We start from the raw sequence: 57,671 nt of genomic DNA on the forward strand, positions 1-57,671 counted from the left end.
CACTGCGTCACGCAGCGCTTCAGCGCGGTGGCAATCTGCAAAAAAGTGGATAGCACGCAGCACAGCACGGTCACCGGTTTTTGCGCGTACTGTTGCAATGTTTGCAAAGAACTCTGCTTCCTCTACTTCTCGCAGCACCTTTTTGCCAAAGAAAGCAGCAACCGACTCCATCTCGCTGCGAATCGCAGCGTAGTCATCGGTAAGGTCTGCATGGCTGCCTTTGGTGTCGGTAATGCACAGCGACAGCCCATAGGTGGAAAGATCAAAGGCAACCTCTTCCACTACCGGGTGCTGCGGGTCTTTAAAATCAATCGTAATTGCACTGCCAACACTGCTTGCAGTCTGATCCATCAGGCCACTGGGCTTGCCGAAATAAACATTTTCAGCATATTGGCTGATTTGTGCAATCTCAACCGGCGTAAAGCGAAAGTTGTTGTACTCGCCATTGAGCACTGCCCCGATGCCAACTTCAAACGCTGCCGAGCTGGACAGCCCACTGCCACGCAGCACATCGCTGGTGGTATAAGCATCAAACCCGCCAATCTGGCCGCCAAGTTCTTTTATGCGCGCAGCAACGCCGCGGATGAGACTAGAGCTTCTGCCCTGCTCGTTGCCGTGCACTGCAAGATCTGCCAAATCCACCGTGTCGGCGGCAGAAAAGCCTTTCGACTTTACACGAATAACATTCTCCTCATTTTGAGAAACGACAGCGATAATATCCAGATTAACCGCAGCTGCCATAACAATGCCGTTGTTGTGGTCGGTGTGGTTACCGCCAATTTCGGTACGGCCCGGTGCAGAATAAACAGCAACCTCGCGGGCACTGCCGTACAGCTCTGCAAACGCCTCTACGGCGGCAATATAACGCGCACGCTGCTTTGCAACGCCCTGGGCGTCGGCACAATACAGTGACGCAAAGGCCGCGTCAAAATGACCGCCTCTAATTCTTTCAATCAGCTCCCCGGTAGTAAACATGGAACTAAGACCTGCCTTTCCAAAGATATGCCGGTTTTGACCGACGTTGTTATCGAACCGAAAACGGGCAAACTGCCTGTTTTTTGCTTGCTTTGATTGCTTTGTCTTCTTGTTTCGATTATAGCAAAAGGTTTTACAACCGTAAACAACTTTTTTCGTTTTAAAACATGGACATTTGTTGAATTATCTGTTAAACTAATAACAAATGTGCATCTGTCTGCCATTTCCAGTCTGAACGATGAAACAGGAGTGAATGAACCGTGCCGAACGTATATAAACAAAGTTTCAAGCAATCTCAAGTAGATAACATTGAGCTTTCAATTTACAACTGCGGTCTGCAGAGCTGTGAAAAGGGCTATTCGTGGGGTCCCGGTGTTCGGGATCATTATCTCATTCATTATGTGGCAAGCGGCCGCGGCACTTATGTTGTCAGCGGTGTGACCTACCATGTAAAAAGCGGCGATGTTTTTTTGGCAAAACCCTCGCAGCTGATTACCTATACCGCTGATAATGAAGACCCGTGGGAATACTACTGGGTGGGCTTCAACGGTTCTGCCGCCAACAAGCTTGTGCTGCAGCTTCCGTTTAAAAACGATGCGCCTGTCCACACTTGTAAAAATCCCGAAACCATTAAAAAATCCATCTTTAATATCTTTTTGTCACGCGGCCCCGAAAACTTCAGCGAGGCGCTGATGGTCGGTTATCTCTATATTTTCATTGCAGAGCTGATGAAAGAAAACGACGCTGTCAGCGGTCGCCCTCAGCAAACCAGCAGCAGCATTTATGTGGTAAACGCCATCAAATTTATTCAGTTCAACTATTCTCACGAAATCACAATAGACGATATCGCAAAAGCAGTCGGCGTTTCCCGCAGCCATCTATACCGCGTTTTCATGAGCAATATTGGTGAATCCCCCATTGATTACCTCACCAACTATCGTGTCAACGAGGCCTGCCATCTTTTGCAGTGCGGCCAATTCTCGATTGCAGAAATTGCTACTTCGGTTGGCTTTTTTGATCAGTTCTACTTTTCTCGCGTATTTAAGAAAAGTAAGGGGGTTCCCCCCAGCCGTTATCTTGCCAGCAAGGAGGCTACTGCCACACCCGGCAGCACCGAAACAAAGTAACATGAAGAAACTTTTTGTTTTATTTTTACTTGCTTGCCTTGTGCTTAGCGGTTGCGGCATGCGCACCGATGCCCGGCAGGTTGCCCTTATCCCTGCGCCCCCTCTCTCGGAGTATCCTCTTCCCCCGGCAGAAAAACTAACCCAGGCACTTTCAGACCGCCAATTGGCAGTGAGCACCTACGAGCGCGCTAATTCTTTAGAAACGGCGGTAGAACAAGCACTTTCCGAAGGCTGTGGGCTCTTTGTTGTGGGTCTCGCTTCGCCAAACGAAGCGACTTCCGTGATTAATTTGCTGCAACCCAAAGGTATTCCCGTTGTCTTTTATGGCACAGCGCCCTCCGCCTCTTTATCGGCGCTGTATGATAAGGCATGGTACATAGGCGCGAATATTGAAAAGCAGGGTGAGCTTTTAGGCGAAGCTCTGGTAGAGGATTATAGGGCAGGCCGTATTCCTGACAAAAACGCAGACCGTTTGCTGCAATTTGCAGCGTTGGATCTTGATTCCGAACTGGACAAGCGAGGCCTTGCTACCCTGCGAATTTTCGAAAACCACGGCATTTTCAGCAACGAGCTGGCGTTTTTACAGTCTGCACGCGATGAAGAAACTGCCTATATCCAAGTACAGCAAATGCTCGCGCAGCAAGGCAATTCTGTAGAGCTGCTGCTTGCTGCAACGCCGGAATTAGCCGCGGGTGCGGCAAGGGCTATTACAGAATCCGGCATCAGTGTGCCCCTTGCGACGTTTGGCGAAAATGGAAAAACACAAGAGCTTTTAAGCTCCGGTGCACTGCTCAATTCCGCCGCCTATCATACAGATACCGCTGTGCAGATGATTGCCGCATTTGCATCCAATGCGTCTGAAAAGAAGCCGATTACGGACGGACTTTCAGTTTATCTTTCCGGCAACAGCATTATTACAGACTGCATTCTGCTGGCACCCGCACCCGATGCGGTAGACACCAGCACTGCGGCTGTATCAGAGGAGTAACATGACAAAAAACGATTCTATTCAGCTAGAAATCACCGGGCTGTCGAGTGACGGCAGCGGGATCGGCCGCCACCAAGGCATGGCTGTGTTCGTCCCCTTTACTGCACCCGGTGACGTTGCTGAAGTGCGCATTGTAAAGGTGATGAAGAGCTACGCCTTCGGTATTCTTACCCGCCTTATCGCCTCTGCTCCTGCCCGCCAAGAGGCAGACTGCGAGGCGTTCGGCAAATGCGGCGGCTGCGCATTGCGGCACATTGATTACGCCGCTGAGCTCAAAGCAAAACGAGGGTTTGTGCAGGATGCTTTCACCAAACTGGGTGGCTTTGATCTGGAAGCCGTGGCTTGCTTGCCTTCGCCCGAAGAGGACCGCTATCGCAACAAGGTACAGTACCCGCTGGTAGCAGATGATGACGGCACTGTGCATTATGGATTTTTTGCCTCACGCAGCCATCGTGTTATCCCTTGTACGGACTGCAAATTACAGCCGTCTGAGCTGAACCAGATTGCAGATGCTCTTTGTGCCATGTTCACCGAATATGGTGTTAATGTGTACGACGAAACCAGCTGCAAAGGTGTTTTGCGCCATCTTTATCTTCGCCGCGGCGCCCACTCTGGCGAAGTTATGGTCTGCATTGTTATCAATGCCAACGGGTTGCGGCAAGAAACCGAGCTTGTGTCCCGGCTCACTGCCCAGTTCCCTGCAATTAAAACGATTCTTATTAATTCCAATCGTGATAACACCAACGTCATTTTAGGCCGTCGTTCCCGTACTATTTTCGGGGACGGTTTTATTTCCGACACCCTGTGTGATGTGCCTGTGACACTGGGACCTGCATCTTTTTACCAAGTGAATACGCTGGCGGCAGAGCAGCTTTACCGCACAGCAAAATCGCTTGCTGCATTGCGCCCCGGTGAAGTATTGTTGGACCTTTACTGCGGCACCGGAACCATTGGACTTTCGATGGTCGACGGCATTGGCAAACTTGTCGGTGTTGAAATCGTGCCCGAAGCTGTAGAAAGTGCGCGCCAAAACGCGGCACAGATGGGCTTTGAAAATGCACATTTTTTCTGCGAAGATGCTGGTGCCGCTGCGGCCCACCTCGCTGCAGATGGCCTACGCCCAGATGTAATTGTTTTAGATCCTCCACGCAAAGGCTGCGATGACGCTACCTTGGATGCAGTGCTCCGCATGGCTCCGCAGCGTATCGTTATGGTCAGTTGCAACGCCGCTACCGCCGCCCGCGACTGTAAAAAGCTCTGCGCCGAAGGCTACACCTTGGGAGAAGTTTGCCCCGTCGATCTCTTCCCCCGTACTCGGCATGTGGAGACGTGCGTACTTTTGTCCCACAAAAATTTGTAAACATCTCCACCGTCCTTATACACAGGAAAATTGAATAAAATTGACTTCAGAGGTAGCTCTGAGTCACCACATGGGAAAATCTCTATTTCTTTGATTAACTAAGAAATTAGGGATTTTCTTTCTTCATCGCTGATTTTGTCATACACCTTTTCAAAGTTTGAAAGCAGTGTGTGGATGTTCTCTAAGGTAATGGCATCTTGTTCCACAGCCTTACGGCGGAGCTTTACATCTTCAATTTTTTCTTCAAGCTCAACAATAACATCGTACAGTCCATCGAGGCGGAGGGTCATATCATGGAGCTTGCGTTCTCTGAAACGGGTATCCTCCGGCAAGCTGTCAATTTCATTTTCAAGGCGAGTTTTATTCAAATCTTCTTCTCTAAGTTTACCTTCGTAATTTTTCAGCTCTCTGTCAAGAGTAGAGGTGTCAATCTGTTTTCCTGTTTTTGATTTTATTTCAGTTGCAAAATCCTCATTTTTAATCAGTTCTCTGATTGCTTCAATGACAAACGGCTCAATGTCGGTTTTTTTAAGCATTGCTTTGTAGTCGCAGCTTTTTCCTCGGGCTGTCCGAGCTTTGCTGCACAAATAATAAATTTCTTTGTAAGTACCGTCTTTGTTTGTCCATGCGTGTTTATTGGTGTACATCGGTCCGCCACATTTAGGGCATTTTAAGATGCCGCTTAACAAATGTGCTCTGTCCCGACCTATTTTGGATGGAGATTTTACACCTGTTACTTCTCGTTTTTCATGTGCTTTATCCCAGAGTTCCTCATCTATGATAGCATCGTGCTGACCGTCTGCAAGAATATAGTCATCTTGCTGTACTTGGCGGTATTCATTTTTAGTGCCTTTGACCTTTTCTCTTGTGCGTCTACCGAAAGCAATTTTTCCATAGTATACAGGATTGTCAATTATCATTCTGACGAAATGTGTACTCCATTGCGTTAGCGTACCGTTATCACGTTTTACCTTTTGGATACCCTGCAAATTCAAATAGTTGGCGATTTTATTAAATCCCATATTACTATTTACATATTTGTCAAAGATAATGCGTATTGCCTCAGCCTCTTCCTCTTGGATAAATAGTTGTTTGTCTTTGAGGTAGTAGCCATAGGGGGCAAATCCGCCGTTCCAACCACCTTGACGAGCTTTTTCTTTTCGTCCGTTCATAGTCTGCTCAATGATATTTTCACGCTCTATTTCAGCAACAGCAGACAGCACAGAGATTAAAAGTTTACCGCTTGTCTGTGATGAGTCAATTCCTTGCTTTGTAGTAGCGTGTGTGAATAGCTTTAGCTATAACAACAAGACTTCTAAGTCAAAATGGTGGTGTAGGGCTTATCACCTGCTCTCTGCGCTTTAAGTGGATTGCAAAAAGCACACATTTGCTTATAATAAGTAATATGGTATGATCCGCATCACTTAAATGCTGACGGCGGTGAACAATAACAGGAGGAAAAAATAATGGTTGATTTCTATGAAGAATTCAAAAAAAGCTTTGGATTTACCGCTGTGGTATCGATACTTGCCGGAATGTTGCTGCTGATATATCCTCAAACCACCAGTAAGCTCGCATGCTATTTGTTAGGCGCTATTATTATCGTACAAGGCGTACTGAGTCTGGTGCATGCGCTCCAGGCGAGAAAAGCGCAAATGGGCGGAACACTGCTTCTAGTGTGGGGCTTAATTCTGATTGGGCTGGGGGGATTTATTGTCACGCGCACTGAGGTAATTATCTCAATTATTCCTTTAATATTTGGGCTATTTATTCTTGCAAGCGGTATTGGTGACATGCTTAAATCCAAACAGCTAAAAGATTTGGGTTATGAAAATTGGTGGGTTACTCTATTGATAACAGCCATCAAATGTGTGCTGGGCGCGGTTATGATATTGAATCCGTTTAGTGCGGCAGTAACCATGCTGATGTTTATGGGGGGTTGCCTTATTTATGGCGGTATATCGACTTTATGGACGATTTACTGCCTAACAAAAAACGCAATGTAGTAAATTTTCATGCTTGCTCTTTTCCGATTACCAATTTATTTAGTTTCATATAATTGGCACTTTGGATGAGATGCGGCGTTCACCGCTCAACCAAGAGGCTGCACGCCCCCGCTCTGACTCACGTGTAGTTTTTTATTATTCACCTTTAACTATTGTGCAAGCGCAATGTTGGACACACTAATATTCACGCATAATAACTCTCATATTTTAAAAGCTGTTTTTCGAAAGGAGCACTAATAAATGAACCCCTTTCGCAACCGTATAGAGCAATACCGTAAAATAAAATACGATAAATCTGCCCATATTCAGCAGCAATATCTTAATAATGCTGGCAAGGCGGTCGTCCGGGTTCATCTCGTTAGTATTTCGAGCGCTTTTTCGGACTATTCCGTGCCCCACTTTGAAGAACTGGACACGGCACTGGCAGACTATATAGACGCTGTGGTCTATCACATCCCTCTCAAATACCCGCTTACCATTTTGTTCTATGTGCCCCAAAGCACGACGGAAGAACAAAAATTATTGCTCGGCAAAACCGTAAAAGACCTGTATGGGTTACGCCTTGCGGATAAAAACCTAGATCTTACCATTAACCTTTCGAAAATGGCGGGACTCTTTGTCATTGGTACGTGGTTGCTTATCTTTTCTTACCTACTTGCAGGCAGCAATAGCAACCAATTTTTTACGGATTTCATGAATATCGCTGGCACCTTCGCCCTGTGGGAAATGGTGGATCTGTTTTTACTGGAACGGCGCGCCATTAAAGTGGATAAGCTCAACGCAGCACAAATTGCCGCTGCAGAGATTCGCTTTTGCACTGACCCCGGGGCCGATGATGCCATCATCTAATTGTCAGTGCCACTACCAGCCTTATCAGCGTACTAATTGAAAGTAAAGCAGACGATTAAGCATAAATAGTTGCCAAGTCTAAAAGCAATTTCTTCCCTTTGCTAACAGCACAAGCGTTTTGATGATTAAATCAAAAGCCTCTCTTTCAGCATATAGCTAAAGAAAGGCTTTCTTGTTAGCGTTCTTCTCGACGGATATTTAAATCACCATATATAGCAACGTACCAATAACACCGCTTCCAAAAATGACACTGATAGCATTCATTTTAAAGCGACGCAGGCAAATCAGCCCGGCGCAGAACAATCCAAATTCAATAATGCGGAAATTCGCTGGGGTAGCTTGAGCAAAACCGCCATTAAACAGGGCAAGCAGTAAAATAGAGGTGCCGGCAGAAGCAATCAACGCGACTACCGCGGGGCGCAATGCAGAGAGTACCGTCTGTACCCCGGTGAACTTACGATATTTATAATAAAGGTATGCAAGGCCCAGGCAGATGCAGAATGCAGGCAATACACAGCCAAGTGTACAGATAATTGCTCCCGGAACACCCGCAAGGCGTGTGCCAACAAAGGTTGCCGAGTTGATAGAAATAGGGCCGGGGGTCATCTCAGCAATGGTGATTAAGTCGGTAAATTCAGCAAGCGTCATCACCTGGAGGTTATTCACAATCTGGTCTTGAATCAGCGGAATCGCCGCGTAACCACCGCCTACGCTGAACAGCCCTACCTGTATAAAGCTAAAAAACAGTTTTAGTAACATGGCTTATACCTCACCTTCTACTTTTTGTGCACGCAAACCAATCAGCATCTCCGCTACACCAATGGCAAGGCAGCTAAGAACAATGACCATAGCGCTAACATTCATAAATACGGTAAGCACAAAAGCAATGGCCATAACACTAATATATAATACACGGCGGGTCGCTATCACATTTTTGGCAAGGCGCAGCACAACATCAAAGATGACCGCCGCAACGCCTGCACGCATAACCTGCAGTGCCGTTGCAATGATTTCGTTTTCGCGGAACTGGCGGTAAAACACAGAAATGACCGAAATAATAACCATCGGGGGCAGCGCTGTGCCAAACACTGCAACCAATGCGCCCAGCACACCGTGCATACGGTACCCGATGATGACCGATGCGTTAATGGGAATTGGGCCTGGCGACGACTGCGCAATAGCTGTAATGTCAAGCATCTCTTCTTCATCGAACCACTGCAGCTCTTCTACAAATTTTTTCTTCATAAGCGACACAATGACGAACCCACCGCCAAAAGTAAATGCACTTAACATGAAGGTGGCTTTAAATAGCTTCCATAGAATTCCTTTATCTTTGTTATGCATTTTGATTCCTCCAAAAAACGTTCTGGTGTTATCATACTCCCCTTTCATGGATAAGTAAAATATTGTTTATTTAGCATTTTGATAGCATATAACCTATTAATTTATTTTTGTTTACACTTCAGTTAACAATAATTTATATAAACGCTGTCACTTTTTTATAAAGTTGTTGCTATTAAATAGTTAATTATAGTTTTTGCACAACGTAATTCGCTAAAATTTACGGTTTTAAGTTAAAAATAACAAGTTTTTTATATTTGGATATAGTCTTTTTGATTCTGACCATCTATAATAGTAGTACAAACTTGCGCTGCCAAGTTTATAAGTTCGCTTAAAGAATTATAAGGAGGCATCGGCGTATGAAGATTTATCTCGCGCGCCAACCGGTTTACACCAAAAGCAGATCACTTTATGGATATGAACTTTTGTATCGCAACAGCGAGCAAAACTTTTTCCCTAATGTGAATGCAGATCTCGCTACACGCGAGCTTTCTTATAATGTTTTATCGGAATTCGACTTTTCGGCCCTTACCGGCGGGCATATGGGGCTGATTAATTTCACCAAAGAGGCTTTGTCTTCCGACCTCCCGATGCTGTTTCATCCGAGCAACCTGGTAATAGAAATTTTAGAGAATGTCATGCTGGACGATACTTTGGAAGAACGGTTGCGTTACTTGAAAAGTGAAAATTACATCTTGGCTTTGGATGATTTTGTAGATGACGGAACCTATGACAGCATTATTCCTTTGGTGGATATTATTAAGGTGGAATACGGACTGCTGACTGATGCAAAGCGCCGGGAGATTGGACAAAAATACAAAGCAAGCAAACAGTTAATTGCCGAACGTATTGAAACTGAAGAAGATTTTAAAAGTGCGCTGCATGATGGCTACTCGCTTTTTCAAGGCTACTATTTTAGCCGCCCAACCGTTTTATCAAAATCGACTGTGAACATTGCTTCCTCCAGCTATGCACAGTTGTGGAGAGAAGCTTCTAAAGAGTCTCCGGATTTTGATGTTTTGGCTGATATTATAAAAGCAGACGTTGCCCTTACATATAAACTATTTCGCTTAATCAATACCCCGCTGTTTTATCGCGGTAATCGCATTGCATCTATTAAACAGGCCCTTATTTTGCTTGGTATTAAAGAAACTAAGCGCTGGATTATGCTTTTACTGCTGCGCGATTTTTCTAAGCAAGAAAACGACCAAATTACGAAACAGGCGCTGACGCGGGCAGTTTTTATGGAAAAACTATTTGACTGCATGGGCCAAAGTTCGTTAGCCCAAACGGCCTACATGGTCGGCCTTTTTTCTTGCCTGGAAGTACTGATGGGAGAAGAAAATGCACTTTCTGCCCTTGCTTCGCTCGAAGTGGGGCCGGAAATTTCCGAGGCTTTGTTTAAAAAAGAAGGGATTCTGCACCAGGCCTTGGATTGCATCCAATGTTACGAAAAACAGCAATGGTCAACCGTAGAGGCTTTCGCTTCGGCACAGCATCTAGAAGAGCAACTTATTCCGTCACTTTATGTACAAGCACTCTCTTATGCGGATGAAATATTTGCCGCGCAGCAAGCTATCCCCGAGGATAAGACGAATTAACTCTACATTATTCTTAAATCCAAACAGACCGGCAGTATATTGCCGGTCTGTTTTTATAGCACCTTGCTGTGGTCTTTGGTAAATAGGCTCCAACGCTTTCTCTGCCAGCTTTCGACTGCATTCTGGTAACAAAAAAGAATAAAAATTTTATATAATTTGTATCATAACATTATATCTTGTAGATTTTTTTCTTTATGGATTATAGGATTTTTGCATCTTTAAAATTAATTTAATTTTTGAGCATTTCTTTATATTTGTATGATTTTATTGTCGAAAATTTGCTTTTTTGTTTGCATATTGGTATAATTTGTCAATAAGAATCAGATTGGAGAAAAGTATGAAATCACTACAAAAAAAGTTAATTCTACGTATTGTTTTAGTTATTCTCATCGTTTCTGTTGTAAGCCTGGGCGTAAGCACTGTTACCACTTACCAAGGCATGATTAGCAACGCAACCAACGACCTCGTTACCATGCGTGATTTGGGCGACATCGCGTTTTCGTCCAAAATTTCCAGCTTGAAAACACAGCTGTTCGAGCTGGCCGGCGTTGTACATGACGCTGCGGATGCATTGCCAGCCGCTACAGAAGATACCGCTGTAGACGCGAACACTGTTCGTACGACTATGTTTGAAATGGCCAATATTGCCTCTAAAGATTACGGCTACCGCGCTATTGGTCTTGTATCTAGCGACGGCAGCGTATACAGTGCTGATGCCACTTTAAACGGTACTAACGTCGCCGGAAAAGACTATTTCACTCAAGCACAGAGTGGGCAGGTTTCTATTTCCACTACTGAAATCCCAGAAGGCAGCAATACTGCCGTTGTATATCTGTGCTCCTCGGTTGGTGATAGTGGCTATTACCTGCTGGCACAGCTCGAAGGCACCGTGCTGAGTGACGTGATTAAAACTGTAACAGTTGGCAAAAGCGGCAACCTTTTTGCAATTGATAAAACCGGTGCAATGATTGCCAGCAAAAATGACGATTTGATCAATCAGCGTCAAAACTTTATTGAAAACTCTAAAACCGATAAAGCATGGGCTTCAGCTGCTACTGTATACCAGAAAATGGTAGAAGGTGGTACCGGTGTAGAGAACTATGTCTATAACGGAACCGAGCGTATTTGTGCATACGCACCGATTTCTGGCACCGACGGCTGGTCTTTCGGCGTAGTCGCTCCTCTGGGAGAAATGATTTCTGCAATGCGCACCTCCATTATCTTAATGGCAATCTCCTCAATCATTCTGCTGATTGGCGGTGTCTTCTTTGCAATCGCCATCGCAAAACAGATTGCAACCCCTATCGTTCATATTACAGAACGCGTGCGTCTGCTTGCACAGGGTGACCTTACCACCGAGGTACCGGAATGCAAGTCCAAAGATGAGGTTGGGGTTCTCACCGACAGCGTACAGGAAATGGTGGAAACGCTCAGTGGTTATATTACTGACATTTCCAGCACTCTGGAGAGCATCGCAGAAGGCAACTTGAACCTTGATGTTAAAACGGCATTCAAGGGCGATTTCGTACAATTCGGTAGCTCTCTGAACGCCATTATCTCCTCTTTGAACCACTCTTTTAGCACCATTGGCGAATCTGCCGAGCAGGTTTCTGGCGGCGCTGAACAGGTTGCAACCGGTGCCCAAGCGCTTTCTCAAGGCGCAACCGAGCAGGCAAGCTCGATTGAAGAGCTGGCTGCTGCGATTGATGACATTTCCAGCCATGTACAGGAAACTGCAAAAAATGCGCAGGATGCTGAAGCACGCACCCAAGAAGCAGAAGTCATCATTCGCGAGTGCAACCAACAGATGGATTCTCTAGTCAATGCAATCACTAATATTAATAACAGCTCTAGCGAAATCGGCAAAATCATCAAAACCATTGAAGATATCGCTTTCCAGACCAATATTCTTGCTCTGAACGCCGCAGTAGAGGCAGCACGAGCCGGCGAGGCTGGTAAAGGTTTTGCTGTTGTTGCAGACGAAGTTCGCAATCTGGCTTCTAAGAGTGCCGAAGCAGCTAAGAACACTACCTTGCTGATTCAGAATTCGATTGAGGCAGTGCACGAGGGTACCTCTATTGCAGACACCACCTCTCAGACACTTGCAACCGTGGTGGAAAAATCTCTCGAAGCTGGCACGGCAGTTGCCCGCATTACCAAAGCAACTGAAGAGCAGGCTACCTCTCTTGCACAGTGCACCTTGGGAGTTGACCAGATCTCCGCAGTTGTACAGACCAACTCTGCTACCGCTGAAGAAAGCGCAGCTGCCAGCGAGGAGCTTTCTGCACAGGCCGAGGCTCTTAAAGAAATGCTGACCAGCTTCCAGCTCAAAGAGAAATCTTCGGACTTTGCTGACAATGCAAGAAAAGACCTCTTTGCTGAGGATGCAGTGGCAGCTATGTCCCGCAATGGAGCATCCAAATACTAAAAAACTACTTCTCTCCCCTTCTAATAATAGTAAAATCGGCATCTCTTTTTGAGGTGCCGATTTTCTTGTTTAATTTATCCACATCCACTGTAGCAACAACGTAAGCCTTTTTTGATTCAATCTCTGGTATTTGAGCATAGCAGCGGTGCCCCGATTGGACATCAAAGCACTTTCTTTTTACGCCTCACCTCTCTAAAGCATTATGTTCTTAGTGAGGTTTCGTCTTTATCTTCGCTGTTATGGTGCGTTTACGCCTACACACCAATTCCTAATTCTCTACACGTACGTAGTTGAAGCTTAAACTAGCGCCGGAAACACGTTTCTGCACGCTGGCAAGTTAGCGATTAGCTGCACTTGCTCTGATTTTCCATTGCATCAAGCGGCTCTGCTTAGGCCTGTTTGCTGCTCTTTTCTTCTCGTTTCAATACTAAATAAAAACCAAGCAGCCCGGTAAGCAAGCTTACCGGGCTGTTGGCCAACAACAAAAGGACTGGGATAGCGCTTTTAATCAGGTAAATACGTTCACGAAGAAAGTAATGATACCCGAGTTCACAAAGTCGATAAACAAGCTACCGACCAGGGGAACCACAAAGAAGGAACGGGGCGAAGGGCCATATTTGTTGGTAACGGTTTTCATGTTTGCCATCGCGTTTGCGGTAGCGCCCATGCCGAAGCCAACGCAGCCACTTGCCATAACTGCTGCATCGTAAGATTTGCCCATGAAGCGGAATACGATGAAGTAGCAGAACACTGCAATGAGGATAACCTGTGCGAAGAGCATAACGAGCATCGGGACTGCAAGGTCGACGAGCTCCCACAGTTTGAGGGTCATCATTGCCATGGTGAGGTAGAGGTACAGTGCCACGTTACCGCTGATGTCAATTTCATTGGTGGGCAGCGGCTTTTTGATACCGTCGAAGAAGTTGCGGATGAGGCACGCTGCGAGCATGGAGCCTATGTAAGCAGGCAGAGTGACACCGAAAGAAGTGAAGATACCAGAAATGATGGAGCCAAGGCCCATTGCAACAAACAGTGCAGAGATTGCTGCTACAAAGTGCGGGACTTCAGCAATACGGTCTTCGTTGTCGAGGGAGCCATAAGCATTGGCATCCTCGTTAGAAGGCTCAAGATGATGACGTTCGATAAGGCTACGGGCAAGAGGTCCACCAATGGCGCTGCCTGCCACGAGGCCGAAAGTTGCAGAAGCAATTGCAACGGTGGTTGCGCCGGTAACACCAATGCCTTCAAGCATGGGGCCGAATGCGCCAGAAGTGCCGTGACCGCCAACCAGAGGAATGGAGCCGGTGCACAGGCCAAGCAGCGGGTTCAGGCCAAAGCCAGAAGCGATGCCAACGCTGACGACGTCCTGCAAAGCGCAGAGTACAGAGCAGATGATGAGGAACAGTACAACCTGCACGCCGCCTTTTTTGAGCAGCTTAAAGCTGGCAGTAAAGCCGACGCTGGTGAAGAACAGCATCATCATAACGGTTTGGAGTGTAGTATCGAACGTAAGGAAAACAAGGCCGGTGGAGCGAAGAATCAATGCGAGTACCGCAAAGATAACACCACCGATGACCGGGGAGGGAATGCAGTATTTCTGCATAACGGGCATTTTTCTGCGGATAATCTCACCGAGATAATACACAAAAACAGCGATCGCAACCGATAAGTACATGTTCAATGATATTTCCATATGTATCCTCCTGACATACTTAAGGTAAGATGGTCTTTCACGTAGGTGCTACCAGCGAAGCGGAAAGACCCGTTCAAGTTCGCTGGAGCTGCGGCGGGCGCCGCCTTACATAATTTCTCCGGGTAACCGTCTGTTTTCGTCTGCTCTGCTTATGCGGTAGCAAAGCAGACTGAACAGAGCGGCCGCACATTCGCCGGGTTGACAACCCGGAGTGGCGAATGCTTTTTCCGGTCGGTTCGACAAAGAATATCTTTTATCTCTGCTTCCGGAAGGTTGCCTTTTCACACAACACCCTAAATCCTCCCAGAGCTCTTGGTTGCATCAGAGCTCTGTTCGTTACCCAAATTATCTTTTCTAGCATCATGAAAAAACAAATATCTTCATAAACCACGCTTGTCTTTTTTCGATTTTCCGCTTTGCATAATGTATAAATTTGGTTTTTGTGCTAAATCACCATAAATATTTTTGTTTTTCAAGATTTTATTAGGGACTTCATCTTGTCCTATTTTGTTTTATGAAGTAAACTTATAGATGTAGTAGCTTATCAAAAGCAATTTACAGGTAGGGAGCCCCGTATGAACAGTATGCTAAAATTGAATTGGGTCAAAGATGCGCGTATGCGCACATTGCTCTGTGCCGCAGTGGTTGGCATGTCTGCCCCCTTCTATTTCACACCCCTTGATGGTGAATTTCGTCTATCGCTGGGCGTGCTTGTCATGGGCACCCTCGTACTGGCCTGGAATAAAGAACACGCTTTTGAGGTCTGTGCACTCTCCGGTTGTTTCACCATAGGAGTGCGTATCTTTTTGGACTTGATGTTCGGCCATTCCCTGCTCTCGTCCTTGCAGGACCATACAGCAACACTCGCCTTTTATCTGGTGTATGGCGGAATGTGTTCGGTTCTGCTTGTAAAAAACGACAGCACCGTAAAGCTGTTTTTAAAACTGGCTTTTGCCGATATGATAGGCAACATAACCGAATCTCTATTTCGTGTAGAGCTCTCCCCGAACATCTTGATTGCAATTGGAACAGCTGGCATCTTCCGTGCGCTGCTGTCTGTCGCTTTTTCTGAAGTATTTGCAGCTCACCGGCTTTATGTTTTGCAAAGCGAGCGGCAGCTGCGCTACGACCGTATTTGTCTGTTGCTTTCACAGGTGCGGGTAGAAAATTTTTATCTGCAAAAAACGACCACCGAAATTGACCGCATTATGCGCCTTAGTTTTGCACTGTACGATGCAAACCGAGACAAACCCGAAGTGCGGGAGCAGGCGCTTGAAATATCGCGTTCTATCCATGAGGTAGGCAAAGATACCCGCCGGGTAAGGCAAGGCTTAGAGGCGATGATAAGCGGTGTTGAGCAGCAGCGCATGACACTGAGCGAAATCATACGCATCCTTTCAGAAAACACACAGCATATGCTGGAGCCGTTTCAAGGAAAGCTTACCGTAACCTTTGATGTAACAACTGACTTTTATGTAGGCCAGTGCTATGGCTTGCTTGCAGTGCTCAATAACCTTATTACAAACGCGTTGGATGCCTGCAACGGCTCCGGGCATGTAGAGATAACGGCAAGGTCCGAAAATGAACTGGCCACCTTTACTGTGCGGGATAACGGCAGCGGTATTGACCCGGAACTGCTTCCCTACATATTTAACCCCGGTTTTACAACCAAGTTTGACAGCGAAACCGGCCATGCCTCTACCGGCATCGGCCTTAACCATGTACAAAATCTGGTGCAGCATTTGGGCGGCACTATCAATATTGAGTCTGAATGTGGCTCATATACACTTTTTACAATCACAATCCCCATCTCTTCGCTTTCTCAACAAACCTACAAAATTTAAAGGAGACCGCTATGCAAACCACAATAATGATTATTGACGATGACATCGCCATCCACAAAACGCTGGAGGTGTTGATTCGCAACAATAACCTTGGGACGGTAGTAAGTGCGCTGGATACCGGCGAAGATGCCGTTGATGAAATTTTATTTTACCGCCCCAATTTGGTGCTGATCGATCTACTGCTGCCAAAGATGGACGGCATTACCATTATGGAGCAGGCTCGTCAACGCGGATACTCCGGTAAATTCATTATGATTTCTCAGGTAGAAGACGACTCGATGGTGGGAAGAGCTTACGAGTGTGGCGTAGAGTTTTACATTGGCAAACCGATTAATGCAATTGAGGCAGTTACGGTCATTCGCAACGTCACCTCACAAATCCGCCTAGAGCAGTCTCTGGCGCAAATTCAGTCTGCTGTTTCGATTCTGGATCCGCACTTCATTTCTGCACATAGCGAACCGCAACCCAGCCCTAACGAAAAAATCACTGCCATTTTTTCAGACATCGGCATTCTCGGCGCGGTCGGCAGCGAAGAGCTGCGTCGGTTGCTGTTAAAATTGTGCGCTCGTGGAAGCACAAATTTTGATCTTTCTGCGCTGTATGACGAATTGCTTGAGGAAGACAATAAGAGCGGTGTAGCTCCCCGCAAAGCCTTGGAACAGCGTGTGCGCCGTACGATTCAAAAAGCACTTAGCACCCTGGCTGAACTTGGTTGCGATGATTACAGCAACAGCATTTTTAACGATTACAGTACCTTACTATTTGAGTTTTCTCAAGTACGGCAAGAAATGCGGCACATTCGTGACCCCAGAGCAGAACCCGGTAAAATTAATACCAAAAAGTTTTTTGCCGGTATGCTCGCGCGTCTGTAAACCGTGTCACTCACGCTTCAAATTCTGCTGCATACATAAACAAAGGCGTACCGCAAGCTTATGCGGTACGCCTTTTTCTATTCATTTTTGGCTTTCGAGGTACCTCGCATTGGGCATATCCGGCTTCTCTTCCTCTTTCCATTCCCGTTTTTAGACTCTCAGTGTTATAACCTTGATTGTTTTTTACGTAAAAAGTAATTTTAAAAACCAATCAGCAAAGCTCTGCGCGTCCGACCACCTATTTTGCAGACCTGTCCCCCGTTAGGATTTATTGGTGCCCGCTGAAAAAAGAAAAATGCAGCAAAAAAGGTTTGCATAAAAGCGAACCCTTATTGCCGCATAAAATAAAAACACCGCCGCAAGCCCGCGGCGGTGTTTTTTTCAAAAGCTGGATTACTTGTTTTTAAACATTGAATTCAGGCCGGAAATTGCGAGGCAAATCGCACCCATAACGATAAAAATGCCACACATACCCAATACCATTGCCTGCAAGGACTGACCAACTGCGAGCATATCCATGATGATTCCTCCTTATCGTGCAATCAGGTTGAGGATCAAACCACCTGCAATAACAGAAGCGATCTGTCCGCCTACGTTGACGCCGGCTGCGTGCATGAGCAGGAAATTCTGCGGGTCTTCTTTCAGGCCCATCTTATGCACAACGCGGCTGCTCATCGGGAAAGCCGAAATGCCGCAAGCGCCGATCATCGGGTTGATTTTGTGTTTAGTGAACAGGTTGATGAATTTTGCGAACAGCACGCCACCGATGGTGTCGAAGATAAATGCAACGAGGCCGAGTGCAAGAATCATGCCGGTCTCCCAGGTGAGGAACTGATCTGCCTGCATTTTGGTAGAAACAGTGAGGCCGAGCAACAGTGTAATCAGGTTAGCAAGGCCGTTCTGTGCTGCCTCGGAAAGGCTGTTCAGAACACCGCACTCACGCAGCAGGTTGCCGAACATCAGGAAGCCGACCAGCGCAACGCTGCGCGGTGCAACGAGGCCTGCGATGACAGTAACCACGATCGGGAAAAGAATACGAACGGTTTTGCTGGTGCTTTTAGAAGCATACGGCATACGAATCATACGCTCTTTTTTGGTGGTAACCAAGCGGATGACCGGCGGCTGGATGATGGGCACAAGAGCCATATAGCTGTATGCCGCAACAATGATAGCGCCGAGGTACTTCGTGCCGTAGTAGTTTGCAACAAAGATAGAGGTCGGGCCGTCTGCTGCACCGATGATTGCAACCGAGGCTGCGTCGGTGATGTTAAACCCAAGCATAGTTGCCATGGTCAGCGTAAAGAAGATGCCGAACTGAGCAGCAGCGCCAAACAGCAACAGCTTCGGGTTCTGAAGCAGGGGTCCAAAGTCGATCATCGCACCGATGCCGATGAAGAGCAGCAGGGGGAACAGCTCGTTCGCAATGCCTGCATCGAACAGGGCGTCGATGGGGCCAATTTCGGTGCCGGACTCAAAAATCTGAGTAACAGCGCCAGAAAACGGCAGGTTAACCAGAATTGCGCCAAATCCCATGGGCAGCAACAGACTGGGTTCCATCTCTTTTTTAATAGCGAGGAAAATCAGCGTGCCGCCGATTACCCACATAGCTATCATTTTAATAATGCTCACTGTTCCCATGGCCATTAGATGGCCGAACATTGAGTCAACTAACAGATTGATTCCTTCCATTATGTAGATTCTCCTTCAATTCAATATTCCATTGATCAGACCGGGCAGACCGCATATTCCTGCTTACGGACGTCTCATTGAAAACTTTAGATGTACCATGCGTCGGGCCGAATAGCACCTGGCTGGGCGCACCCGACACAAAGGCATTGGGTGGACTCTGTCAAAAGCCGGGTCAAGGGTACTGGATGAAAAGTGGGAGAGGTTATCCCCCGCGTTAGAACCTGCAAAAGTGAAAACCTTTTTGGCTCATAAACATAAATTTTGCTCTATGCATTTGGGAACCACCGTGTCTTTCCGGCAAGATATTTTCTGCATCTCGGTTCTTCTGTTTTTTCAGCAAAAGTAGAGAAAACACCGCGCAAAAAAATCTCTTTTGTACCATAACGCAGGATAATACACAATTCGTCTTTTATACATACGAGCTAATAGAGTATACTACATACCGTCTTAAATTGTCAAAACAATAGCCGCAAAAAAGTGCAAATATTTTGCTAAGTTTTCACATTTAGTCAGCAGTAGCGTTATTCTCTGGTTTCTACGTTAAACAAGTGCTGCATTAGCAAACTTTTTCAAGTTTTCGCTTTTGCCTACCACTACAATGATGTCCTGTTTTTGAAAGATATAATCAGGTAAAATTTCAATTGTGGTGCTTTCTTCGTTTTCAATCGCGATGATGTTAATGCCATAAGTACGCCGAAGATCTGCATCTTTTACCGAAGTGCCTACCAACATATGGTTCAGCGGCACTTCAGAAATTTCGATATCGTTGCTAAGCGAAATGTAATCCATCAGGCTGTGTGCCAGCAATCTTTTTGCCAGCCGCAACGCCATATCATGCTCGGGGTAAATCACTTCTGCGCCGATTTTCTGCAATATTTGTCCCTGTTCGGCACTGATGGCCTTAGAGATAACTGTCGGCACACCAAGGCTGACCACGTTTAAGGTGGTGAGAATACTGGTGTCTATTTTTTCGCCGATGCAGACGATAACAGTATCGCAATTTTGCACGCCGGCATCTTCGAGCGCCTGCTTGGATAGCTCGCGCACCACGTAAGCATGTTCTGTGTACTGGCGCATTTCGCGCACTTTGCTTTCATTACAATCGAGCACTAGCACTTCCTTTTCGGCCTGCGCAAGGCTTTTTGCCAAAGCCATGCCAAACCGGCCCAGACCAATAACGCCAAAAGAGGGTGCTGCTTTTTTTCTGTTCATATGCTTTCCTTCCTTAACCAATCGTGATGGGCTCTTCTGAATACCATACAGCAGAGTCAGAACCAAACGCCCAAAGGGATGCAACGGTCAGCGGGCCGATGCGTCCGATGAACATGATGAGAATCACCACTGCTTTGCTTGCCACACTCAGGTCTGGAGTAATACCGGTAGAGAGGCCTACGGTGCCAAAGGCCGAGGTGGTTTCAAAGAGCAGTTGAATAAAGCTGTATTGTGGCTGCAACACGCAAAGAGCAAATGTGCCAGCCCCTACTACCAAAGCAGAAAGCAGGGTGATGGTGAATGCCTTGGATATCACGTCACTGGGCAGTGTGCGCCGAAACGCTGTGGGGCGATGACCGCTTGCCGCGCTTTTCACGGCTTGCACCAACGCAAAAAGCGTGCTGGTTTTAATACCGCCACCGGTGGATCCCGGCGAAGCACCCACAAACATCAGCAAGATAAGTGCAAAAAGCCCCGCATTGCTAAATGTGCCGATAGCATAAGTAGAGAACCCTGCGGTACGGGCAGAAACACTGTGAAAAAACGCCCCTAGCCAGCTGATATTCTCGGTTGCTTTTAAAATCAAAGTGCCGAAAACAATCAGTGCAATCGTAGTGGTAATCACTACTTTGGAATGCAGGCTTAGCTTGCGGAAAGAGCGGTGTTTGATTACATCTAAAATCACCAGAAAACCAAGACCGCCAAAGATGATAAGCCCGCAGGTGGTAAGATTAAGTAACACGTTGTTTTGATATGGGATAAGATTGCGCAGGCCGCCTAAGATATCAAAGCCCGCATTGTTGAATGCGGCAATCGAGTGAAACACACTGATGCCAAGCGCTTCAAGTGGCGGATAATCCTGCGCAAATACCACAAAACTAAGTAATGCACCCACTGTTTCAAAGCAAAGTGTCATCAGCAAAACTGCTTTTACCAGCTTTACGATGCCTTTTGCGTTGCTTAGGTTCAGTGCTTCCATAACCAGCAGCCTGCTTTTAAAGCCAACCCGGCGGCGTGCCATCAAAATAAACCCTACGCCTACCGAGGTTACACCCAACCCGCCAATTTGAATCAACAGTGCCACCACCGTGCGGCCAAACACGGTAAAGTGGTCTGCGGTGTCTATGGCAATCAAGCCGGTAACGCACACCGCACTGGTGGAGGTGAAGAGTGCATCAATGGGGGTAACCACAGCCCCCTCACGTACAGAAATTGGCAGCATCAGCAGCAATGCACCAAACAAGATAACTCCAGCAAAACCCATCGCGATTAATCGGCCAGAAGGCTGCTCCTTCAAAACGTCTATCTCGCGAGAAAGATGACTCATGGTTCATTCTCCCTTTTTATTAAGCCGTCTGCCGCCTTTGATTGGCGGGCACGGGCAATCAATTTTAAATGACAGTATTAATCTTCAAAGCGGGATAAAAACTGAACACCCGCAAAGCCTGCTGCACAGCAAACACCGCAGATAATCCACTCCCACCCATGGGGCAGACCCGGAAAAATTTCGCCCAGCGAACCCACTAAGAAGCCGAGAATCAGCAGGTAGGTCGGCTGAGGGTAACGCTGCATCGCACGTTCTAATAGCCGTGTAACAAGCAAGATGCCCAACGCCAGCCCTGCACCCAGCGGCAGCAGCAATGGCAAATTGAAATTGCGTATTCCGTCTATTACTGGGTTGTACAGGCCAAACAGCAGCAGCACGTAAGAAACGCTGATGCCCGGCAGCACCAGGGCCACAGCAGCTACTGCCCCTAAACCGAGCAATACAAGCGGGCTTGCCTTTGCTGCACCGCCTGATACCACCGGTGTGCCCGAAAGAAGCAACACACATAGAACACCGGCTGCTGCCCAAATGGAAAGATACCAGCTTTTACGGCTCATCTTCGCTTTGCGGCAAATCATCGGCACACTGCCGGCAACTGCACCCATAAAGAAATACAGCGTAGGCAGTGGAAACCTCGTGAGCAGATGTTGTACCGGTGTAGCAAAGAGCAACACCCCCAACAACCCGCCAGCACAAAAGATAGATAAAAAGATAAAGCTTGCCTTTTTATGCTGCAAAAACGAACTAACACTCGAGATCAGCTCATCATAAACTCCTAAGATCATCGCCATTGACCCCCCGCTGACTCCGGGAATCAACATCGTTGCACCAACGCAAAATCCTTTTAACGCAAGAAGTATACTAGACCGTTTCATGAACTCCCCTTGCCGCCCGCTGTTTTATATGGACTTTTCGCTCTTGTCTTGCAGGCTGCATTTTTCTTTCTTTTGGTCGCTTGCCCTTTAATTTGCTGCCAGTATAGCGATTGCGCGGGTAAGTGTCAATGCTATTTTTACGATTTTACACCCGCTTTACAATTGCTTTTCTGTGCTAGTACCAGTGTCGACAATTCGCTGCATTTTTAAATATTTTTTGCTTTAAAAAGGCCACTGGCAAATTCCCCCTAGCTGCTCTTTTCCACATTTAATTCTTTTTTATTCTGTATTAACTTATTCTTTTGAATCATAATTTCTTCTCTAAATCCTTTTTCCTGGCAGCTCTTTTGTATCGGCAAAAGGTCGCTTGGGCCTTGTAGCGACTGGGTTTGCTGTTATGCTTGTACGATGTACGGGTTCCCAGTACTTACAGCGCCAATATTTTGCTTTATAGCGTGAAAGCTATCGTAAAAGCGAAAAATTCATGCTATACTGTTGGAAGAAAAAATAACGCTGGCAGTGTTTTCTATTCATCAACTTTGCTGCACAGAACAGTTTATTACACCCTCAGCCAACCAAAAGTTTTCACATGGCGTTTTGGGCGCATTTAATCTTTTCTGTTTCTTAGCAGCCGCAAGGGCAAAAGCCAATCCTTTTTGATACCTTTTTCTCTTTTGAGGATTTACATATTGAATAGACAAAAGTTACTTTTGCTTCATATAACAGTGCACCTGCCGGATTAAAAATTTAAAGTGAGCGTGAATTTATGGAATGCAAATTTAAAAAACAAGGCTGCGGCGGTTGTCAGATGTCGGATACCGCGTATTCTGACCAACTGGCCCTTAAGCAAAAAAATACAGAAAAATTACTGCGACGGTTTGGCAAAGTGCGCCCCATTATTGGCATGCAAGACCCGATGCATTACCGCTGCAAGGTAATCTCTTCATTTGGCACCGCCAAAGACGGCAGTTTAATGTGTGGGTTATACGCGGGTTATTCGCATAAGGTACTGCCCATTGCTGACTGCCTGCTGGAAGACCGCCGTTGTGCCGAAGTTGTACAAGCTGTACGTCAGGCTGCTGCTCGCTGCCGCTATACGGCTTTTGACGAGGACCGTGGAACTGGCTTGTTGCGCCACGTTTTGGTGCGCCGCGGTTTTTCTACAGGCCAAATCATGGTGGTGCTTGTCACGGTTGCAGCTTTTCTACCCTCCTCGCGCCAGTTTGTGAACGAGCTACGCCGCCTTTGCCCCGACATTACAACCATCGTACAAAATATCAACTCCCGCAAAACCAGCGTGGTATTAGGCGACACCAATAAAGTGCTGCACGGCCAAGGCTACATTGACGACCGTCTTTGCGGATGTAGCTTTATGATTTCCCCTGCCTCTTTTTATCAGGTCAATCCTGCACAAACCGAGGTGCTCTATCGCTGCGCAATTGATATGGCTGAGCTGACCGGCAAGGAAACCGTGCTTGATGCTTATTGCGGCACCGGCACCATCGGTATTGCAGCTGCAAAGCGCGGCGCCGCTGCCGTTGCAGGCGTAGAAAGCAACGGGGATGCGGTGCACGACGCCATACGCAATGCAAAGCGCAACCGGGTAGAGAACATTCGCTTTTACAAAGCCGACGCTGGCCGCTTTTTGCAACAACTCACTGAAGAGGACGAAGCGCCCGACGTGGTGTTTATGGATCCGCCCCGCACTGGCAGCGACGAGAAATTTCTTTCTGCTCTATGCACAATGGGCCCAAAACGCATCGTCTATATTTCGTGCAACCCGGAAACGCAAGCACGTGATTTGCTTTACCTCGCCAAAAACGGGTATCATATCAATGTCATTCAGCCTGTAGATATGTTCCCCTTTACCGAGCACGTTGAATGCATTACCTTGCTTACCAAAACACGCGAGTAATTTCAAAATTTTATTACAATTGAAAAGGCGGAAGATTCAGATAGAATCTTCCGCCTTTTTGTTTTTATGCTGCTATATTAAAAAGATACTTTCATAAACAGTGCAACACAGCACAGCAATAATGCAAACGGCACATAAACATAGCGTCCCGTTATGTACCACAGGTTGCCATGCTTTTTTTCGGCGCCCTTATTGATTTCGAGCATCAGGTCATCTTTTTTCATGACCCAGAACCAGGAGATTGCGCCTAGCGTTGCTCCAATTGGAATAACGTAAATCGATACGAGGTCCATCCACGGGCCCCACTGGAAAATCGCCTCCATATTAATGCCAAACCCAAGGCAGATAATGCACAAAATGCAGAGTGCCGTTTTGCGGTTCAGCTTCGGGAATTTGTGCAGCAGAGATTCTCCCACCGCCTCAAACATATTTTGCAGGGAGCTGATACCGGCAAAAATCATAGCAATATATAGAATAATCGCAAAGAAATTGCCCAGAGGGATGTCCTGCAAAATGGTCGGCAGTGTCACAAAAAGCAGGCCTGGCCCTGCCCCGACATCCAGCCCATACGAGAAGCAGGCCGGGATAATTACGAGAGCGGCCACAAGGGCGGCAATGGTATCAAACAGTGCGGTTTTGGCAGATACGGAAACAACGCTTTCGTTTTCGTCCAGGTAAGCGCCGTATACCAGCATGCCGCTGCCGGTAATTGAAAGCGAAAAGAATGCCTGCCCCATTGCCCAGATCCAAACCATAGGATTTTTCAAGGCCTCCCAGCGCGGGATAAGCATAAATAAGTAGCCTTCTGCCACGCCTGGCAGCATTGCCACACGCACTGCCAATATGATGAAGATAATAAAGAAAAGCGGCATCATCACCTTATTTGTTTTTTCAATGCTTTTTGCCCCCAGCAGCAAAGTGAGCAGTGTGCCGATTACCACAACAACATGGTAAGGCACCACCGAGTGGGGCGCAAGCGAAAAAGATTCAAACCAGACTGTAACGTCTGTTGCCATCAGTGTTCCGGTAACGGAATCCACAAGGGCTTTGAGCACATACGCAACGATTACCGCGTAGCCGATGGCGATACAAAGCGAACCGGCAAGTGGAAGCCATGCCAAAAGCCCACCCGCTTTGCCTGCTTTTTCGCCGCGGGTACGCCACGCATTTTCGTACGAGCCAAGTGTGCCCGTTTTAGCGCGCCGGCCGATTGCAAATTCTGCCGGCAAACCCACATAACTGAAAATGAAAATAAAAAACAGGTAGATGAGCAAAAAGGCACCGCCGCCATTGCTGCCCATTTTGTTGGGGAAGCCCCATACGTTTGCCATGCCGACTGCGGAGCCGACAGAGGCCAAAATAAAGCCCCACCGGCTGGCAAATCTGCCTGCTTTTTGTTTACTGTTCGTTTTCATCAAGATTCTCCTCATCCATTTTCTTTTTGCCGTTGGCGCAAAAGCTGTGCAAAATAAAAAGTCCTCTGTCCCTCGCAAAAGGGACAGAGGACGAAAATTTCGCGGTACCACCTCTGGTTTGAGCATTCTTCACAAAATACTCCTTATTGTGTGCCAACACACACGCAACGCGTTATCGGGCGTACCCGTCTTACCCTACTCATCTTCGGGCAGCTGCTCCGGAACGTATTCAAGACAGACAGTCTGCTTCCTTTCACCAGCCGGAAGCTCTCTGCAAGACTTTTTCTGCTCTACTATTTTCCTTCTTCGCATTCTACTATTTTTATCTACCGTACCATACTGCTCGTGGAATGTCAAGCCTGCGAAAATCAAATCTTTTTGTTTTTTCTCTGCAAACGCCTTTCATTCGTCCGTTTACACAGTTTATCCTTTTTTATTCTATTTCAGCCTTTTTTGCGACATATCAGCATTTGGCATCTTTTTATTATAGATCTTATCTATTTTTCTGCGCAAAAAATAAAACAGCCCGCAAATAAAAAGCGTTGCGGCTTTTTTGCGGGCTGTTTTTTATTTTTTTAGCGGGGCGCGGGGCCAAAAACTTGCTCTTTCAGCTTCATGCCGGTTGGAGTAGAAGCAAGCCCACCCAGTGCCGTTTCGCGCAGAGAGGCAGGCAGCGCGCTGCCCACTTCCCCCATCGAATCGATACACTCATCTACCGGAATTTCTGAACGAATGCCGGCCAGTGCCATATCAGCAGAGGAAAATGCAATCATCACGCCGGAAACATTCCGTTTAATGCAGGGGATTTCTACGAGCCCGGCCACCGGGTCGCAAACAAGACCAAGCTGGTTTGCAATGGCAATGGCACAGGCATCCGCTGCCTGTTGCGGTGTACCCCCCTGTAACTCTACGAGAGCAGCAGCAGCCATGCCAGCCGCGCTGCCGCACTCTGCCTGACAGCCGCCCTGTGCACCCGCGAGGCAAGCCCGCTGGGCAATCACAATGCCAAATGCCGCTGCGGTGAAGATAGACATTACAATATCTTTCTTCTCCATTTTTTTGTCCTCGTAAAGCGACACCAGACAGCCCGGTAAAATGCCGCAACTGCCTGCAGTGGGGGTTGCAACAATTTTGCCCATGGCTGCGTTGCAGCCGGATACCGCCAGTGCGCGACTCATGGCGCGGGTCATAAATACACCGCTAAGGCCGCCTTGGGTACGCTCGGAGTAAGATTTCATCTTAAACCCTTCGCCGCCGGTTAAGCCGGAGGTGGAGCGCTGGTTGGGGTCCTGCCCTTGCAGTACAGAGTCACACATCACGTCGAAGCTTTGTTCCATTTGGGCATAGACTTCTTGTTCCGTCTTTTCCATCTGCGCTGCCTGGTCTGCCAGGACAATTTCGCTGATTTTTTTATTTTGTGCCGCCGCTGCGGCGAGCAATTCTTCTATGGTTTGATACAGCAACATGAAAATTTCTCCTTAGCTCTGCCGCAAAGACGTTACACAGCGCGAATCAACAGCACGTTCATCACGTTTTCGATGCCGCGCATGTCGTCGATCATACCTTGAGGTGGTAAGCCGTCGATTTCAATCGTCATCATTGCTTCGCCGCCTTTGACAGGACGTGACAATCTGAAATTGCCGATATTCACTTCTTTATACTTTTCTTTCATCAGATTGGTCACAGCGGCAATTAACCCCGGTTTATCGCGGTGCAGCACCAAAATGGTGTTATGTTCGCCGGTAAAATCGACCCGCATGCCGTTGATGTAATCCACCCGAATATTGCCGCCGCCAATGCTGGCGCCCTCTACTGTGCACTCTTCGCCGTTTTCGCCTTTGATGTGGATGCGTGCCGTGTTAGGGTGCGCGCCGGGGATATCGGTAGGCACAAATTCATAGTTGATGCCGCGCTGTTTTGCAATTGTCAATGCATCACGAATCTCTTCTGAATAGCTTTTGTAACCCATAATGCCTGCCATCAGTGCGCGATCGGTGCCATGGCCTTTGTAGGTGTGGGCAAACGAGCCCGAAAGCTCAATGCGCACCTGCACCGGTGCAACCTGGTTCATCACCTTGTTGGCCACCCTGCCCAGCGCCACCGCACCTGCGGTGTGCGAGCTGGACGGGCCAATCATAATAGGGCCGATAATGTCAAATACATTCATTTTGGTACCTCCAAAGCAGGTTTACGACAAACGTCGTTTTATGCTTTGATCCATTTCTCGTAAATGCTGTTGACAATTACGCCGATTGCATTATCGCCCGAAACGTTGCAGGCGGTGCCAAAGGAATCCTGTGTGATATACAGTGCCACCATGATAGCGCAGATGGGGCCATTGGGGTCGCCAGCTTCTGCACCGAAAATCATATACAGGAACGGGAGTGCCGTCATGATAGAGCCGCCCGGTGCGCCCGGAGAAGCAACCATTGCAACACCCAAAGTCATGATAAACGGAATTACTGTGCCAAGGCTGATGGGCAGCTGGTTCATCAGGCAAACTGCGGTTGCGCAGGCAGTAATTGTAATCATCGAGCCGCACATGTGAATGTTTGCGCAAAGGGGCACTACAAAGTTACGAATCTGCTCGCAAACACCGTCTGCTTCTGCACACTGCAGGTTAACAGGAATGGTTGCCGCAGAGGACTGGGTGCCAAGTGCAGTGGTATAACCGGGAATCTGGTTTTTGATCAGCGTGATAGGATTCTTTTTGCTGATGGTGCCTGCCAGCAGGAACTGCAGTGCAAGATAAATAAGGTGCATGCAGATAACCACCAGAAAGACTTTCCAAAGAACGCTGAGGATTGCAAACGTTTTGCCGGATTTGGTCATATCCACAAAGGTGCCGCAGATGTAAAGCGGCAGCAGCGGGATAATGGCAGTGTGCAGCACCTTGTCGATGATGCCGGAAAAGTCTTTCATGGTGTTATAAAGTGCATCGCCAATCTCTTTGCCGCGCATGTTGGAAAGGCAAAGGCCGATTACGAATGCCAGTACAACTGCCGAAAGGGTGTCCAGCAGCGGCGGAATAGAAAGGCTGAAATAAGAAGACAATGAATTATCGGATGTAGCTGCAATCTGCTCCAATACGCCCTCATTGATAAAGTGTGGGAAAAGGTTGCTGGAAACAATGTAAGATGCTGCGCCGCCGATCAGCGTAGATGCGTACGCAATAGCAACTGTGATGATAAGCAACTTACCGGCGCCTTGGGACAAATCCGCAATGCCCATGGTGACGTAAGCAACAATCATCAGCGGAATGATAAATTTCAGGAATGTGCTGAATATCCCCGATGCCGTTACCACAACGCGGCAGATCGCTTCAGGCAAAAACTGCCCAATCAAGATACCCAGGATAATCGCAATGATTAATTTTGGTACTAAGCCTATTTTCTTTTTCATTATGTATCCCTCCGTTTTCAAAACTCACCTTGCCAACTGCAGAACCTTAATTTTTGAAAGTATTTCCCACAATTGACTTCTTCGAGTATATAGTGTAACATGACTATACATATAAATCCAATTCATACTTTTTATAGATATATTAAATAAATTTCATAATAACTGAGGATGTTGCACAGATGGAAATAAGACAGCTGAATACTTTTCTCAAAGTAGTGCAATTGCAAAGCTTCTCTAAAGCCGCATTAGAGCTTGGTTATTCTCAATCCGCCGTTACCATTCAGATTCAGCTTTTAGAACAAGAGCTCGAAACCCGTCTGTTTGACAGAATGGGAAAAAAAGTAACTCTTACACCGCCCGGCAAGCAATTTTTGGTTTATGCTACCAATATTTTAAAGCAAGTAAACGAAGCTCATGCAGCACTGGGTAAATCTGAAGCACTCGAACATACACTGCACATCGGCACCATTGAGTCGTTGTGCTTTTTTAAGTTTCCCACTATTTTACAATACTTTTATAAAAACCATCCGCACATTTCCATCAAAATCACCACCGCTTCTCCCACCGAACTGATCGAAATGATGGAGCACAATCTTGTGGATATCATCTATATTCTGGACAGGCCGCTTTACAATAATAACTGGATTAAAGTGCTGGAGCGGCAGGAATATATTGTTTTTGTGTCGTCCCCGAAGTCCCCTTTGGCAAAACAGCCCACATTAAAATTAGAGGACTTGCTTGCGGAACGCTTTTTTCTTACCGAAAAAGAAGACAATTATCGATACGGCTTAGAGCAGCACCTAGCCTCCCGCAATCTCTCGCTTACGCCTTTTTTAGAAGTTGGGCATACCGAATTTATTATGAATATGGTAAAGCACAACCTCGGTCTTTCGTTCTTGCCGCATTTTGCCGTAAGCGAAAGTGTGTTACGGCACGAGCTTTCTATCCTGAATGTTACAGATTTTCAAATGTCGATGTCGCGCCAGATTTTTTACCACAAAGACAAATGGCTGACAGAAGAAATGAAAGAGTTTATCCGGCTTGCAAACCTAGGCATGGTGTAGTATTTGTTATTCTGCTTACATTTAAAAAGGATTTTATCCGCACGGCTTTTTGCGCTGTGCGGATTTTTGTTTGTTTCACTGTTCTGGGCAATATTTTCCTTTGGGTTCGTCGTTTCTCTGTTTTCTCCGGCCCTTGGGCGGTACGCCTGTCCTTTTCAGGCTTCTTTGCGCTTTATTTCTCATCGCCGGAGATTTTGCCCTCACTATGCTGTAAACAGTTGCGGTTAGATTTGACAAACCGTGTCTTTTGTGGTAAATTTGATAACGGTTTTCAATTTGATAAAAATGAGGAGGTTCAAAATGCGAAAAGGTAATTATATGACCAAACAGAAATCTGCAATTTTGAATTATCTCATTTCCACACGCGGGCAGCACATCACTGTGCAACAAATCGCCGAGCACTTTGCGGCGCAAGGCACCCCCATCGGCGTGGCTACCATCTACCGCCATCTGGATGCCTTTGTGCAGGAAAGACGCGTAAAAAAATACGTGCTGGACGGTAACGCCAGTGCTTGTTTTCAGTACGACCCCACCGATGCCCCGCCTGAGCGTTGCTTCCATTTCCGCTGCCAAGCCTGCGGAAAGCTGCTTCATTTTCAAAACCCGGTACTTACCCGCTTTAGCGAGGCGGTAAAGGCTACTGACGATTTAGAAATCGATTTGGAACAAACCGTGTTTTACGGCACCTGTAAAAATTGTTCTCATCAGGGCTAACGCCCAATTATCGGCCAAGGAGATGCTTCTATGCAAAATTTGCGACAAAACAAAAAAATAAAAATCGCAATTTTGCTGCTCTGCATCTGTGTGCTGGCTTTTTTTGCTTTTTCTTTTGCTTACGAACTGCGCGAGGCTGACCACATCTGCCTTGGCCCGGATTGCGCCATCTGTGTTCAGCTGCATCAGCTGGCCACTTTGCGCAGCCAGCTTTTAAGCGTTTTTTCGTTTGGCAGCGTTTTTGCGTGTGCACTATTGCTTTGTTGTGGGCTTGCTGCACTTTACGCTTTGTTTGTCCGCACTGCCACCCCCGTTGCGCTGAAAGTAAAGCTAAATAATTAAAAACAAACCTTTGCAAGGGCCGCATTTGATTTTAAGTGCGTACCCTTGCCTTTTTGTGCCCAAAATTACAAAATGGAGGTTTCGATATGAAACGAATACTTGCTTTTTCTCTTGCAGCGCTGCTTGCTCTTTCTCTTTCTGCCTGCGGCAGCAATGCCCCTGTAGAAACAAAAAAAGAGAAACTCACGATTGTGACTACCAACTTTCCGCCCTATGACTTTGTCCGCCAAATCGGCGGCGAAGCTGTCGAGGTAACAATGCTACTAAAACCCGGCGCCGAAAGCCACTCCTATGAACCTACCCCAAAAGACATCAAGGCCGTGCAAAACGCGGATCTGTTTATTTACACGGGCAGCGAAAATGACGTTTGGGTAGAAGATATTCTCTCTTCTCTTGGTGGTGAAAAGCCGGACACGCTTAAACTGCTGGATTGCGTACCCACGGTGGAAGAAGAGCTGGTGGAGGGCATGGAAGCGGAGCACGACCACGATGAAGGCGAAAGCGACACCCACACTAAAAGTGATGCGCACGACGAAGAAGAACACAACGAACATGAAATTGATGAGCATGTTTGGACTTCGCCCAAAAACGCAATACTCATCACAGAAAAAATTTCGCAGGAAATGCAGCAGCGTGACCCGAACCACGCCGAAACCTATGCCAAAAACGCCGCTGCCTATCTGGAAAAGCTAAACGCGCTGGATAGCGAGCTGACCGAAGTAACAACGCAGGCAAAGCGTAAAACCATATTGTTTGGCGATCGTTTCCCCTTCCGCTATCTTGCGGATGCCTATGGCCTGAACTATTTCGCAGCTTTTTCCGGCTGCTCGTCCGAAACAGAACCCGATGCTTCCACCGTTGCCTTTTTGGTGGATAAAGTAAAAACCGAACAGCTGCCGGTCGTCTTTACCATCGAGCTTTCTAACGGCAAAATTGCAGATTCTATCTGTGATGCTACCGGAGCACGCAAACTTACACTACACTCGTGCCACAACCTGACCAAAGATGAATGGGAACGTGGCGAAACCTATCTTTCCATTATGGAACAGAACGTCAAACAACTTAAGGAGGCCTTAAACTAATGGCATTGCTCACCTGTGAAAACGCGTCCTTTGCTTACGAAGGCAAAGCTGCCGCAAAAAACATCAATTTTTCCGTAGAAAGCGGCGACTATCTTTGCATTGTAGGCGAAAACGGCGCTGGCAAAAGCACGCTGATGAAAGGCCTGCTGCGGCTGAAATCCCCCACCAGCGGCAGCATTTATCTGGGTGAAGGCTTGCAGACAAATGAAATTGGCTATCTGCCTCAGCAAACTGAGGTGCAGAAAGACTTTCCCGCAAGTGTATACGAAGTCGTGCTTTCCGGCTGCCTTAACCGTTTGAAAGGGCGTCCTTTTTACGGGCGGGCAGAAAAAGAACTGGCTGCCGAAAAACTGGAGCAGCTTGGCATTACCGCATTAAAACATCGCGCTTATCGCGAGCTTTCCGGTGGCCAGCAGCAGCGTGTGCTTTTGGCTCGTGCACTCTGTGCCACTCAAAAGATTTTGTTGCTCGACGAGCCCGCCGCTGGCCTTGACCCTTTGGTAACCAACGAGCTGTATGAGCTGATTGCAAAAGTAAACCGCGAGCTGGGGCTGACGATTATTATGGTTTCACACGATATTAACAGTGTGATGCAGTATGCCAGCAAAGTTCTGCATCTGGATACCGAGCAGCTATTTTTCGGCACGGTAGAAGAATACCGCACCAGCTCCATCGGGGCGCGTTTCTTGGGAGGGCCTTTCCATGGTGGTAATTGATTTATTTAACGAGATGATGACCTATCCCTTTATGGTGCGGGCATTTATTGCGGGCACACTGGTTGCCCTTTGCGCTTCTTTGCTGGGCGTCAGCATGGTGTTAAAACGCTATTCTATGATTGGCGACGGCTTATCCCACGTGGGGTTTGGCGCACTTGCAATTGCAACTTCGCTGCACCTTGCACCGCTTGCGGTTTCTCTGCCGGTGGTGGTTGCCGCTGCATTTTTGCTGCTGCGCATCAAAGAAAGCAGCAAAATCAAAGGCGACGCAGCGATTGCAATTATCTCTACCGGCTCGCTTGCCGTCGGCGTTATGGTCATCTCAATGACCACCGGCATGAACACAGACACCTGCAATTACCTCTTTGGTTCCATTTTAGGTGTTAACCAAAGCGAAGTGGCTCTTACTGTTGGGCTTTCTATTGCTGTGCTTTTACTCTTTGTGCTTTTTTATAACCGTATTTTCTCGGTTACATTTGACGAAACCTTTGCAAAAGCAACCGGCACTAAAGCAGACCTTTATAATATGCTGATTGCGATACTCACCGCTTTTACCATCGTGCTGGGTATGCGCACCATGGGTGCTTTGCTAATTTCAAGCCTTATCATCTTCCCTGCGCTGTCCTCTATGCGCATTTTCAAGCAGTTTAAGGCTGTAGTAATCAGCTCTGCTATCATTTCTATCGTCTGCTTTGTCTCCGGGCTCACGATGTCTTATGTCTACGCCACCCCCACCGGTGCAAGCGTTGCTATTTTAAATATTGCTGTGTTTCTCATTTTCTCAGCCATTGGCTGGATAAGTGGAAAGGGGCTTGTAAAATAATGAAACATCGTTTTGCCGGGGTCGTTTCCCTGGCTCTTTGCGGGGCGATTATGCTGACCGGTTGCACTGCCGAGGATTCCAGCTCTGCCCCGTCTTCGACTTCTGCGCCCGCCGCCAGTGCTACTCCTGGCCCGGCTTTCACTGTTCCCTCAGGTGGTACTTCGGCCTCTACGCAGGCTCCTGCCTCCGATGAAAATACGCTTGTAATTGGCGAAAAGCTTTTTATTACGCAGATTAATGAGATGTACTACAATATCGAGAACTACGAAGACAAAACCATAGTGGTAGAGGGCATGTATGGCATTTTCAAGGACGAAGCAACTTATCCTTCCGGCGTGCCTATCGTTTTTCGGTACGGACCGGGATGCTGTGCAAACGATGGCTGGGGCGGATTCTTCTTGCATTATGATGGCGAGCCGCCGAAAGAAAACGATTGGATTCGCGTAACCGGCAAACCGGAAATCGTGATTAACGGTTACTATCATGACCTTTATCTCAACGTAACCAGTTTGGAAGTGCTGACAGAGCGCGGTGCAGAAACGGTTACACAATAAACCGGCGCACTTTCAGCACTATAAAACAAAAAGCAGCTATCAAAAAAGATAGCTGCTTTTTGTTTTATCCTCTCTTTTTGCGAGAGATATTTAAGATAGAAAGTCCATAAAAAGCAATTGCGGTAACCACCAAAATCGCGATGCTCATGGCAGGGGTCACTTCGGTATCTCCAAATTGGTACACAACTCCCATCAACTGCTTAAATTCGGCTACTACTTCCGGCGGCGCGCCCCGAAACGTAACCGCCAGCGGTTCTTCCATCATCACCTGGCGAAACATTGCCCCGGCATGAGAAACCGGGAAGCATTTGATGACCGTCTGCACCGAATTCGGCAACTGTCCAATCGGCAGATAGATGCCTGTAATAAAACCGATGAGCGTACCAATGATGGTGCTTGCCGTTGCAAAGGCGTTTGCACTTTGAAAAAACGAAACCACAAAAAATACGATAGAAACATTGGTAACCGTGCCGAGTACAATCAAGCCCAGCACTTGCAACATTTTGAGCGGGCTAAGCAGCTCACCGCCCTTTGCCACCAGATAGATTTCAGAGAGAATCAAGGCAACGATGCTCATGATAACACCAATGATAACCGCCGCGAGCAGGTATCCGCCCATCAGGCTACTACTTTTAATGGGTGAGGAAATGAAATCTTTGTTGATTTTTTTCGTTCTATCCTCTACCATAATGCCGAACGCGCCCATAGCGGTTGTCACGGATGTCACCGTGAGCAGACCTGCAATAATCCACGAGTCCATTAAGTACCTTACGCCCTCAAGGCCATCAAACGAGCTAACCCAAACATCCCCTAAAAACAGCATATAAAGCCCAATGATAATAAAGACAGACAGCAGAGAGAAGAAAACCGAGGTTTTATCTTTAAAAAATACTTTTAAGTTCCGCTTTGTAAACCCAATCATTCCCGTATCTCCTTTCCGGTAATTGCAATAAACGCATCGTCCATCGTGCCTTTTACCACCTCAAATCCGGTAAGGAAAGGCTTTGTTGCTTCAATAATCGGCAATGCCTCCATGGTAGATGCAAGCGAAATGCGCAGCATATCAACCTGCTCTTTCCACGCGAGCCCTTGTTGCTGCAATATTTCTTTTACCGCCTGTTCCTCTTTACAAAAAAGGATAAGCCGATCACTGGAGTATTGGCTGCGCAGCTCAGAGGGGGTACCTTTTGCTGCAATCTCGCCATTGTCCAGCACAATTACATAATCAGAGGCCGCGGCTTCTTCCATGTAATGGGTGGTTAAAAAAATCGTCATATTGGTTTTTTTCTGAATGTTTCGAATCGTTGCCCATACATGCTGGCGCGTTTGCGGGTCAAGGCCTGTGGTAGGCTCATCTAAAAACAAAATTTTAGGGGTATGAATCAACGCGCGGGCGATATCACAGCGACGACGCTGCCCGCCGGAAAGTTTGCCGTAAGGGCGCTTGAGATAATCTGTCACACCCGTGATTTCAGCGGCTTGCTCTACCGCTTGTTTGAGTTGCTGGCCCTTTAGCCCGTAAAACCCGCCTCGCACTTTTAGGTTTTCTTCTACGGTCAGCAAGCTATCCAGCAATCCGTCTTGAAAAACCACACCAAGGTCTTGGCGAATCTTTTCGTCCTCTTTGCCAATTTCGTATCCATTAACCAAAATGCTGCCTGCATCCGGTTTTAAAAAAGTGCAGATCATATCTATTGTCGTCGACTTACCTGCACCATTAGGACCCAGAAAAGAAAACAGCTTTCCCTTTTCTACATAAAAGTTGACGCCTTTTACGGCTTCTACTTTTCCGTAAGATTTGCGCAGATTCTGAATTTCTATGATATGGCTCACTTCTGTTCCCTCCGTTTTTCCTGTAAAATGCGGTTAATCTGGTCGGATGCAATTTTGTTTTGCAGCAGAATAATGCCGTAAGTAATAAAATAAACGATTACAAATACGCCCGAAACCATCCAGATGTACTTTGCCTGCCACGGAAACCATCGGAAAATGCCCCCGCCTACCCCCAGCACCACAACGCCTACATCTGCCAGTGAAACGAGCATTTCGGCCCAGGGCGACTCAATCGGCAAAAACGAAGTAAGATACATTAAAAAGCAAATCAGTGTGGTAACCGCAAAAAGCTGAAACAACACCCGCGGGTTAAGCCCCATCACCAAATCAAAAAAAGAAAGAAACGCTAAAATTAAGCTGACAACGGTATAAGAAACGCAATCTACAAGAATCAGCTCATCGAGTTTCTTACTGCTGCTGTTTTTTCTGCTGTTCTCACTCATTTTATCCCTCCTAAAGCTCAAATTTTTCTCGAAAAGCTTTTACATAGTGGCGGTTGACCACCAGCTTTTCGGTGTTTTGCATCTTTACCTCCAGCTTACCATTCAGCAACGGCCGCACCGATTCTACCCAGCTGATATTAGCAATCACAGATTTACCAATTCGCACAAAGGGCATCCTTTGCAGCAGCTCTTCTATCTGGTACAGTTTAAGCGGACTTTCATAAACCCGTTGTTCTAAGTAAAGAAAGGTGCGGTCATCCACACTTTCAATGTAGCAAACATCCGCAGGGCTTATTGGGTAAGTTGCCCCGGCTTTGCTGCCAATAAGGTTTAAAGAATATTGCTCTAAATAAGCAATCAAGTTCTCTGTTTCTTTTTCCGGCGTTTCTTTGCAACGAACCAGCACCTCCACCTCTGGAAGGTTTTTTATCCGCTCGACAATCAGCTTCAACGTATCGGCTCCCTTCGTTTGCTTCTGCTTTTAGTTTATGGGCAATTGCGCTAAAACACAAGAATTTTCGCGTAAGCTGCATTTTTAGATAGGTATGTTGCAGATAGGTGCTCGGCCTCGTTGGCAAACCTTCTCTGCCACGGTGGCGCAAAATGAAAACAGCGGCCACAAAATGTGGCCGCTGTTTTCTGCTGGTTTATCTATTGAAGGAAAAATTGGAAGGAGCCTTATTCGTCGGCAAAGGAGATCTGGACGTTGCGTGCAAGCTGTACCAGTTCGCCTTCCGGGTCTACCCGGCGCTGGTTGCCAATCATTGTAGAGCTGGCGATGACTTCTTCGAGAGAAACCGAGGTGAGACGGTTTTCCTGAACTGAAACCATACGTCCAAAATTGCCTTTTTCATCGGGCACAAGGTTTTCAAGCAGCTCTTTTACTGCAAATGCGCCAAAGCGTGTGCTCAGCAAACGGTCGTTTGCGGTAGGCACGCCGCCACGCTGAGCGTAGCCAACGTTGGTGGCACGGCATTCTACGTCCATCAGCACTTCGGAGATGGCATAGCCGTTCTCGTCGCGGTCTGCGTTCAGCGCACGCTCAACATAGTCGGCGATAACGCCAGATACGCCGCCAAAGCGAACAGCATCGGGCGAGCCTTCGACGATTTTTGTCGAATAGGCGCCTTTTTCAGGCGGGGTGACACCCTCAGAAACGATGACAATGGCAGTACCATTGCGCTCCAAACGGCGGCGCAGCTCAGCAACCAGCTTGTCAAAGTGGTACGGGATTTCGGGAATCAGCACAACGTCAGCACCGCTGGAAATTGCGGTGTGCAGTGCAATATGGCCCGCATTGCGTCCCATAACCTCGATAAACATGACGCGGCTGTGTGCTTCACCGGTGGTGCGCACCGATTCTACTGCCTGCACGCAGCGAGAAACTGCCGTGTCAAAGCCAAAAGTAATTTCAGTAGAACGCAGGTCGTTATCGATGGTTTTGGGAACACCGACCACCGGCACGCCCATACGGGAATAATCGCGCCCAGAGGTAAGGGTACCGTCGCCGCCAACGATAATCATTGCGTCAATGCCGGCATCGCGCAGGTTCTGCACGGCGGTTTCAGAAAAGTTATCGTAGATAAGTTTTCCGTTTTCGTCGTGCTCAAAGCCTTCTTTGTTACGACGCGGGTATTTAAACAGGTTATCTTTGTTAGAGCTGTGCAGAATTGTGCCGCCTTTTTCGATAATGCCCTGCACGTCTTCACAGGTCAGCTTGTGGAAGTAGTCGCCGCCCAGCAGCATACCACGGTAGCCATAAGGGATACCGATGACCTCCACACCATATTTATCTGCCATCATAACAACAGCACGAATCACAGCATTCAGGCCCGGGCAGTCGCCGCCACCTGTCATAATACCGATTCTCTTTACACCATTTTTCAAGGTATTTTCAATAATTCTATAGGAATCGCTCATATTGATTATCCGCTCCCTTCTTATCTATTATATTTTTCTCTAAGACGTTTTACTAGGTAAAAACATTGACATATTATGAACAATTCAATCACAGATACAGCACATTGACCATAAACTTCCAGTTCAATGTGGTCAACATGATAGAATGGTTGCTATTCGACCCTAATCGCGTTAGAATAAAAGAAAGCTTTTTTCGAAAAAAGTCTAAAAAGCACTCATCATTTATCCATTAGCTGACATTTATTTATCAAAGGAGAAATACTGTGAAGCCTGTTTCTTTAGTCGTCTGGGATTGGAACGGTACCCTTTTTGATGACGTGCCGGTTTCCATCGACACCATCAATGAGCTTTTGCTGCGCCATGCGTATCCGCCTTTGCAAGATACCGCGGATTACCACAGTAAATTCTGCTTTCCCATCATCCAATATTATCGCAACCTGGGCATTGATTTTGACCGTACCCCATTTGATGCAATGGCCCATGAGTTTATGGATATCTACCATAAAAAAAACATTAGCTGCGGCCTGGTGAAAGGTGCGCATGAAACGCTGGCACAGCTGAAAAGCGACGGCATTTCCCAGGTGTTAATTTCTGCTTCAATGCAGCAGCACTTGGAAAACCAGGTGGACCGCTTTCCCATTCGGCCTTATTTTGAACATTTGCTCGGCATTAGCGACATTTATGCGCAAAGCAAAGCTCATATCGCATTGCGCTTTTTCGAGCGCACCGACATTGACCCGCAGACTGTAGTGTTCATTGGTGACAGTGTGCACGATTATGAAGTAGCTTCTGGCTGCGGCGCACAATGTGTGCTTTATACCGGCGGTCATCAGCCAGCCGAAAAGCTCGCTGCCACCGGTGCCCCACTTATTGATAGTTTGCCCCGTTTGGCAGAGTATTGCCGCCAGCGCGGGGTACAATAGCCACATCTCTTTTAAGGAGGTTTTCCCATGCAGAAAACGATTTATACAGGTGGGAACATTTTGACAATGGACCCGCGTGCCAAGGGCAGCAACTGCCCTGAGGCGGTTTTGGTGCAGGACGGCCGCATTGCAGGTCTTGGGCGTCTGTTTGACCTGCGCGAAGTCGCGCCCGACGCACGGGTGCGCGATCTCGGCGGACATACATTAATGCCGGGCTTTATTGACCCGCACAGCCACATCACCAGCTTTGCTTCTACTTTAGGGCTGGTGCAGTTAAGCGGCGCAAAAAGTTTTGATGATATTGCCGAGAAAATTACGGCTTTTATGAATGCCAATGCCCCGGCACCGGATGCTTTTTTAAGCGGCTTTGGCTACGATAATAACTTTTTAGCAGAAAAAACTCACCCCACCAAAGAACTGCTTGACCGCGTTTGCCCCGACCGGCCTTTGCTGATTGCACATGCCAGCGGCCATATGGGTGTAGCAAATTCCAAAGCCCTCCAGATGCTGGGCATCTCGGCCGATACACCGGACCCGGAGGGCGGTCGCATTGGGCGCATGGCCGGTAGCCGTGAACCCAGTGGGTATCTTGAAGAAACCGCTTTCACCCAAAATAGCAGCAAAATTCCACTCCCCAGTGTTAACCAGCGTTTGGCAGAGCTGGACCGCGCACAGGATATTTACCTTGCACATGGCATCACCACAGCACAGGATGGCCTGACCCGCACTGCAGAGTGGCAGCTGCTTAGCCAGGCCGCAGAGGCTGACCGCCTTAAAATTGACGTGGTAAGCTACCTTGATCTAAACCTTAACCCGGAGTTACGTGAGAATTCGCGCTACTGGCAACGTTATTATAATCGGCTTAAACTGGGCGGATATAAGATTTTTCTGGATGGCTCTCCGCAAGGGCGCACTGCATGGATGACCAAGCCCTATCTCGGAGAAGACCCGACCTACTGCGGGTACCCCATCTATTCGGATGAAAAAGTAAAATCCTTTATGATCCAGGCGTTAAACGACAATGCACAGATTCTTTGCCATTGTAACGGCGATGCCGCAGCACAGCAGATGATTGATGCTTACGCCGCAGCAGTAAAAGAGACCGACAAATCCGGAATTCGACCTGTTATGATTCACGCGCAGATGCTGCGCAAAGACCAGCTGCCGATGCTGGCGAAGCTTGGCATCATCGCCTCTTTTTTTGTGGCGCACACTTACTACTGGGGCGATATTCATCTGCAAAACTTCGGCAAAGAGCGCGCCGATTACATCAGCCTGGCCCACTCTGCCCTTGAAAAAGGCGTGCTTTATACGTTCCACCAGGATACCCCTGTGCTTTTGCCGGATATGCTGGACACAGTGCAGCGCGCGGTAGAGCGCCGTACCAAAAACGGCGTACAGTTGGCACAAAGCGAATGTGTCAGCGTATATGACGCGCTGAAAGCCGTTACTATAAATGCCGCTGAGCAGTATTTTGAAGAAAGCCAAAAAGGCAGTATTGCCGTGGGCAAGCTGGCGGACTTTGTGATTTTGGAAGAAGACCCGCTTACGGTGGAAAAAGACCATATTAAAGATATTAAAATTCTCGAAACCATTAAGCAAGGCAAAACACTTTACACTCACAGTAAATCATAAGGAGCACCATGGACGTTACTGATTTTTCTGAGCTGCCCCGCATTGTCACCCCATTGTTGGCCTGGTACCGCGGCACGGCCCGCGTTTTGCCGTGGCGCAGCGACCCTAAACCCTATCATGTCTGGCTTTCGGAGATTATGCTGCAGCAAACACGTGTAGAAGCTGTAAAAGGCTATTATCACCGTTTTTTGCAAAAGCTGCCTACGATAGCTGCGCTTGCAGAAGCGGACGAAGAGGTACTTCTGAAGCTTTGGGAAGGGCTAGGTTATTATAACCGGGTACGCAACCTGCAAAAGGCGGCACAGGTAGTGGTAAAGGAGTACGGCGGAGAATTACCTGCTGACTATGAGGCTTTGCTGAAACTGCCGGGCATAGGCCGCTATACGGCAGGGGCTATCAGCAGTATTGCCTTTGGCCTACCCTGCCCCGCGGTAGACGGCAATGTACTGCGTGTTATTGCCCGGGTAACCGCAAGCGAAGAAAACACCAGCAAAGAGCCGGTGAAGCGCAATTTCGAATCTGCACTTGCAGCCTCGATGCCCCAAAATGATGCCAGCGCCTTTAATCAGGCGTTGATGGAACTTGGCGCAACTGTCTGCTTGCCCAATGGAGCACCGCGCTGTGAAGCTTGCCCTCTTTCACACGTCTGTAAAGCGCATCAGCTTGGCAACGAGCTTGCCTTTCCGCTCAAAGATCAGAAACCTGCGCGCCGCATAGAACAGCGCACTGTATTCGTCGTGCTTTCTGAAAATCGGGTTGGCATACAAAAACGTCCACCCAAGGGCTTGCTGCGTGGCTTGTGGGAGTTCCCTTCTGCTGAGGGTACGCTTGACCGCGACGCAGCAATATGCTATCTTAAAACAATCGGCCTAACGGCACATAATCTGGTGCCCTTAGGCGATGCCAAACATATTTTCACGCATTTGGAATGGAAGATGACCGGATTTGCCGTAGAGTGTACCCCTTGCAGCGACTGTTCTTTAACCTGGGTTACCCTACAGCAACTGCGGGAAGAATATTCCCTGCCGGGCGCATTAAAGGCTTATACCGCCACACTCGGCTCACTGCTTTCAGAAAAATGACTTTCCCCTTTTGAAAGGACGATAACATATGGAACTGCGCAACTATGAGGCCTCTGACCTTGAAGTGGTAGGAGCTGTCTGGCTCACTTCTGTGATTGCCTCGCATCCGTTTATAGAAGAAGATTACTGGATTAACGAATATCGCACCATGTACCACGAATTCCTCCCCGCTGCTACCACTTTGGTAGCCACTGTGGACGGCGCAGTAGAAGGCTTTTTGAGCTTTGGCAAAGAGGGCGAGATTGCTGCTTTGTATGTCGCCGTCTGCTTTCAAAAAAAAGGGCATGGCACTGCACTCTTGAACCGAGCAAAAGAGCTTGCCCAGAGTGGCCTGCAGGTTTCGGTCTATCGCGAAAATGAGCGCGCAGTCGCTTTCTTTACTAAAAACGGCTTTGCCATCTCGCAAACCAGCACTGGCGCAGAAGGCCACGAAACTTTGCAGATGGAATGGAAACCCGTTTAAAGCTAATTATTTAGAACCTTAAAAAGTGATTTTCACTAAAATTGTGAAGGTCACTTTTTTTATTTTTGGAAGCCTTTTCCCATAGCGAAAACCAGGCGAATTCTTTACATTCGGGGGTAATTGTGCTATTCTTTAACGGTATTATTATATAGGCAATACTGCGCGTTTCCAGACGTTGGACAGGGCCAGCCCATTTTGTTACATAAAACAACGACGGCCACCGACCCTTTGCGCATGGATAAATTTTTAGTTTCGTCGGCCATTTGCTGGCAGGCACCTTTTCAGAAATCCACCGTCAACTTTGCACTGTTGCCTATCTACTAAATTCGCCGCTGTGCGGCAAAATTTGAACGGAGCGATTTTTGTTTTGAAGTTTTCGAATACCACATCCAGGAAGGTGTCTGCACTGCTCACGGCAGTCGGCTCCTTTGTTTTTTTGTTTGCCATGTACGGCAGATTCAGCGCGGAAGATGGCTTTCGCACAGGGTTTTACCTGATGGCTTTTGCCTTTGCGGCTGTTGCTGCCGGGTTAAAACTGCTCAAGCTGCCCGCAGAAAACAAGTTTTCTCCACCCGTTAGCATCTTGCTTTTTCTTGGGTCTGCACCCGCCATCTTTTGGATGGTCGAGATTCTCAACGCACACGTGCTTGAAGGCATTGAATCCTGGGCCATAGTCTTTAACTGGCTGCTCATCTGGCTGTTTGCCTGGGTACTTACCGGCCTAACAGGCCGCATTTGTCTCTCATTGCGCATCACAACTGTAGTTGCCTATAGCATGGGCCTTGCCAATGCGGCAATCGTAGAGTTTCGCGGCCAGCCAATTTCTGCGCTGGATTTATATAGCCTACGCACCGCAGCCAGCGTTGCGGGCGGGTATCGTTATTCTTTCCGCGCGGAATTTTGGGTAGGCACCGCATTGCTTTTACTCATCTGGACGTTGGCAGGCTTTGCCCGCTGGAAACCGGTACATAAAAGCCTGCGCTGGGCGAGCCTCGGCTGCTCTGTGGCAGTTGCCTTTGCTTTTTTCTACGGCTTTTACAACACCGATATGCTCAAATCTTTTGGCATCAGCGACTATTTGTGGAACCAGAAAATCGCTTTTCGCGAAAACGGCACTCTGCTGAGCATGGTTTACAGTACACGTTACCTGATTGTTGAGGTTGCGGACGACTACAGCACCGACAAAGTGCAGCAAATCATTGATGATGCTGACAGTTATGAGCCACAGGAAGAATCCGTAAAGCCGAATATCATCGGCATCATGAACGAAAGCTTTGCTGATTTTTCTCTTGTTAACACAATTGAAACCAGCCAAGACCCGCTGCCCTTCTATCACAGCCTGATCGGTGCCCCCAATGCCATCACTGGCAACCTGGTCGTCAGCACCTACGGCGGCGGCACCTGCAATACAGAGTTTGAGTTCCTTTCGGGCTGCACGCTTGGCTTTTTCCCTGCCGGCAGTGTGGTATACCAGCAGTATCTGCGCCGCCCTACCCCGAACCTTGTTACTACACTGGAATCACAGGGATACAGCTCTTCCGCAATTCACCCGTTTTACGGCTATTGCTGGAACCGCAACAAAGTTTATCCGATGCTCGGCTTTGACGAGTTTTTAGATGTCACGGCTTTCCCCGATGCAAAGACCATTGGTGGCTATATGGGCACCAGCGTCAGCGATGAATCCGATTACGACAAGCTCATCGAAATGTTCGAGAAGAAAGCCGAGGATGAAAAGCTGTTCCTCTTTAACGTAACCATGCAAAACCATGGCGGTTACAGTAAGGTGGTTGGCGTAGAAGATACCGTAGAGCTGACCAGCCTTGCCAAACCGAACGCCAGCGTCGACAACTATCTCTCGCTGGTGCGAGAAAGCGATAAGCAGCTCGAGCGACTGGTTTCTTACTTCTCGAAAATCAAAGAACCCACCATCATCGTGTTTTTCGGTGACCATCAGCCAAGCCTACCCGACAGCTTCTACCGGGAACTGTACGGCAAGGACCTCGACACCTTGACCTTGACCGAGCTGCAGAAAAAATTTAAAACCCCGTTTGTTATTTGGGCAAACTACGATATTGAGGAAGCTGAGCTTGGCGATGTAAGCGCAAACTATCTCTCTACCCTGCTGCTGAAAGCAGCAAACTTGGAGATGCCTCCTTTCCAGCAGTATCTCTACCAGCTTTATCAGACTCTTCCCGTGATTAATCTCAACGGCTATCAAGATAAAAACGGTAAGGACTACAGTTATACGGAAACCAGTGATTACCAGCAACAGTTGGAAGATTATCGCATTTTGCAATATAATTTGATGTTTGACAAAAAGAACCGACAGGACGCGCTGTTTCGCGTGGACTGACGCTTGCTAAAAAGGTGTGATTTGCTTGGAACAAAGTGAGCTCCTTTGTACGGCGACCGATGTTGCCTATGCTCTGCTGTGCAGCGGTGCCGAGATTTACCGCGTAGAAGAGGCCGTTTTGCGTATTTTTGATGCTTACGGCGTTTCGGGCGGGTCGGTGTTCGCGATTCCCTCTTTGCTCATCGTTTCGATTCGGCACGAAGATTCTTTGCCGCTGACCAATATTCGGCGCATCCGCGAAAATGGCACCGATGTAGAAAAAATTCGCGCTTGCAACGACCTTTGTCGACGCATTTGCGCCCAGCGGCTTTCGGCGCAGCAGATACGGCAGGAGCTTGCTATCATCGCTAAAAAGCCGACCTACACCTTCGGCCAGATTCTTGTCGCTTATGCGGTGGTCGCCTTTGGATTTACTCTGGTATTCGGCGGAGGTTTATTGGATGCAGTTGCCGCACTGATTGCCGGCGCTGCCGTAAAGCTGACGCTCCACCAGCTTGAAAAGTACGATACCAACTTTTTCTTTACCACCATCTTGGCCAGCTTTGTCGCTGCGGCGGTCGCTTCGCTTTGCGTTGTTTTCGGGCTCGGCGCTATGCCGGATAAAATTATCATCGGCACTTTAATGCTGCTTGTGCCCGGCACCGCACTCACCAGTTCGATGCGCGACATCATGGCAGGAGATCTCATTGCAGGGTTAACACGGCTTGCCACTGCACTGATTATTGCAACCGGCATTGCCTTGGGTGCCGGCTTTGCTTTAACGTTGCTGCGAACACTGGGGGTGGCCTGATGTTAGAAATGCTGTACGCTTTTGGCACCTCGTTCATTGCCTGCTTTGCTTTTTGCTTTATTCTCAACGTGCGCGACCGCATTTTGTTTTTCGCCCCGCTGGGCGGTGCCCTTTGCTGGGTCGTTTACGAGTTTTTATTGCCCTTTGCCCCAATGATGGTCTGCTATTTTTCTGCGACAGTGGCACTTTCTATCTATGCCGAGCTTCTGGCACGGCTGCTTAAAACACCTGTTACTTCTTTTCTTCTCATTGGGCTTTTGCCGCTAGTGCCCGGCGGTGGTATTTATTATACTATGGAGTACGCCCTTGCGGGTGAATTCACTGCATTCCTTTCCAAACTGCTGGAAACCATCAGTATTGCCGGCTGCCTTGCGCTCGGCGTACTGGTTGTTTCTACTGTGGTGCGGTTTGGGCGCCTTGTAAAAAAACATGCAAAAAAAGACTGTTCCCATCTTCCCCCCGCTTGAGGCAATCCTTAAGCGACAAAGAGGCGGAACAGCTTCTTTTTTGTCCGCCCTACCAAAATTGACACCCTCGTGATGCCAATCTATTATTTCCGAAAGGGACTGGAGATTACTATTATGTGGAGCCGTTTTTTAAATTGGTACATCAAGCCCCAGCGAATGTTAAAGCATGTTCCTGCAAGTGGAGAAATCCCCCCCACCAACGAGCTTTTGAACCGAACCATGCGCATTGTTTGGCCGGCAATTATGGAATCTGTGCTGATTGGCCTTGTCGGCATCGTCGACACCATGATGGTAAGCACGTTGGGCACTGTCGCCATCTCTGCGGTTGGGTTAACTACCCAGCCAAAATACATTGGTTTATGTGTCTTTTTCGGGCTTAACGTTGCCGTGTCCGCACTGGTTGCGCGGCGTAGAGGTGAGGATGACAGAGACAGCGCCAACCGCATATTAAAGCAGAGTCTGCTAATCACTATCGTTTGCACGGTGCTCATCAGCGTCGCTTTCGTGTTATTCGCCTCCCCTATCATTTCTATTTGCGGGTCCGCGGCCGACACACATGAATACGCCGTGGAATATCTGCAAATCATTATGGGCGGTCTGGTGTTCAACAGCCTTTCGATGGTAATCAACGCTGCACAGCGCGGCATTGGCAACACCAAAATTGCAATGCGCACCAACATGGTCAGCAACCTAATCAATATTGTGCTCAACTACCTGCTTATTGGCGGCAAATTTGGTTTCCCCGCTCTGGGTATTCGGGGCGCTGCAATTGCGACCGTTATTGGCAGCATCGCCGGCTGCGTTATGTCCTTTGCCAGTGTGCTGCATATGGAGGGCTACTTATACCTCGGTGGCCGCGAAGGCTACCATTTTGACCGCCGCACCTTGAGCTCGGTTGCCAAAATGAGCAGCGGCGCCCTTGCGGAACAGCTTTTTCTGCGATTCGGCTTTTTCGTTTTTTCGCTTATTGTCGCAAGGCTCGGCACTCGAGATTTTGCCGTCCATCAAATCTGCATGAACGTACTTAACTTTACCTTCTTCTTCGGCGATGGCCTTTCCACGGCTGCCGTTACGCTGGTCGGGCAAAGCCTGGGGCAAAAACGTGCAGACCTCGCGCGCATTTTCGGCGGCATCTGCCAACGCCTTGGTTTTTTAATTTCGCTGGCACTCTTTACTATATTAATTGTGTTCGCGCCCCAAATTGTAGGCTGCTTTTCTTCGGACCCCGAAATCATCCGGGATGGCTCGCAGATTCTTTACCTTATCACCTATATCGTACTGCTGCAAATTGCTATGGTTGTGTATTGTGGCTGCTTGCGCGGCGCAGGCGATATTCGTTTTGTGGCGCTCATCGGCCTCATCAGTGTCTCAATTGTGCGCCCGGCGATTAGCTGGCTGCTTTGCTGGCCTTTGGGCGGCGGCCTTTTCGGCGCTTGGATTGGACTTTCTTGCGAACAAACGGTACGCTATCTGCTCTCTTTTCTGCGATTTCGCAGCGGCAAATGGACCCAAATCGATATTTGAGTGCTACGGCTCTTTGACAAAAGCGGCAAGCCCCCTCGTTGGGTGGCTCGCCGCTTTTTTGTATAGAGTTTTGGGCTATTGTGGGCAAGAAACACAGTTTTAAATAGACTTAGCCCTTATCTGCCATAAATAATACCTCGCTTGCCGCCTGGGCTACACGTTGCAACCTCTAGCATCACAAATAAAAACCGCAGGCTAAGCATAACGCTTGCCTGCGGTTTTGCATTGTAAACTACTGTAATTTCAGCAATTTTATTCGTGACGAATTGCTTCCAGGGCCGAAATTTGCATGGCACGGTTTGCCGGAGCAATACCAGAAAGCACGCCGATAACGGTAGAAAATACGATGCCGAGCAATGCCAACCAAGGCGGAATTACCGATACACGGCTTCCGAACATCGGCAGCATACTGCCAAGCCCCATAGACATAAGGGCGGGGCCAAAATGGTTGAGCACAAAGGAAAGCGTATAGCTTACCGCAATGCCGATGATGCCGCCTAAGAAGCCAATCATACCGGCTTCAATGAGAAACATGCTGCGAATTTTAGAAAGTCCGCAGCCAAGCACTTTCATAACACCGATTTCACGAGTACGCTCGTAAATCGCCATGGTCATCGTGTTGACGATGGAAAGTGCCGCGACAAATAGAGAAACTGCGCCAAGGCTGCCCAAAACCACCTGGATGGTCTGCGATTGCTTTTGCATGTTTTCACGCCAGGAGTTCATAGAGTCGGTAGAAAAACCAAGCTCCTGGATTTTCTTTTCTACTTCGGTTACGTTGTCGATATTGTCGACCTTTACTGTGACGTTATCATATCCGGTTTTGCCATAGTTCGGGTCTTTGATTTTGTTGGCTTTCATGTATTCTGCTTCGAGCCGTTTGAGCAGGTTCAGATCCATGACGATGCCTGCGCTGGTAACATAACCTTTTTGGTAGTCCTCTACCATCACGCCTTTAACTTCGAGCTCATACTCCAGGCTTTTCAGCGAAGTATCGGTGGTGTCGTTGACGTTCGTTTTAAGAATCAGTTTATCTTTTGTAACGTCAACAAACGGAGGTAGCGGGTTTCCCTTTGCATCGGTCATACCGGGGTAACGGTAGTTGTCTCTCCGCTTCTTGGTATCCATAAAATTGTAGCCCGCATTTTGCCCTACCAGCACCGGTACCTTTTTAATTTCGCCAGAGCCGGGCGCATCTTTTAAATATTCACCCTGCTGCAGCTCATATTGCAAAGCCTGTATGGCCTCTGGATACATACCCACAATGTTGTAGGCATCCATTTGGTACCGGTTGTTTTTGCCGCTGAATATGCTGGCAGACAGATATCTGGCATTATAGATGGGGGTAGCGATGTTGACGTGGTCGAGCGCGGAGATTTCTGCAATGGCCTTATCGTCCAGCTTAACCTCTTTGCCCTGGTTGCCCCAATTGTAAACGTCTATCTTGGTCAAATCGCCCATTTCGGCAATCATCTCGTCAAAACCAACGTTCATAGCAATACCAAGCGACACCATAACCACGATGGAACAAGTACCCACCACGACACCAATGACAGTAAGCGCTGTGCGGCCTTTACGGCGACGGAGGTTTTCGAAGCAGAGGCTGATTAAATCAGTTATCCTCATCTTCTTCCTCCAGTTCCCTCAGTTCTTTTTGTGCTTTACGTTTTTTTACGATTTTAATCGCAACAACAGCTCCCACTACCACAACTACAATGATGATAGCCCAGCCCCAAACCGGCATACCGGCAGGCTTCGGTTCGACAGGGTCTATGCCCGGCATCACTTCGCCGCCGGGGAAAGATTCATCCATACCGGTCATTTCGGTAACGGTAACAGAATATTCCTTAGTCTGAGTGGTCTGGTTGCCTGCAATGTCTTCGTAGGTCAGCGTAATGGTGCCCGAAACGGTGCCTGCGCTTTCGCCGGCAATCACGAAATCAACACTGCCTTCTGCGCCGGGCTGCAGGTTGCCAAGATACTGGGTCTGGCCCGGGTTTTTGAGGTTGCCGGAAATTTCTGCAGAAACGTTGTAAAGGATGCCCTTGCCTTTATTTACAAAACCAAGCGAAATGGTGTTCTCTTCACCGGTGAAAATTTCATCAGGTACTTCCATCGAAGAGAAGGAGAAGCGGTCCGGCTGCACAATCGAAACCGTAATCATCTGGCTTGCCGTAAGCTGCTCTTCACCGGTGGCAGAGTAGAAAGTATACTGTACGGTGATGTTGGCAATGCCGGTAGCTGCGCTGGGCTGTGCCATCAGCTGGAATGCATTGGTGAAACTACCGCCCGCCGCAACGTTGGCAGTCATAACGCTGTTGCTGCCACCTGCAAGGGTAAGCGTTTCCGGCAGGGTCAGCGTTGTGGTGACATTGCTGATGCCGGTGGATTTGCTCGTATTATAAGAAGTCAGATTCAGCGTAAAGGTTTCGCCTGCTGCAATCTGCGGTTTGCCATAGTTAGAATCCTGCACCATAACACTGGGTTTGATGGAGGAATTGCCGGAGCTGCCACTGGCAGAGCACTGGCTGATTGCCTGCGAAAGATTGACCAGCGGTACACTCTGGTCCGCATAACTTAAATCGAACGAGAGTGTGTTGCTGCCGCCGAGATACGTAATGTCGTTAAAGATGATACCGTATTTCAGGCCATCGCTCATATCCTTGCCCGCAATTGTGGTAAGGCGGATATCTCCGAGGCTCGGCGGAGTAAACGAAGTCGTCGATGTAATCTTGACGTTTGCATAAGTACCAGTGTCCGTACCGGCCGGCATTCTTTTGCCGGTGCCGGTGCCATATCGCTCATCTAAAAGCGAAATGACAATTTGGCATTTCTGGCCGGGCTGCACCTTTTGAATTTCGTTGCCGGCTGCATCCAAAACGGTATAACCGGTTACTTTAACGTCGCCGCTTGTAACTGGCGCAAGTGTCGGGGTAGGGGTAGGCGTCGGGGTTGCAACGGTGGCCATTGCCATAGGTGCAAAGAGGCTCAGCACCAGGGTTGCCACCAGCAAAGCCGCAAATAATTTACTGGTCTGTTTCTGTTTGGTCTTCATGAGTCATATTCTCCTTTTCTGGCTCAGATATTAATTCTTCCGCAACGACAGGATGCTCCTGCCTTTCATCACTAAGTACCACACCGTCTTTCAGCGTGATGATCCTATCCGCATAGCCGGAAAGGTCTCGTTCGTGGGTGACCATAACAAAAGTGATATTATGTTCTCGCACAAGTTTGAGGATTGCGCTCATCACCTCAACCGTAGTTTTAGAATCCAGGTTGCCGGTAGGTTCGTCTGCAAAAATAACTTTTGGCTTGCTTACGAACGCGCGCGCAATGCCTACGCGCTGCTGCTGGCCGCCGGACATCTCGGTGGGCTTATGGTACATGCGCTTGCCCAGCCCCATCTGTTTGAGCTGCGTTTTCGCCATTTCTTCTCGCTTTACCTTGCCAATGCCTTTAAACATCAGCGGTAATGCCACATTCTCAACGGCCGTAAGCGTTGGCAGCAGATTATAGGACTGAAACACAAAACCCAGATGGTTTTGGCGAAACACAGCAAGCTGCTTTTCAGACATTGCCGAAATATTTTGGCCACCAATTACAACGCTGCCCTTGGTTGGCTTTTCCAGACCCGCAAGCTGGTTTAACAATGTAGATTTACCACTGCCTGAGGCACCAACAATACAGCAAAACTCCCCTTGCGGAATGTCGAGATCGATTCCGCCGAGAGCGGCAACTTTTTCTTTACCGATGCGATAGACTTTACGCAGCCCGCGCACCTCGATCATGGGGGTCAATCAGTTCACCTGCCTCTTTTAAATTTATGGAAAAAATAGACGAATATTATTTTTCCGATATTTGGTTTTAGTATAACATTTTACAAGATAAGATGCAAACCAACAAAAAACACCGAAAGTGGCTGCTTTGCTGCGCTTAAGGGCTATATTATTGATAATATTTGCAAAAAATGGTACACTGAATTTTATGACTATGAAAGATTTAATTTTATTGATTTTGGTGCTGTTTGCCGTAGCAGACAGCCTTGTGCTGACCTTTCGCTCCAACTTCACGTTGGGGCTTATCCTAGTTTATGTTGGCACAGCTTTGCTTATTTGTTATCTTTTGTTTCACCGGCAAATCGACGCGTTTTGTGCTGTGGGCGTGGGACGCGTATTCAAAATCATCTTTTTTATTGGCCTTGCCTTTTTTGTTTTTCTTTGCGCCGTTATGGCGTACAGCAGCCGAAACACCACTATCGGCAAGGAAAAAGTGGTTATCGTGCTGGGGGCAGGCCTGCATGGTGATGTGGTTTCGGATACGCTGCGCCGCCGACTGGATGCCGCTATTGAATACCATTTTGAGCAAAACCCAAACGCGCTGATTGTTGTTTCTGGTGGTCAAGGGCCGCAAGAAACAACCACAGAAGCCAAGGCCATGGCTGCCTACCTGCAAGCGCACGGCGTGCCAAAAGCGCAAATTTTGCTAGAGGAAGCTTCGACCTCTACACAGGAAAACTTCCGCTTCTCTCTGCGTCTTTTACAACAGCTTGGCTTTACAGGGCAAGAGCCTATGGTGTTTATTACCAACGATTTTCACAGCTATCGCTCCGCTGCCTATGCAAAAAAGGTAGGTTTTTCTGCTGTTCATTGTAAAAGCACCGGCACCAGCCTTTGGGTTTTGCCCGGTGCCGCCATGCGCGAAGCACTGGCCATCTGTGCTCTTTGGGTGCGCGGCTGGTAGGCTTCGCCTCGGGGTTTCGCTGGCAAGGTGCTCTGTGCTCATTTTAATAATAGAAAATCCACAAGCCAAAAGGAGATTTTGTGAAAACGTTAAAACGATTTGTTGCTTATTATAAGCCTCACAGGCTGCTTTTTTCGCTCGACCTTGCCGCTGCGTTTTTAATGGCTGGCTGCGACCTTTTTTATCCGATGATTACCCGCAGCATCATTAACGACCTTGTGCCCAACCACAGCGTTGCGCTTTTTATCAAAGGCTGCGTTTTGCTGGGCGGCATTTACCTGTTCAAGGCGGTGCTTACCTGGTTCACCGCCTACTGGGGACATACCGTTGGTGTACGCATGCAGGCAGATATGCGACGGGATATTTTCCGACATATCCAAAAACTGCCGTTTTCGTTTTTCGACGAAAATAAAACAGGTGCACTGCTTAGCCGCGTGGTGAACGACCTGTTTGAAATCACCGAGCTTGCGCACCACGGGCCAGAGGACCTTTTTGTTTCTGCCGTCATGCTGATTGGCTCGTTTTGCCTTTTGGCAACCATTAATCTTCCGCTGACCCTCATTATCTTTGCGTTTGTGCCTTTTCTGGTTTGGTTCGTGATGCACATTCGCGCAGGCATGCTGTCCGCCTTTTCAAAAAGCCGTGAACAGACCGGCCGTATCAATGCCGAAACGGAAAGCAGCCTTTCGGGCATCCGGGTTGCCAAAGCATTTGCCAATGCAGATTATGAATGCGAAAAGTTCGACCGTGCTACCGACGACTTTGTTGGAGCTCGCCAAGGGGTCTACCTTGTACTTGCAAAGTTTATGACAGGGATGCAGCTTTCTATTGACCTGCTTACCCTGGTAGCCCTTGTGGCAGCTGGCTCTTTCGTCTTTTGGGGCAAAATCGGCATTGGCGACTTTGCGGCCTATCTACTCTATATCAGCATGTTCACCAACCCTATTCGCAAACTGAACCAGTTTGTTGAGATGTATCAGGACGGCATGTCCGGTTTCCGCCGGTTCTGCGAGGTTATGGACACTGAGCCAGAACAAGACCCCACGCAGCCTGTGCTGCCTGCCGATTTTGAGGGCACTATTGATTTTGAGGATGTCAGCTTCAGCTACGGTGAAGACGCGGCCGTGCTGAAAGACTTAAATATTCATCTGCCAGCCGGGCACACAGTAGCACTGGTCGGCCCGTCGGGCAGCGGCAAAACCACCTTCTGTCATCTCATTCCCCGTTTTTACAACGCCACAGAAGGCACCGTGCGGGTAGATGGCGTAGACGTACAGGATATTCCATATCAGTTGCTTCGCAAAAATATCGGCATTGTTCAGCAGGATGTTTTCCTTTTTGCCGGCACCATTCGCGAAAACATCGCTTACGGCAACCTTTCTGCAACAGAGGAAGAAATTATCGAGGCTGCAAAGCAGGCCGAGCTGCACGAAACCATTATGGCAATGCCGGATGGATATGACACCTATATCGGAGAGCGCGGCATCAAGCTTTCCGGCGGCCAAAAGCAGCGTCTCTCTATTGCGCGTGTCTTTTTGAAAAATCCGCCTATTCTGATTCTCGATGAGGCGACGAGCGCACTGGACACCGTAACCGAGCGTGCCATCCAAAAAGGCTTTGACAAACTTGCCCACGGACGCACGACACTAGTGGTAGCACACCGGCTTTCTACCGTAAAAAATGCGGATGAAATTTTAGTACTGACTCCAAACGGCATTGAAGAACGCGGTACCCATGAGACGCTGCTTGTCCAAAACGGGATTTATGCGAAACTCTACGTTACTCAATTTCAGCAACAATAAAAAATCGGCCGGGAGCATTGCTCTCGGTCGATTTAATTTTCGCCTTTTATTGAGCGCTGGGTTCGGGCTTTGCTATAATACTCTGTGCACCCGGTTAGCACTGCATAAAGGTGTACTGTTCTCCGTTTCAAACGTCCATCGCCCCTTGCCTTGCCCGGCGGCGTGTGCGACGCGGCTCTGCAGCATTCGCATCTGCCAGAAGTGAAACGCTGATGACCACGCAGAATACTGCAAATACCGCCATCAAAAATGCGCCTGTCAAAAAATCAAAATTAGCCATAAAAAAACGCTCCTTTGTTTTGTTGTTCATCAACCAAAACGAAAGAGCGTTTTTCTTTTCTTCAGTTTTTCAAAAAAATTATTTGAGAACTTCTGGCAACAGGCTCTTACCTGCAATTTCAGCAGAAATACCAAACCAATCTGCCAGGGTGGCAGCGATGCTGGCATAAGACTGGCGTACACCAAGGTTAACGCCTGCACGAATCTTATCACCGTAAATCAGCAAAGGCACGCACTCACGGGAATGGTCAGTGGACGGCGTAGAGGGGTCGCAGCCGTGGTCAGCCGTAATCATCAGCAGGTCATCTTCGCGCATCAGCGGCAACAGCTCTGCAAGCTGACCGTCAAACTCGGTTGCAGCCGCAGCATAGCCATCTACATCGTTGCGGTGGCCATAAACCATATCAAAGTCTACCAGGTTTACGAAGCACAGGCCTTCAAAATCACGTTTTGCAATGTCCAGCGTAACCTCCATGCCATTGTGGTTCGAGGTCGTACGAGTAGTTTTGGCAACGCCCTGTCCAGCAAAAATATCGTAGATTTTGCCCACGCCGATGGTGGCAAGGCCTGCATCCTGCAAAAAGTCCAGCACAGTCTTTTTCGGGGGCACAAGGCTGTAATCGTGGCGCCGCGAGGTGCGTTTGAAATCTGCCGCGCCGGTGCCTACAAAAGGCCGGGCGATAATGCGACCAACACCATGTTCGCCTTGCAGCATCTCACGTGCAATCTCGCAGTATTCATAAAGCTTTTCCACCGGCACAATTTCTTCGTGCGCAGCAATCTGGAAGACACTGTCCGCAGAAGTGTAGACAATAAGGTCGCCGGTTTTCATGTGCTGCTCGCCGTAGTCGCGCAGTACATCGGTGCCGGAGTAAGGTTTGTTGCACAGTACTCCGCGTCCGGTGCGGCGAGAGAATTCGGCAATCACCTCTTCGGGGAAGCCGTTGGGGTATGTGGGCAGTGCACGCGGGCTTTCGACACCCGCAATCTCCCAATGGCCGATGGTAGTATCTTTGCCGGCGCTCTGCTCAACCAAACGGGCAAAGCTACCGGTCGGAGCCCCAGCCGGGGTACCGCAGGTCACCCCTTCAATATTAAACATGCCAAGCTTTGCAAGCTCTGGTGTAGAAAATTTTTCACTTTTTGCAATTGCGGCTAGCGTATCGCTGCCTTCATCGCCAAATGCAGCAGCATCTGGTGCCCCACCAATGCCAAAACTATCCAGTACAATCAAAAATGCACGTTTTGCCATAAATAAAACCCCTTTACTATTTTCTTTTTGTATTGCAATATCATTTGTTTGAGAAATTGTATTATTTACGCATTTCTACTCTGATTTGCTTTTATTTCTAAAAGCTTGGTCAGCTTTTGCATTAGTATAACATATTTTTTTAATTTCGTTAAGTGATTGGGATACACTTTTCCAAGATATGGAGTATAATAAAAACAGCTTAGGCTACAAATACATCACACATATATCCATACCATTTTTTCTGCTTTTCGTGGTAAACTAAAGGCAGAGGTTCAAAATAACCTTTTGAGCCAAAAAGCCTTTTACCCGCGCTTTGCGTGGATGGGCTTACTTTAAAATGGATACCAAAAAGAAAGAGGGATCGCTTTGCGCAAAACAAAAATTATCTGCACGCTCGGACCGGCCACAGACCATGGGGACACCCTGCGCGAAATGGCACTTGCCGGCATGAACGTTGCCCGGTTTAACTTTTCTCATGGCACGCATGAAGATCATGCGCGCCGCCTTGCTGCGCTGCGTACAGTGCGGGACGAGCTGAAGCGGCCCATCGCTGCACTGCTGGACACCAAAGGTCCCGAGATTCGTTTAAAGGATTTTGTCGGCGGTCGCGTATTGCTGCGTGACGGCGAGAACTTTGTACTCACCACCCGCGAGGTGGAGGGCACCGATAAATCTGCCACCATTACCTACACCAACCTTGCAGCAGATGTGCGCGTAGGCACACGCCTGATGCTGGACGACGGCCTGATTGAGATGAAGGTCACTGCCATTAAAGGCACTGATATCGTCTGCCACATTGTGCACGGTGGTTATATCTCCAACCACAAAAGCGTCAACGTGCCCGGGGTGCATTTGTCTATGCCCTACCTCAGCAAACAGGACGAAGAGGACATTGTGTTTGGCATTGAGAACGGATTTGATTTTATCGCTGCTTCTTTTGTGCGCTGTGCCCGCGATATTCTGGATATCCGCGAAGTGCTGGATGCACATAAATGCGACCATATCAAAATCATTGCCAAAATCGAAAATGCCGAGGGTGTTGCAAACATTGAAGAAATTCTCTCGGTTTCGGACGGTATTATGATTGCCCGCGGTGACATGGGCGTCGAAATTGATTTTGCCGAAATTCCCATCATCCAGAAAGACCTCATCTGGCATTGCTTTAATTCCGGCAAGCCGGTCATCACTGCTACCCAGATGCTCGAATCGATGATTGAGCATCCGCGCCCGACCCGTGCTGAAATTACCGACGTTGCCAACGCTATTTATGACGGCACCTCGGTTGTTATGCTCTCCGGCGAAACCGCTGCGGGCAAATTCCCGGTAGAAGCTGTGCGTACCATGGCAACGATTGCCGAGCGCACCGAACGTGACATCAACTATGACAAGCGCCTGCGCGCACGTGGGCTGGAAGGCCACATGGGCGTAGCGGATGCTGTTGCTCATGCTGCCTGCACCACCGCTATGGATGTTCAGGCACAAGCGATTATCACGATGACCCACAGCGGCGAGACTGCTCGGCTGGTGAGTAAATATCGCCCCGGCTCCCCGATTATCGCCTGCGTCATCAGCGAGCAGGTCTATCGTCACCTGTCCCTTTCTTGGGGCATTTCGCCGATTGTCATGCCGCTGGCAGCTACCACTGACGACGCTATCGAAAATGCCTGTGCCCTTGCCAAAGAGAACGGTTATGTGCAGGACGGTGAGCTGGTTGTACTGACCGCCGGTGTTCCCATCGGCCTTTCCGGCACTACAAATATGATTAAAGTTCACCTGATTGGATCTTCGCTGCAAAGCGGTGTTGGCGTTGGCAAACTGGTGGGCATTGGTAAACTGTGCATCTGCAAAAGCGAGGCTGAGGTTGCTTCTAAGTATACGCCGGGCGACGTATTGGTACTGCCCTCCACAAGCAACGCCATCTTAAGCACGATGAAAACCGCAACCGCTATTA

The 57,671-nt window shown here is 48.1% G+C and carries 52 protein-coding genes and 1 other annotated feature (2 of these 53 only partly in view); of the genes, 28 read left to right on the forward strand and 24 right to left on the reverse strand.

Features of this window, described 5'->3' with window-relative positions:
* Positions 1-975: the 5' portion of a galactokinase gene (locus tag C1A11_RS01685; protein WP_102048700.1), read on the reverse strand. The gene continues 324 nt to the left of window position 1, outside the view; the window shows 975 of its 1,299 coding nt (coding positions 1-975); the start codon lies at positions 973-975; its stop codon lies off the left edge, out of view.
* Positions 976-1,235: 260 nt separating this feature from the next.
* On the opposite strand from C1A11_RS01685, the gene C1A11_RS01690 reads away from it, so the two are divergent.
* Genes C1A11_RS01690 through rlmD (C1A11_RS01700) form a run of 3 tightly spaced genes read left to right on the forward strand, consistent with a single transcriptional unit; the run spans position 1,236 to position 4,450 of the window.
* Positions 1,236-2,102 (forward strand): AraC family transcriptional regulator, encoded by an 867-nt coding sequence (locus C1A11_RS01690; protein WP_102048701.1) that lies wholly within the window; start codon positions 1,236-1,238, stop codon positions 2,100-2,102.
* A 1-nt stretch (position 2,103) separates the two neighbouring features.
* Positions 2,104-3,090: a substrate-binding domain-containing protein gene (locus C1A11_RS01695; RefSeq protein WP_102048702.1), complete on the forward strand. Its 987-nt coding sequence runs from the start codon at positions 2,104-2,106 to the stop codon at positions 3,088-3,090.
* 1 nt (position 3,091) lies between these two features.
* A complete protein-coding gene (gene rlmD, locus C1A11_RS01700; RefSeq protein ID WP_102048703.1) occupies positions 3,092-4,450 on the forward strand; it encodes a 23S rRNA (uracil(1939)-C(5))-methyltransferase RlmD in 1,359 nt (452 codons plus the stop codon).
* A gap of 98 nt (positions 4,451-4,548) precedes the next feature.
* Here the strand turns inward: rlmD (C1A11_RS01700) and C1A11_RS01705 are convergent, their stop codons facing one another.
* Positions 4,549-5,712 (reverse strand): recombinase family protein, encoded by a 1,164-nt coding sequence (locus tag C1A11_RS01705; protein WP_341458122.1) that lies wholly within the window; start codon positions 5,710-5,712, stop codon positions 4,549-4,551.
* Between the two features lie 204 nt (positions 5,713-5,916).
* Here C1A11_RS01705 and C1A11_RS01710 point away from each other — a divergent pair, with 204 nt between their 5' ends.
* The gene (locus C1A11_RS01710; RefSeq protein ID WP_102048704.1) at positions 5,917-6,456 is read left to right on the forward strand and encodes an HdeD family acid-resistance protein; all 540 of its coding nucleotides are present in this window, start codon (positions 5,917-5,919) and stop codon (positions 6,454-6,456) included.
* Between the two features lie 240 nt (positions 6,457-6,696).
* Positions 6,697-7,305 carry a hypothetical protein gene (locus tag C1A11_RS01715; RefSeq protein ID WP_102048705.1) on the forward strand — a complete coding sequence of 203 codons (609 nt, stop codon included), beginning with the start codon at positions 6,697-6,699 and terminating at the stop codon, positions 7,303-7,305.
* Between the two features lie 198 nt (positions 7,306-7,503).
* Here C1A11_RS01715 and C1A11_RS01720 read toward each other — a convergent pair whose 3' ends face one another.
* The gene (locus C1A11_RS01720) at positions 7,504-8,064 is read right to left on the reverse strand and encodes a chromate transporter (RefSeq protein WP_102048706.1); all 561 of its coding nucleotides are present in this window, start codon (positions 8,062-8,064) and stop codon (positions 7,504-7,506) included.
* Positions 8,065-8,067: 3 nt separating this feature from the next.
* The gene (locus C1A11_RS01725; RefSeq protein WP_102048707.1) at positions 8,068-8,649 is read right to left on the reverse strand and encodes a chromate transporter; all 582 of its coding nucleotides are present in this window, start codon (positions 8,647-8,649) and stop codon (positions 8,068-8,070) included.
* Between the two features lie 356 nt (positions 8,650-9,005).
* Between C1A11_RS01725 and C1A11_RS01730 the strand changes: the two genes are divergently transcribed.
* Positions 9,006-10,247 carry an EAL and HDOD domain-containing protein gene (locus C1A11_RS01730; RefSeq protein WP_102048708.1) on the forward strand — a complete coding sequence of 414 codons (1,242 nt, stop codon included), beginning with the start codon at positions 9,006-9,008 and terminating at the stop codon, positions 10,245-10,247.
* Between the two features lie 337 nt (positions 10,248-10,584).
* Entirely contained in the window at positions 10,585-12,675 is a 2,091-nt protein-coding gene (locus C1A11_RS01735) for a methyl-accepting chemotaxis protein (protein WP_102048709.1), read from the forward strand.
* A 508-nt stretch (positions 12,676-13,183) separates the two neighbouring features.
* On the opposite strand, the gene gltS is transcribed toward C1A11_RS01735, so the two are convergent.
* Entirely contained in the window at positions 13,184-14,368 is a 1,185-nt protein-coding gene (gltS, locus tag C1A11_RS01740) for a sodium/glutamate symporter (protein WP_102048710.1), read from the reverse strand.
* Between the two features lie 584 nt (positions 14,369-14,952).
* Between gltS and C1A11_RS01745 the strand changes: the two genes are divergently transcribed.
* Together C1A11_RS01745 and C1A11_RS01750 are read left to right on the forward strand one after the other, a co-directional pair.
* On the forward strand, positions 14,953-16,212 hold the full coding sequence (locus C1A11_RS01745; RefSeq protein ID WP_180950206.1) for a sensor histidine kinase: 1,260 nt from the start codon (positions 14,953-14,955) through the stop codon (positions 16,210-16,212).
* Between the two features lie 11 nt (positions 16,213-16,223).
* Complete coding sequence (locus C1A11_RS01750; RefSeq protein ID WP_102048712.1) at positions 16,224-17,084, forward strand: DNA-binding domain-containing protein; 861 nt, start codon at positions 16,224-16,226, stop codon at positions 17,082-17,084.
* Between the two features lie 393 nt (positions 17,085-17,477).
* Here the strand turns inward: C1A11_RS01750 and C1A11_RS13985 are convergent, their stop codons facing one another.
* The 5 genes from C1A11_RS13985 to C1A11_RS01770 all read right to left on the reverse strand — a co-directional run bounded on the left by C1A11_RS13985 (position 17,478) and on the right by C1A11_RS01770 (position 22,187).
* Positions 17,478-17,603 (reverse strand): OadG-related small transporter subunit, encoded by a 126-nt coding sequence (locus tag C1A11_RS13985; protein ID WP_278335959.1) that lies wholly within the window; start codon positions 17,601-17,603, stop codon positions 17,478-17,480.
* A gap of 12 nt (positions 17,604-17,615) precedes the next feature.
* Positions 17,616-18,743 carry a sodium ion-translocating decarboxylase subunit beta gene (locus C1A11_RS01755; protein ID WP_102049208.1) on the reverse strand — a complete coding sequence of 376 codons (1,128 nt, stop codon included), beginning with the start codon at positions 18,741-18,743 and terminating at the stop codon, positions 17,616-17,618.
* Between the two features lie 570 nt (positions 18,744-19,313).
* On the reverse strand, positions 19,314-19,985 hold the full coding sequence (locus tag C1A11_RS01760; protein ID WP_102048713.1) for a potassium channel family protein: 672 nt from the start codon (positions 19,983-19,985) through the stop codon (positions 19,314-19,316).
* A 13-nt stretch (positions 19,986-19,998) separates the two neighbouring features.
* Entirely contained in the window at positions 19,999-21,312 is a 1,314-nt protein-coding gene (locus tag C1A11_RS01765) for a TrkH family potassium uptake protein (RefSeq protein ID WP_102048714.1), read from the reverse strand.
* Between the two features lie 77 nt (positions 21,313-21,389).
* Positions 21,390-22,187: a DUF368 domain-containing protein gene (locus tag C1A11_RS01770; RefSeq protein WP_102048715.1), complete on the reverse strand. Its 798-nt coding sequence runs from the start codon at positions 22,185-22,187 to the stop codon at positions 21,390-21,392.
* Between the two features lie 766 nt (positions 22,188-22,953).
* Between C1A11_RS01770 and rlmD (C1A11_RS01775) the strand changes: the two genes are divergently transcribed.
* A complete protein-coding gene (gene rlmD, locus C1A11_RS01775; protein ID WP_102048716.1) occupies positions 22,954-24,102 on the forward strand; it encodes a 23S rRNA (uracil(1939)-C(5))-methyltransferase RlmD in 1,149 nt (382 codons plus the stop codon).
* A 77-nt stretch (positions 24,103-24,179) separates the two neighbouring features.
* Here the strand turns inward: rlmD (C1A11_RS01775) and C1A11_RS01780 are convergent, their stop codons facing one another.
* From C1A11_RS01780 to C1A11_RS01800, 4 genes are all read right to left on the reverse strand, one after another.
* Positions 24,180-25,517 carry a sodium-dependent transporter gene (locus C1A11_RS01780; RefSeq protein WP_102048717.1) on the reverse strand — a complete coding sequence of 446 codons (1,338 nt, stop codon included), beginning with the start codon at positions 25,515-25,517 and terminating at the stop codon, positions 24,180-24,182.
* Between the two features lie 83 nt (positions 25,518-25,600).
* Positions 25,601-25,833 (reverse strand) — a binding site (T-box leader).
* A gap of 259 nt (positions 25,834-26,092) precedes the next feature.
* Positions 26,093-26,983, reverse strand: coding sequence for an L-serine ammonia-lyase, iron-sulfur-dependent, subunit alpha (gene sdaAA, locus C1A11_RS01790; protein WP_102048719.1), 891 nt, complete (start codon positions 26,981-26,983; stop codon positions 26,093-26,095).
* A gap of 32 nt (positions 26,984-27,015) precedes the next feature.
* Positions 27,016-27,684: an L-serine ammonia-lyase, iron-sulfur-dependent subunit beta gene (gene sdaAB, locus C1A11_RS01795; protein ID WP_102048720.1), complete on the reverse strand. Its 669-nt coding sequence runs from the start codon at positions 27,682-27,684 to the stop codon at positions 27,016-27,018.
* 38 nt (positions 27,685-27,722) lie between these two features.
* Positions 27,723-28,919, reverse strand: a complete 1,197-nt coding sequence (locus C1A11_RS01800; protein ID WP_102048721.1) for a dicarboxylate/amino acid:cation symporter — start codon at positions 28,917-28,919, stop codon at positions 27,723-27,725.
* A gap of 179 nt (positions 28,920-29,098) precedes the next feature.
* On the opposite strand from C1A11_RS01800, the gene C1A11_RS01805 reads away from it, so the two are divergent.
* From C1A11_RS01805 to C1A11_RS01835, 7 genes are all read left to right on the forward strand, one after another.
* Complete coding sequence (locus tag C1A11_RS01805) at positions 29,099-29,983, forward strand: LysR family transcriptional regulator (RefSeq protein ID WP_102048722.1); 885 nt, start codon at positions 29,099-29,101, stop codon at positions 29,981-29,983.
* A 318-nt stretch (positions 29,984-30,301) separates the two neighbouring features.
* Entirely contained in the window at positions 30,302-30,697 is a 396-nt protein-coding gene (locus C1A11_RS01810; protein ID WP_180950207.1) for a Fur family transcriptional regulator, read from the forward strand.
* Positions 30,698-30,727: 30 nt separating this feature from the next.
* The gene (locus C1A11_RS01815; protein ID WP_102048724.1) at positions 30,728-31,039 is read left to right on the forward strand and encodes a hypothetical protein; all 312 of its coding nucleotides are present in this window, start codon (positions 30,728-30,730) and stop codon (positions 31,037-31,039) included.
* A gap of 86 nt (positions 31,040-31,125) precedes the next feature.
* Complete coding sequence (locus C1A11_RS01820; RefSeq protein ID WP_102048725.1) at positions 31,126-32,121, forward strand: metal ABC transporter substrate-binding protein; 996 nt, start codon at positions 31,126-31,128, stop codon at positions 32,119-32,121.
* Positions 32,121-32,837, forward strand: coding sequence for a metal ABC transporter ATP-binding protein (locus C1A11_RS01825; protein ID WP_102048726.1), 717 nt, complete (start codon positions 32,121-32,123; stop codon positions 32,835-32,837). Before C1A11_RS01820 ends, C1A11_RS01825 begins: the two co-directional genes overlap by 1 nt.
* Positions 32,824-33,660, forward strand: a complete 837-nt coding sequence (locus tag C1A11_RS01830) for a metal ABC transporter permease (protein WP_102048727.1) — start codon at positions 32,824-32,826, stop codon at positions 33,658-33,660. Before C1A11_RS01825 ends, C1A11_RS01830 begins: the two co-directional genes overlap by 14 nt.
* Entirely contained in the window at positions 33,660-34,214 is a 555-nt protein-coding gene (locus C1A11_RS01835) for a TIGR03943 family putative permease subunit (protein ID WP_102048728.1), read from the forward strand. The genes C1A11_RS01830 and C1A11_RS01835 overlap by 1 nt, the downstream gene beginning before the upstream one ends.
* 64 nt (positions 34,215-34,278) lie before the next feature.
* Here C1A11_RS01835 and C1A11_RS01840 read toward each other — a convergent pair whose 3' ends face one another.
* The 5 genes from C1A11_RS01840 to C1A11_RS01860 form a co-directional block, all read right to left on the reverse strand.
* Positions 34,279-35,136 (reverse strand): ABC transporter permease, encoded by an 858-nt coding sequence (locus C1A11_RS01840; protein WP_102048729.1) that lies wholly within the window; start codon positions 35,134-35,136, stop codon positions 34,279-34,281.
* The gene (locus C1A11_RS01845; RefSeq protein WP_102048730.1) at positions 35,133-36,047 is read right to left on the reverse strand and encodes an ABC transporter ATP-binding protein; all 915 of its coding nucleotides are present in this window, start codon (positions 36,045-36,047) and stop codon (positions 35,133-35,135) included. The genes C1A11_RS01840 and C1A11_RS01845 overlap by 4 nt, the downstream gene beginning before the upstream one ends.
* Positions 36,044-36,490, reverse strand: a complete 447-nt coding sequence (locus C1A11_RS01850) for a DUF3021 family protein (RefSeq protein WP_102048731.1) — start codon at positions 36,488-36,490, stop codon at positions 36,044-36,046. The genes C1A11_RS01845 and C1A11_RS01850 overlap by 4 nt, the downstream gene beginning before the upstream one ends.
* Before the next feature lie 10 nt (positions 36,491-36,500).
* Positions 36,501-36,941 (reverse strand): LytTR family DNA-binding domain-containing protein, encoded by a 441-nt coding sequence (locus C1A11_RS01855; RefSeq protein ID WP_102048732.1) that lies wholly within the window; start codon positions 36,939-36,941, stop codon positions 36,501-36,503.
* 227 nt (positions 36,942-37,168) lie between these two features.
* Positions 37,169-38,377 carry a 6-phosphofructokinase gene (locus C1A11_RS01860; protein WP_102049209.1) on the reverse strand — a complete coding sequence of 403 codons (1,209 nt, stop codon included), beginning with the start codon at positions 38,375-38,377 and terminating at the stop codon, positions 37,169-37,171.
* Positions 38,378-38,673: 296 nt separating this feature from the next.
* On the opposite strand from C1A11_RS01860, the gene C1A11_RS01865 reads away from it, so the two are divergent.
* The 8 genes from C1A11_RS01865 to C1A11_RS01900 all read left to right on the forward strand — a co-directional run bounded on the left by C1A11_RS01865 (position 38,674) and on the right by C1A11_RS01900 (position 47,647).
* Entirely contained in the window at positions 38,674-39,333 is a 660-nt protein-coding gene (locus C1A11_RS01865) for an HAD family hydrolase (protein WP_180950208.1), read from the forward strand.
* Positions 39,334-39,360: 27 nt separating this feature from the next.
* Positions 39,361-40,968, forward strand: a complete 1,608-nt coding sequence (locus C1A11_RS01870; protein WP_102048734.1) for an amidohydrolase — start codon at positions 39,361-39,363, stop codon at positions 40,966-40,968.
* A gap of 8 nt (positions 40,969-40,976) precedes the next feature.
* A complete protein-coding gene (gene mutY / locus C1A11_RS01875; protein WP_102048735.1) occupies positions 40,977-42,050 on the forward strand; it encodes an A/G-specific adenine glycosylase in 1,074 nt (357 codons plus the stop codon).
* A 28-nt stretch (positions 42,051-42,078) separates the two neighbouring features.
* Positions 42,079-42,513, forward strand: coding sequence for a GNAT family N-acetyltransferase (locus tag C1A11_RS01880; RefSeq protein WP_102048736.1), 435 nt, complete (start codon positions 42,079-42,081; stop codon positions 42,511-42,513).
* Between the two features lie 367 nt (positions 42,514-42,880).
* The gene (locus C1A11_RS01885) at positions 42,881-44,866 is read left to right on the forward strand and encodes an LTA synthase family protein (RefSeq protein WP_102048737.1); all 1,986 of its coding nucleotides are present in this window, start codon (positions 42,881-42,883) and stop codon (positions 44,864-44,866) included.
* 25 nt (positions 44,867-44,891) lie between these two features.
* A complete protein-coding gene (locus tag C1A11_RS01890; RefSeq protein WP_180950209.1) occupies positions 44,892-45,656 on the forward strand; it encodes a threonine/serine exporter family protein in 765 nt (254 codons plus the stop codon).
* Positions 45,656-46,123 (forward strand): threonine/serine exporter family protein, encoded by a 468-nt coding sequence (locus tag C1A11_RS01895; RefSeq protein WP_102048739.1) that lies wholly within the window; start codon positions 45,656-45,658, stop codon positions 46,121-46,123. Before C1A11_RS01890 ends, C1A11_RS01895 begins: the two co-directional genes overlap by 1 nt.
* 114 nt (positions 46,124-46,237) lie before the next feature.
* Complete coding sequence (locus C1A11_RS01900) at positions 46,238-47,647, forward strand: MATE family efflux transporter (RefSeq protein ID WP_180950210.1); 1,410 nt, start codon at positions 46,238-46,240, stop codon at positions 47,645-47,647.
* A 252-nt stretch (positions 47,648-47,899) separates the two neighbouring features.
* Here the strand turns inward: C1A11_RS01900 and C1A11_RS01905 are convergent, their stop codons facing one another.
* The 3 genes from C1A11_RS01905 to C1A11_RS01915 are packed head-to-tail and all read right to left on the reverse strand — an operon-like array spanning position 47,900 to position 51,435.
* Positions 47,900-49,273, reverse strand: a complete 1,374-nt coding sequence (locus tag C1A11_RS01905; RefSeq protein WP_102048741.1) for an ABC transporter permease — start codon at positions 49,271-49,273, stop codon at positions 47,900-47,902.
* Positions 49,260-50,702: a COG1361 family protein gene (locus tag C1A11_RS01910; protein ID WP_102048742.1), complete on the reverse strand. Its 1,443-nt coding sequence runs from the start codon at positions 50,700-50,702 to the stop codon at positions 49,260-49,262. Before C1A11_RS01910 ends, C1A11_RS01905 begins: the two co-directional genes overlap by 14 nt.
* Positions 50,674-51,435: an ABC transporter ATP-binding protein gene (locus tag C1A11_RS01915; RefSeq protein WP_102049210.1), complete on the reverse strand. Its 762-nt coding sequence runs from the start codon at positions 51,433-51,435 to the stop codon at positions 50,674-50,676. Before C1A11_RS01915 ends, C1A11_RS01910 begins: the two co-directional genes overlap by 29 nt.
* Before the next feature lie 196 nt (positions 51,436-51,631).
* On the opposite strand from C1A11_RS01915, the gene C1A11_RS01920 reads away from it, so the two are divergent.
* Together C1A11_RS01920 and C1A11_RS01925 are read left to right on the forward strand one after the other, a co-directional pair.
* The gene (locus C1A11_RS01920) at positions 51,632-52,387 is read left to right on the forward strand and encodes a YdcF family protein (RefSeq protein ID WP_145995703.1); all 756 of its coding nucleotides are present in this window, start codon (positions 51,632-51,634) and stop codon (positions 52,385-52,387) included.
* A gap of 80 nt (positions 52,388-52,467) precedes the next feature.
* Positions 52,468-54,189 (forward strand): ABC transporter ATP-binding protein, encoded by a 1,722-nt coding sequence (locus C1A11_RS01925; protein ID WP_242965783.1) that lies wholly within the window; start codon positions 52,468-52,470, stop codon positions 54,187-54,189.
* 127 nt (positions 54,190-54,316) lie between these two features.
* Here C1A11_RS01925 and C1A11_RS13735 read toward each other — a convergent pair whose 3' ends face one another.
* Positions 54,317-54,469: a hypothetical protein gene (locus tag C1A11_RS13735; protein WP_180950211.1), complete on the reverse strand. Its 153-nt coding sequence runs from the start codon at positions 54,467-54,469 to the stop codon at positions 54,317-54,319.
* 78 nt (positions 54,470-54,547) lie between these two features.
* Positions 54,548-55,720 (reverse strand): phosphopentomutase, encoded by a 1,173-nt coding sequence (locus tag C1A11_RS01930; protein ID WP_102048744.1) that lies wholly within the window; start codon positions 55,718-55,720, stop codon positions 54,548-54,550.
* A 366-nt stretch (positions 55,721-56,086) separates the two neighbouring features.
* On the opposite strand from C1A11_RS01930, the gene pyk reads away from it, so the two are divergent.
* Positions 56,087-57,671, forward strand: partial view of a pyruvate kinase gene (pyk, locus tag C1A11_RS01935; RefSeq protein WP_102048745.1) — the 5' portion only. Its footprint extends 161 nt past the window's final position; only the first 1,585 of its 1,746 coding nucleotides appear in the window; the start codon lies at positions 56,087-56,089; the stop codon falls past the right edge of the window.

Origin of the sequence: Pygmaiobacter massiliensis (genome assembly GCF_900199435.1) — a bacterium.
Classification (GTDB): Bacteria; Bacillota; Clostridia; order Oscillospirales; family Ruminococcaceae; genus Pygmaiobacter; species Pygmaiobacter massiliensis.

Bases quoted from the DNA above. Each gene is read 5' to 3' on its own strand.
- C1A11_RS01765 (WP_102048714.1), bottom strand. From the start codon at position 21,312: ATGAGTCATCTTTCTCGCGAGATAGACGTTTTGAAGGAGCAGCCTTCT.
- gltS (WP_102048710.1), bottom strand. From the start codon at position 14,368: ATGGAAATATCATTGAACATGTACTTATCGGTTGCGATCGCTGTTTTT.
- C1A11_RS01920 (WP_145995703.1), top strand. From the start codon at position 51,632: ATGACTATGAAAGATTTAATTTTATTGATTTTGGTGCTGTTTGCCGTA.
- C1A11_RS13735 (WP_180950211.1), bottom strand. From the start codon at position 54,469: ATGGCTAATTTTGATTTTTTGACAGGCGCATTTTTGATGGCGGTATTT.
- C1A11_RS01780 (WP_102048717.1), bottom strand. From the start codon at position 25,517: ATGAAAACGAACAGTAAACAAAAAGCAGGCAGATTTGCCAGCCGGTGG.
- C1A11_RS01720 (WP_102048706.1), bottom strand. From the start codon at position 8,064: ATGTTACTAAAACTGTTTTTTAGCTTTATACAGGTAGGGCTGTTCAGC.
- C1A11_RS01905 (WP_102048741.1), bottom strand. From the start codon at position 49,273: ATGAGGATAACTGATTTAATCAGCCTCTGCTTCGAAAACCTCCGTCGC.
- C1A11_RS01910 (WP_102048742.1), bottom strand. From the start codon at position 50,702: ATGAAGACCAAACAGAAACAGACCAGTAAATTATTTGCGGCTTTGCTG.
- sdaAA (WP_102048719.1), bottom strand. From the start codon at position 26,983: ATGTTGCTGTATCAAACCATAGAAGAATTGCTCGCCGCAGCGGCGGCA.
- C1A11_RS01840 (WP_102048729.1), bottom strand. From the start codon at position 35,136: ATGATTGGGTTTACAAAGCGGAACTTAAAAGTATTTTTTAAAGATAAA.
- C1A11_RS01770 (WP_102048715.1), bottom strand. From the start codon at position 22,187: ATGAAACGGTCTAGTATACTTCTTGCGTTAAAAGGATTTTGCGTTGGT.
- C1A11_RS01880 (WP_102048736.1), top strand. From the start codon at position 42,079: ATGGAACTGCGCAACTATGAGGCCTCTGACCTTGAAGTGGTAGGAGCT.
- C1A11_RS01915 (WP_102049210.1), bottom strand. From the start codon at position 51,435: ATGATCGAGGTGCGCGGGCTGCGTAAAGTCTATCGCATCGGTAAAGAA.
- C1A11_RS01820 (WP_102048725.1), top strand. From the start codon at position 31,126: ATGAAACGAATACTTGCTTTTTCTCTTGCAGCGCTGCTTGCTCTTTCT.
- C1A11_RS01800 (WP_102048721.1), bottom strand. From the start codon at position 28,919: ATGAAAAAGAAAATAGGCTTAGTACCAAAATTAATCATTGCGATTATC.
- rlmD (WP_102048703.1), top strand. From the start codon at position 3,092: ATGACAAAAAACGATTCTATTCAGCTAGAAATCACCGGGCTGTCGAGT.
- C1A11_RS01730 (WP_102048708.1), top strand. From the start codon at position 9,006: ATGAAGATTTATCTCGCGCGCCAACCGGTTTACACCAAAAGCAGATCA.
- C1A11_RS01745 (WP_180950206.1), top strand. From the start codon at position 14,953: ATGCTAAAATTGAATTGGGTCAAAGATGCGCGTATGCGCACATTGCTC.
- C1A11_RS01850 (WP_102048731.1), bottom strand. From the start codon at position 36,490: ATGAGTGAGAACAGCAGAAAAAACAGCAGCAGTAAGAAACTCGATGAG.
- C1A11_RS01900 (WP_180950210.1), top strand. From the start codon at position 46,238: ATGTGGAGCCGTTTTTTAAATTGGTACATCAAGCCCCAGCGAATGTTA.
- C1A11_RS01870 (WP_102048734.1), top strand. From the start codon at position 39,361: ATGCAGAAAACGATTTATACAGGTGGGAACATTTTGACAATGGACCCG.
- C1A11_RS01830 (WP_102048727.1), top strand. From the start codon at position 32,824: ATGGTGGTAATTGATTTATTTAACGAGATGATGACCTATCCCTTTATG.
- C1A11_RS01930 (WP_102048744.1), bottom strand. From the start codon at position 55,720: ATGGCAAAACGTGCATTTTTGATTGTACTGGATAGTTTTGGCATTGGT.
- C1A11_RS01715 (WP_102048705.1), top strand. From the start codon at position 6,697: ATGAACCCCTTTCGCAACCGTATAGAGCAATACCGTAAAATAAAATAC.
- C1A11_RS01710 (WP_102048704.1), top strand. From the start codon at position 5,917: ATGGTTGATTTCTATGAAGAATTCAAAAAAAGCTTTGGATTTACCGCT.
- C1A11_RS01815 (WP_102048724.1), top strand. From the start codon at position 30,728: ATGCAAAATTTGCGACAAAACAAAAAAATAAAAATCGCAATTTTGCTG.
- C1A11_RS01895 (WP_102048739.1), top strand. From the start codon at position 45,656: ATGTTAGAAATGCTGTACGCTTTTGGCACCTCGTTCATTGCCTGCTTT.
- C1A11_RS01725 (WP_102048707.1), bottom strand. From the start codon at position 8,649: ATGCATAACAAAGATAAAGGAATTCTATGGAAGCTATTTAAAGCCACC.
- C1A11_RS01825 (WP_102048726.1), top strand. From the start codon at position 32,121: ATGGCATTGCTCACCTGTGAAAACGCGTCCTTTGCTTACGAAGGCAAA.
- C1A11_RS01760 (WP_102048713.1), bottom strand. From the start codon at position 19,985: ATGAACAGAAAAAAAGCAGCACCCTCTTTTGGCGTTATTGGTCTGGGC.
- C1A11_RS01735 (WP_102048709.1), top strand. From the start codon at position 10,585: ATGAAATCACTACAAAAAAAGTTAATTCTACGTATTGTTTTAGTTATT.
- rlmD (WP_102048716.1), top strand. From the start codon at position 22,954: ATGGAATGCAAATTTAAAAAACAAGGCTGCGGCGGTTGTCAGATGTCG.
- C1A11_RS01755 (WP_102049208.1), bottom strand. From the start codon at position 18,743: ATGTTCGGCCATCTAATGGCCATGGGAACAGTGAGCATTATTAAAATG.
- C1A11_RS13985 (WP_278335959.1), bottom strand. From the start codon at position 17,603: ATGGATATGCTCGCAGTTGGTCAGTCCTTGCAGGCAATGGTATTGGGT.
- C1A11_RS01805 (WP_102048722.1), top strand. From the start codon at position 29,099: ATGGAAATAAGACAGCTGAATACTTTTCTCAAAGTAGTGCAATTGCAA.
- C1A11_RS01835 (WP_102048728.1), top strand. From the start codon at position 33,660: ATGAAACATCGTTTTGCCGGGGTCGTTTCCCTGGCTCTTTGCGGGGCG.
- C1A11_RS01695 (WP_102048702.1), top strand. From the start codon at position 2,104: ATGAAGAAACTTTTTGTTTTATTTTTACTTGCTTGCCTTGTGCTTAGC.
- C1A11_RS01750 (WP_102048712.1), top strand. From the start codon at position 16,224: ATGCAAACCACAATAATGATTATTGACGATGACATCGCCATCCACAAA.
- mutY (WP_102048735.1), top strand. From the start codon at position 40,977: ATGGACGTTACTGATTTTTCTGAGCTGCCCCGCATTGTCACCCCATTG.
- sdaAB (WP_102048720.1), bottom strand. From the start codon at position 27,684: ATGAATGTATTTGACATTATCGGCCCTATTATGATTGGCCCGTCCAGC.
- C1A11_RS01810 (WP_180950207.1), top strand. From the start codon at position 30,302: ATGACCAAACAGAAATCTGCAATTTTGAATTATCTCATTTCCACACGC.